The following is a 57,671-nucleotide window of genomic DNA, read 5'->3' as shown; positions in this document are numbered from 1 at the left end:
CCATTTCTGCATCGCCCTGTGCTACCTCACTTAGAACGACTTGTGAGATGTAGAGGGTAAATGCACTTCGACGCAACTCCCACCAATCTTTTGTAACCTCAATATTTCCGGCAATAATCAAATTTTTGGTCGATCTAGCTGTGAGATAACCAAGAATGCTGGTTTCGATGTAGACGGTTTCGCTCATGTTGGGCAGGCTGTGGATTTTCCTATTTTAAGCAGGGAATCGCCTGTCCATCTGGCTCAGGGGCTTATGTTAGCCCATCCACGATGCACAATCACACTTAAGCTATGGATCTGGTTTAACCCACTGAGACTGAAGATAGGTTCTACAATTAGCCCTAAAGTTAGGGGTTGGCGATCGTGTAACCAATGTAAAGCTGCAACAGCAGCAGCACAGGCAAAGACGGGAAGTGTGTATCTAGAACGGGACATTTTATAAATTCAAAAGACTGAAAGTGAAATAATCGGTTCCAAATCAAAAATCTCAAAGTCAGCCTTGCCGTAAAATTACGAATTACGAATTACGAATTAGTTAGACTCCCACTTCTAATAATAGAGCTTCCATAGCTTCCCAAGAAATTCCTTGTTGAATATAACGGGGTACTTCAGGATTGTAAGGACTGGCTACTCGATCAATATTGAGGATGTTTGCCCCATCTGGTAGAACTGGTACATCTGCATCAAATGCCGTTGGGCGCATCAAAGAACTAGAAAAGCCTTTGAAAATAGCAATTGTATCTTCCTCATCAGCAATTTCCACCGTTACAATTAGAACTTCTTGGGGACGTTTAGCAGTGTATTGTTCCAGTCGCTTGCCAATAGAATCCATTTTTTTAAGAGTAGGGGTATGGTAGTGCAACGATGCTTACTGTGGTGTAGCCGAGCGTCCCTGCTTGCCTAACTTAATCAGAACAAAGTAGCTTAAGTAAAGCACATAAATTACTAAACTAGCTATGCCGAGAAAACCTAAAAACTCAGCTTTGCTATTAGCATGGAAATATTCTTTGAATAGCAACGGAGCCTCAAACCAGACGCGACAAAAGGGAGTCTTCAGCGCACTACCAGAAAAAGCACAACCCAAAAAAGGGATAAAGGCTAGTGTACCCAAAATACAATAAACAGTTGTCGCCCAGCGCCAAGAAGTAAAAATCAATTTCAAAGAGCCACTGGTTTGATACTCAATTTCATCGTTGATATCCACCCAGAACCACAGCGAAATCGGGATCAAAATCTGAGCTATCAACCCAGAGATAAAGCTAACTGGATACTGGGCAATCATTAAGTAAATTGTGATTGCTACCAGGCTTGATACTCGCCAGTATATAGCCAATAAGCGTTGTATGGCTTCGGCTTTTTGCACAAATGCCCAAATTAGAAGAATTAGCGGAATAACTACCAGGAATAATACTGCCAGTCGGTAATCCATCCAGACGAAAGGGCGAAACCAAACGTTATAGTCCATAGTTTTTATCAAAGGATAAATAAAACATTTTTAACCAAAAATAAGTATCCATAACTAATAAACCTGTAAGTTAGGGCTATTTAGTTCTAGACATAAACCGCTCAGAACTAAAGTTCTTTGGCTTTTAGCTAAAGTCCGTTAAAAGGGACTATAACCTTTTCTCAGAGGATGTTTGAAAAGTGTCAGTTTGAGCCTTAAATGCAACTCCGAGAAGCGATCGCAATTCCCATAACCCTCATTATCTCGTTCAACTTCTCGATAGCCAGAGTAGTCAAACATACCTTAGATGACTTTTCAAACATCCTCTCAGTCGTCTTTAGACGAGTTTCGCTATTAGACTCAGAATTCATTCTGAGGCGGGCTAGATGAGAATGCAATAGCCCTACCTGTAAGCTATTAGCTAGCTAATAGTCTATCTATATTACATAACAGTTTAATCAAAGCACAAAGTCTAGCCTCAAGACTGCGCTCTAACTTCTTTGTGCAAGCAAGTGGCTACCCAACTTATACCATTTCACAGAATTTATACTATAAACACGTTTGTAGGGGCATACAGATGTACGCCCCTACGGCCAATTCATTTGTTGCAAAGATTTTGGAAAAGGTATTAAATGGTAAATTGTTTAAGTCACTTTCCTCAATCTCTCTATTTGCTAAAAAACAAGCAACTCAAAGCTTCTCATCTCAGATTTTGCACCTATTTCTAAGTAGCGTCAGGAAGAGTTATAAAACCCATCCACCGACTAGATACTCGGCACTCTCGGACAAAACCCTAATTTTTTTGGGTGTAAAAGTTTCCTTTTTAAGATAAAAAAACTCTCAAATTCTAACCCTAATACATCCTTAACACCAAATATTTCAGCAATTATTTACCTGTTGGGGCAAATAATGAAACACGGGGAATAAGATTTTAAGCGGGAGTAAGGTGAGAGTGCAAGATTTGAGTAAGTAAATTTTGGTTGCTTGTTTACCAAACGAATTTGACACTCTCCGACCTAAAGGTACGGAGATTCTTAAGACCTCACGGACTTAATATCCTGTTTACACAGGTTCCCAGGCTCACCACGTTTGCACACAAGGTGCGTAGTGATATCTCCTCAAGGTTTTTCGGGCGTAGACTTTCCCCCAGTCCGAGGGTAGGTTTTTAAATCTTGTACTGATTGAACTATTTTAACATGGCTGAGTCCTAAAGGACTCAACTAGCTTTCATCCCTTGCCTGAAGTACTTTGGACGCAACTGTGTTGCTGTTTCTCAAGGGTTTTCAGCATTTTTCTTATAAAATTCACTTGTCTAAATTTCTAGTCGTCGTAAACCCGGCATTCAATTGCATCTGGGTTGTCATCACAATACTGTTCTAGAGAATTTTTTGGCTTGCTTTGGCGCTTGTGGGAAGCTTCGGCTTGCAATTCTTCTACTGCATCCCAAGCAGCAGCACACTCTGGTGAACCGCTACCGTTGATGTCACAGACAGTACGTGCTTGCTCGACTTCTTCTTGGATTTTCTCTTGAATATCGATCTTTGCTGTTTCTTGGATGTTGGTCATTGCTTTAGTCTCGTTGTGTGTTGTTAATACTGGTATAGAAAAACTTCAGAAATGGCAGATTTTAGCTCGATTACTAACCATTCTAACCATTCATCTCATAACTTAGTACTTTAACCTATTGATTTATAACCAATACACTAAACTGCCGCATCTATAATGCATTCATCTTTATTTTTTAAGATTTTGTGGAATTAGTACCATAGATAAACAATCATACAATATATTTAGATGCATCTATTAGGGAATGACAACCCCAGCTTGTTGGGATGGAGGAGACAAAAGGCTGGCACTAATTTTTGTCGGATGCAATTCTTCCCAAAATCAAAAATCAAAACCTACTAGCCCAAAAGAGAAAGAAGCTCAAAACTCATGGCAGACCAAATGCAGTGGGCAAACGCCCTATCAACCCGTCATTCTTTGGAAGCAGCTGTTACAGATGTGGTGGAACGCGCTGTCTCTTCGTTAACAGCACCTGCGGATCTAGGACTGGTATTCATTTCGTCTGCTTTTGCGAGTGAGTATTCCCGATTGTTACCCTTGTTAGCTGAGAAACTTTCTGTACCTGTGCTAATTGGCTGTAGTGGTGGAGGTGTGATTGGGACGACAGTTAACGGAGAAATCCAAGAATTAGAAGCTGAACCAGCTATTAGCTTGACTTTGGCACACCTTCCAGGGGTGAAGGTTCAAGTTTTTCATGTTGTTGCTGAAGAATTACCTGATTTAGATAGTTCTCCAGATACTTGGGTTGATTTGATTGGTGTGCCAACATCACCGACGCCCCAGTTCATTTTGCTGTCTAGTTCTTTCGCTTCTGGAATCAACGATTTATTACAGGGGTTGGATTTTGCTTATCCAGGATCGGTGATTGTGGGGGGACAGGCTAGCGGTGGGGGTATGGGTGGTCGTGTTGCCCTTTTTTGTAATGATACTGAGGGCGGGGAATGCCAAAGTTTGTATCGTGAGGGTACTATCGGCATAGCTTTGACTGGCAATATTGTTTTGGAAACGATTGTAGCCCAAGGATGCCGACCGATTGGCAAACCATTGCAAGTTACAAAAGCCGATCGCAACATCATCTTAGAGTTAGATGAGCAAGTGCCTTTAGTGGTATTGCGAGATTTGATTGCTAGTCTTAGCGAACACGAACGGATTTTAGCACAGCATTCTCTGTTTGTTGGTGTGGCGATGGATGAATTTAAGCTGGCTTTGCAACAGGGAGACTTTTTAATTCGTGGTATTCTTGGGGTCGATCCAACAGCTGGGGCGATCGCAATTGGCGATCGCGTCCGTCCAGGACAAAGGCTGCAATTCCACCTCCGCGATGCTCAAGCCTCTGCTGAAGACCTAGAATTACTCCTCCAAAGCTATCAAACCCAACGAGACTCTGAACCCTCTGCCGTAGCTGCCTTAATGTTTGCCTGTCTGGGGCGAGGTGAAGGACTCTATGGTAAACCCAATTTCGATTCTGAACTATTTCGGCGCTACGTTAGCGATATTCCTGTAGGCGGCTTTTTCTGTGGAGGTGAAATCGGCCCTGTTGGTGGCAGAACTTTCTTACACGCCTACACTTCCGCATTTGGAATTTGTCGCCAAAATCAGTTATGAGTGATGAATTAAACTTCTGACTCTATCCTATCTAATTTGTGAAAATTCACGGTGTCCAGTTCCCCTACTTCGTAAAAGTTGTCGGGTAACTGGACTTTTCACGAATGATTTAGGATTGCTATAGTAGCTTGTTATTAAACTAGAAAGTAAAAATTCTCTACCCACATTTTTGTCAGAGTGAAACTGTTATACTCACCGACATCCCGCCCAGAAATGAAGTTCAGGGCTGATAGCCCAAGTCCACTAAGCGTGGACTGAATTAATCATTTAGTCCACGCTTAGTGGACTTGAGCTATGAGACTCGGAATTCATTCCGAGGTGGGATAGAAACGCAGTGCGAGATTTATTAATGATATGGCTGCGGCAAGACTTGTGTGTACACCGTAGCCGATGCTTTGGAGAGGGATATTCGTCAGGATTCTTTGAGGTTTTAAAGGACTTTTGGGTAATCGGATAATACCAATTTAATTAATGATTGCAACATATCCTTGGGTAAAGACGCGATGAATCGCGTCTCTACAAATGGTTTATTTGTCGCATTCTTTTTTCAAATTGGTATAACTTGTGTATACACGCTAGCCTATCAAGAGAGAGGCTTTGAATTCTCCCATTCTCTAGTAGGCAAGGGCGCTAGTACCGCAAGGCGAAAGTCACGCATTCACGCATCCAAAATGAATACAGCGTAAGAGTTTTATTGATTTGGAATGAGTGGTTTATTTACGCCGTGCTGTATTAGGGCGTTAGGTTTCGCGTTAACTTTTCTACATGACGTAAAAAATCAGCTAGCTATTCGCCAAAGTGGGATGCTTTTGTTTGGGCGCAAAATAGCTGTTTGTTTAGGATTTAGCTGTCTTTCTATATTTGCAGATATATATCGAGATAAACGCTCGGAAGACTTGTATATATAGACAAATATATTCTTTGTATAGGCTAGTTTAAATATTAGTTTATACCTTTTTTTCTCTAACAAAAAGATCGATAATTAATTGAGAAAACGATAGTTATAGGTTAGCTAATAACCATGTAAAATTAATTCATTAGTTGCTCGGAATCATAATAGCAGAAACATATCTGATATTCATCTAAACTTTATTCATGTCGGAGTTCGATTAATCCAATGTTAGAAGGATGGATTCAAATTGCATTAACGTTACTAATTGTAGTAGCGATCGCTCCTTTTTTTGGGCGCTATATGGCGCATGTATACCTTGAGCAGAGTACTTTTCTCGACCCAGTTTTGAATCCGGTTGAGCGAGTGCTTTATGCCTTGGTTGGTGTTAAAAACAAAGAAAATATGACGGGCTGGCAGTATGGCCGGGCAATTTTATACAGCAACGTAGTAATGGGGTTGCTGATTTTCTTTATCATCATGAATCAGGGATGGTTGCCCCTCAACCCTACGGGGATAAATGCCCCAACTTGGGATACAGCGCTGCACACTACTATTTCTTTTATTACTAATACCAACCAGCAGCACTATTCTGGTGAAACCTACATGAGCTATGGCAGCCAAATGTGGGGGCTTGGTTATCACATGTTCACCTCATCGGCGACTGGTTTGGCGGTAGGAATTGCTTTTATTCGGGGATTGACTGGTAGATCGTTAGGCAATTTTTATGTAGACCTAATTCGCTCGATTACCCGAATTTTGCTACCTATTTGTATTGTGGGCGCGATCGCTCTCATGGCATCTGGTGTTCCAGAAACTCTGGGGGGTGCAGTTGTCTTCCCTACCTTAGAAAATCCGAATATTAGTCAAGCGATCGCTCGTGGCCCTGTTGCCCATTTTGAAATTATCAAGCAATTAGGGGAAAACGGCGGCGGCTTTTTCGCCATCAACTCGGCACACCCCTTTGAAAATCCCAACGGATTTTCTAATTTGATTCAAATTGTGGCGATGATTTCAATCCCCACGTCCCTGATTTACGCCTACGGTTTATTTGCTAATAACACCAAGCAAGCCTGGTTAGTATATGGCATGGTTAGTGTGCTTTTCATCGTATTTGTTGTTATCAATGCCATTGGAGAATACAACGGCAACCCGGCTGTGAATGCACTTTTGGGAAGTTCGCAACCGAACCTGGAGGGTAAAGAAGTGCGGTTTGGTTGGGCACAATCTGCCTTGTTCGCAACAGTTACGACGGGCACGATGACCGGTGCTGTCAACAGTTTACACGACTCCTTCATGCCCAACGGCGGTTTTATTACCCTTTCTAATATGTTCCTGCAAATTATTTGGGGTGGACAGGGTACTGGAACTGCTTATTTATTTGCTTACCTGATTCTAGCTGTGTTCGCTACAGGGCTGATGGTAGGACGCACACCAGAATTTTTGGGACGCAAGATTGAGAAACGTGAAGTCGTGCTTGCTAGTTTCTTGCTTTTGCTGGTTCACCCGATCGCTATTATGATTCCCGCAGGTATCACGCTAGCATTTGCTGATCAACTAGCAGGAATTAGTAATCCGGGGTTTCACGGCTTTGCTCAAGTTATCTACGAATACGCCTCAGCTACTGCTAACAACGGTTCTGGCTTTGAAGGTTTAGGCGATTCACAACCGTCTCCTTTGGCGATCGCTACGGGTGCAAAAACCACTGCAACTGCTTTGTGGTGGAACTTAAGTACCTGCTTCAGTTTAATTGCTGGACGCTATGTTCCAATCATCGGTTTGCTGTTTTTAGCAGATAGTATGTCTCGTAAGCAAGCTGTTCCTTACACGACTGGTACATTGCGAACGGATACCGGACTATTTACAGGCGTTACCGCAGGCGTAATTTTAATCTTGGGCGCACTTACATTCTTCCCAGTACTTGCATTAGGCCCCATCGGTGAAGCCTTTTTTATCGCTAAAGGCATTGGCTAGGGAGTATGGGAGTGGGGGATGAAGGGACAAGGGGATAAGGAGACAAGAAAAATTAGATACTCCGTTCATCCACCTCGGAACACCATTCATCGACTTCGGAACACCATTTATCGACTTCGGAACACCATTCATCGACTTCGGAACACCATTCATCGACTTCGGAACACCATTCATCGACTTCGGAACACCATTTATCGACTTCGGAACACCATTCATCGACTTCGGAACACCATTCATCGACTTCGGAACACCATTCATCGACTTCGGAACACCATTCATCGACTTCGGAACACCATTCATCGACTTCGGAACACCGTTCATCCACCTCGGAACTGGATTCATCTACCTTATCTTCCAATGCCCCATTCCCCAGTTCCCATTCCCCAAATCTAATTTATGCCCACTACTACTGATTCTCCTTCGCATCGTATTGCATCTGGAACTCGTGACTCGCGCAAGCACACCCCTAAAACAAATATGCGGGGGCTTTACCAAAGAGCAATTCGTGAGTCATTTATCAAGCTCGATCCGCGAATTACTGTCAAAAACCCAGTTATGTTTGTTGTTTGGGTGGGGACAATTGTCACCTTTCTTGTTAGCCTTAACCCAAATTTGTTTGGCACAATTCAGGCGGATATCAATCAACAACGTTTGTTAAACGGGTTGATTACCTTTATTCTCTTTTTCACCCTCGTTTTTGCCAACTTTGCCGAAGCTGTAGCTGAAGGACGCGGTAAAGCACAGGCTGATTCACTGCGATCAACGCGATCGGATACGATCGCTAACAAAATCCTCCCTGATGGTTCTATACAACAAGTCAATTCTACGGAACTGCGACGGGGCGATTTGGTAAAAGTCAGTGCAAACAACATGATTCCCGCCGATGGAGATGTAATTAAAGGCATCGGCTCGGTGGATGAGTCTGCAATTACTGGAGAATCTGCCCCTGTACTGAAGCAACCAGGTACAGATATTGCTAGTTCGGTGACAGGCGGTACACGCCTACTCTCTGATGAGTTGACAATTCGCATTAGTGCTGATCCTGGACAAGGCTTTATCGATCGCATGATTTCCTTGGTAGAAGGGGCAGAACGCAGCAAGACTCCTAACGAGATTGCTTTGACGGTATTGTTGGCAGTATTAACCCAAGTATTCTTGATTGTAGTGGCGACAATGCCCCCATTTGTTGCCTACATCGCCAGCTTTATCAGTACGGCCTTTGGGGCTGAGGCGGGAAACAGTTTACGGGCGGGTGCTAGCGTTGCTATCCTCATCTCGCTACTGGTAGCTTTAATTCCGACAACTATCGGTGGTTTACTCAGTGCGATCGGTATTGCTGGGATGGATAGAGTTGCTCAATTTAACGTCATTGCTACTTCTGGTCGAGCCGTAGAAGCTTGCGGCGACATCAACACCTTGGTGCTAGATAAGACAGGCACGATTACCTTGGGTAATCGGATGGCTGATGAGTTTATTCCTCTGGATAATCACTCAATAGAAGATGTGGCGCGAGTCTCCCTAGCTGCTAGCTTGTTTGATGAAACGCCAGAAGGCAAGTCAATTGTGATCTTGGCAGAAAAGTCTCAGGCTGCGGTAGACTTCAATCTCGAAAAAGCCGAGGGTGTAGAATTTTCGGCGAAAACCCGGATGAGTGGCACGAATCTACCCGATGGCAAACAAATTCGGAAAGGGGCGGTGGATGCCATTAAGGGATTTGTCCGTTCTCGTGGTGGCTACGTTCCTGATGATGTAGACGTAGCTTATGAGCGAGTTTCCCGGTTAGGCGGTACACCCTTAGCTGTCTGCCAAGATGACAAGATTTATGGTGTCATCTACCTCAAAGATATTGTGAAACCTGGTCTGCGGGAACGATTTGACCAACTCCGGCGCATGGGTGTTAAGACTATCATGCTTACAGGTGACAATCGGATTACCGCTTCGGTGATTGCCGAGGAAGCTGGGGTGGATGATTTCATTGCCGAAGCAACTCCAGAAGACAAAATTGAGGTGATTCGCTCTGAACAATCTCAGGGTAAACTGGTGGCAATGACTGGGGATGGTACTAATGATGCACCTGCCTTAGCTCAAGCAAACGTGGGTGTGGCAATGAACTCTGGGACGCAAGCTGCCAAAGAAGCTGCTAACATGGTGGACTTAGACTCAGACCCCACGAAGCTAATTGACTTAGTAACCATAGGTAAACAGTTGCTAATTACTCGTGGAGCCTTGACAACATTCTCCATCGCTAACGATATTGCCAAGTATTTTGCCATCATTCCGACTATCTTCGCAGCTGCTGGAATCGGCGCACTTAATATTATGGGATTAAAGAGCGCCCAATCTGCGATCGTCTCGGCGCTGATTTATAATGCCTTGATTATTCCGGCACTAATTCCACTGGCACTTAGAGGGGTAAAGTTTTTACCTTTAACAGCAGATCAACTGCTACGTCGCAACATCTTGATCTTTGGTCTGGGCGGCATCGTTGCTCCCTTTATTGCCATCAAACTGATAGATATTATCTTACCGTTGTCTTAATTTACTATGAAACCTGTTCAGATCCGCCGCACTATTCTTGCATCCCAAGTATTAGAAGAAATAACTGAAATCTGGTGTCAATGGCGTAGACAAAAGCTACCACTGTATTTATTTCTGGCGATGTGTTTCAACCTAGTGGTTGCACCTCTAGTCTATGCCGCTACTGGTGAAGAACTTTCTCGCAGTCAATCTTGGGGATTGGGACTGTTAGGACTGGTGACACTAGGGCTTTCCATCTATTTATTTTTTGTAATGTTTGTACCGGAGAAATTCTAATGAGTTTTGCACGCGAAGCCGGTAGAGCCGTTCGTTCTACCCTGGTACTCTGGGTTATTGCAGCGATTATTTATCCTTTTGCGATGATTGCCATTGGGCAGATTGTGTTTCCGTTTCAAGCAAACGGTAGTCTAATAACTGACAAAAGTACAGGTCAAGTTGTCGGTTCTGCTTTAATTGGTCAACCTTTTAGTAGCGATCGCTATTTTAACAGCCGTCCCAGTACCACCAGTTACAGTACAGCCGATCCCAAAAAGGATGATGGGGGAGTTTTGAAAACTGGGGTTTCTGGTGCTAGTAACTTGGCTCCCAGTAATCCCGCATTGCTGGAACGCATCAAAGGTAAAGATGACCCAAACCCCAGCAAAAAGGTTGAAGGTGACTTCACTCGTCTGAAAACAGCAGGTGTGCAGCCGACTGGCGATTTAGTCTACACCTCTGGTTCCAGCCTTGATCCTCACATTACTCCCGAAGCTGCGATCGGGCAAGTTGCAAGAGTAGCCAAGGCGCGAGGAGTTCAGCCGAACCAGTTGGAAACTTTGATTGCTCAAAATACCGATGGTCGCTTTCTCGGCATCTTTGGTGAACCTGGAGTTAATGTGTTGAAGCTGAATTTAGCTCTGGATCAGATTAAAGAATAAAGGCATAGAAAATAGCCAAAAAGGGATGTTCCTAATTATTGCCACCCCTTTTATTCAGAATCAATTTTTAATGATTACTTAAAATCGAAAGGCTTAGATTCCCGATTTATTAAATAAGTCGGGAATTTTGTTATTTAGAAATGATTAAGTAGGGCTATATAGCAATCCTATCTACAATTCAGATAAGCCCAAAACCCTCATGTAGAGACGCGATTTATCGCGTCTTCAAAGACCAACCGCAGAGGCGCAGAGAACGCAGAGATAATAAAAAGATATTTTCACGAATGATTAAATAGGAATATATCAAATCTATATCTTGAAATATAAGCAAGTAGGCGAGAATAAATCAAAGTACATTAAGTAATATAAAAAATCTTGAAATGAGTTCACTAGAAACCTGGAATTATTCACGCCGCTCTACTTATGCTTGTATAACTAATTAATAAACACAATGATGCGATCGCGCAGTGGTGTATGCAACCTCTGGATCAAGAGCAAAATGGGCTTGGTAAATTTTTGAATGCGTGAATGCATGAATGCGTGACTTCCCCGAACGCGAATTTATGTTGAGCAGAGTCGAAACACAGCGTCTCCCAGAGTTGGGGTTCACTAGATTTCCCCACAGCTTGAAGCTGTGGGATGAGTTAATATTATTTATTTGTAACAATTTTGTCAGGCATATCTTATAAGTTACTGGAATCTGATAAAATTTCCAATAAGTACAATAACTGCTTGTTCTCTTTTTTCTTGAAGCCAGTGATTTTGGGCCTTTTTTGGGAAAGGAAAATAAAAAAATGTCTAATCTATTGTGGAAAACTCTGGTACTAAGCCCAGTAGTTTTGGGAGTGACGGTGTTGGTTTCCGCTAGGGCTATGGCTACTAAAGTACCAGCCTCTTCTGAAGGTATAAATGCAAAAGTTGCTCAGACAGAAGCGCCACTAGCTTCTAGTGCTTCAATATTCATCCAAACAGGGCAACCAAAAAATCAGCAATTGGTTGCCCAGGCAAAGACTGATGATAATAAGGTTTTAGAAGAAGTTAACCGCTACAGCAGTGAAGGCAAGAACCAGAATTCACTGTCTCAAGTCACATCAGTTTCTCAGTTTTCTGATGTACAGCCGACTGACTGGGCATTCCAAGCTTTGCAATCCCTGGTTGAACGCTACGGTTGTATTGCTGGATACCCCAATAGCACTTACCGTGGTAACCGGGCACTAACCCGTTATGAATTTGCCGCAGGTTTGAATGCTTGTTTAGATAGAGTTAATGAACTGATTGCCACAGCAACTGCTGACTTGGTGACAAAACAGGATTTAGCAACCCTCCAACGTTTGCAAGAGGAATTCTCGGCAGAACTAGCAACTCTGCGTGGCCGAGTAGATGCTGTAGAAGCACGGACTGCTGAACTGGAAGCAAATCAGTTTTCTACTACCACAAAATTGGTGGGTGAAGCTATTTTTGTCGCTACTGATGTATTTGGCGGTAATACTGGCGATGCTAATAATACTGTCTTCCAAAATAGGGTACGTTTAGACTTGCAAACCAGCTTCACAGGTAAAGACGTTTTACACACCCGTCTTGCAGCCGGTAATGCACAAGCGTTTTCAATAAGGGATAACGCTAATGGGGTTCTCAATACTTCTGAAGGTACACAAACATTTCAACTCAACGGTGGAAGCACCAATAACAATGTCAATATAGACTGGCTGGCGTATTACGTACCCATCGGCCCAGCCCAAGTTTACTTGGCGGCCACCGGAGGTATTCATAGCGATTATGTTGCCACTAATAACCCTTACTTTGAGGACTATGATGGCGGTAATGGTGCTTTGTCTACCTTTGCTTCTGAAAGTCCCATCTATCGCATTGGTGGTGGTGCTGGTGCAGCACTGACTTTACCCTTTGGTAGCGGTGGCAGTTTTTTCAAACCAAGTTCACTAACAATAGGCTACTTGGCGTCAAATGCTAATAATCCTATAGCAAATCAAGGTTTGCTTGAAGGTAACTATGCAGCTCTTGGACAGTTGAACTTTAGTGTTGGCGATCGCTTGGCGATCGCTGCTACCTACGTTCACGGTTATCATGGTGCTGGAAGTATCGGTTTATTTGATGCAGGTGGTGGTTTGACAACTGGCGCTAGCCGCGTCGTAGGTACTGGTCAAGCTAACACCCTAAGTACCCTAAACGCATCTTCCAGTAATTCATACGGTGTATCGGCAGCCTTCAGACCCAGCGATAAACTGTCAATTAGTGGCTTCGTTTCTTACCACGATGTCACAGGCTTCGGTGCTGGTGATGATTATGAAGCTTGGAGCTACGGAGTTGGGATAGCCTTACCTGACTTCGGTAAACAGGGTAACGTTTTAGGTATTTTTGCTGGCGCAGAACCCTATTCCTTTAATCGGACAGGTTTAGCTGCTAATCTTGCTGGTAATGATATACCCTATCACTTTGAAGGTTTTTACAAGTATCGCGTATCAGATAACATCTCAATCACCCCTGGTGTCATCTGGTTGACCTCGCCTGGTCAAAATAGCGGTAACGACGATGCCATTATCGGTACGCTAAGAACAACTTTCACCTTCTAAACGTAAAAGTTACGTCTTGCTTTGAACTTAAGTTCCAGGCGGGTGAGCAACTCAACAGTTAACAGTTATGACTGTTGAGTGTTCAAAGATTTAAGCTAGAAATAGCTTAAGTTGATATGTATGATAGCTGTACATCTTTAACGTAAGGGACTTCCAAGTAAAAAAATATTCCATTGCTATTGTTCACTGTTAACCGTTGACGGTTCACGAGTTTTCAGTCAACAGTCAACAGTCAACAGTCAACTACTTGAATGTGGAATAGTTTATTTTTTGGAGTTCCCTAATTTAGTTTTCCAAAAGTTTTTGTGTAACTCCTGATCCCCTAATTAAAATTAGGGGGATTTTTTTATTTTTTACTTGTCAATCAGCCTACCTGCCATTTTTTGCAGTTTTCTGCCCACCTCTTCTAAGGCGATCGCTCTCTAGGTGGAAGGCCATTAGAGGGTTGTATCATAGGTATCGGGTTTATTTGATTTGACAAGCGATCGCTATGACAATATTACTGATAGGATATTCAAAATGCGAGAACTTTACCCAGCGATCGAGCCTTACTTAGAAGGTAGTTTACAGGTTTCTGACCTTCATACCATTCATTTTGAAGAGTCAGGAAATCCCCAAGGTCAACCCATCGTTTTGCTGCATGGCGGCCCTGGTGGTGGATGTCCAGCTTTTTATCGGCAATATTTCCACCCAGAAAAATGGCGGTTAGTCATGTTTGACCAGCGCGGTTGTGGTCAAAGTACACCCCATGCAGAATTACAAGAAAACACCACTTGGGATTTAGTCAGTGATATCGAAAAACTGCGCCAAAATTTAGGTATAGAAAAATGGGTGGTGTTCGGTGGTAGTTGGGGTAGCACTTTATCATTAGCCTACAGTCAAACCCATCCCTCTCGCTGCGCGGGATTAATTCTCCGTGGTATCTTCATGCTGAGGCAAAAAGAGTTGCGATGGTTTTACCAAGAGGGTGCTAGTTATATTTTCCCTGATGCTTGGGAAGAATATCTTAAACCAATTCCCATAGATGAACGTGATGATCTAATCGCAGCATATTATAAACGCTTGACCGATCCAGATTTAGAAATTCAATTAACAGCAGCGCGTGCTTGGTCAATTTGGGAAGGTAGTACCAGTAGACTGTTTTTAGATCCAGAACTTATGCAAAAGTTTGGCGAAAGTGAATTTGCTTCAGCTTTCGCTCGAATTGAATGCCATTACTTTATGAATAAGGGATTTTTTGAAACAGAAGATCAATTACTCTTAAATGTAGATCGTATCCGCCATATTCCGGCTGTAATTGTTCAGGGACGCTATGATGTAGTCTGTCCAATGATATCAGCTTGGGAATTACATCGCGCTTGGCCGGAAGCAGAATTTATTGTGGTTCCTGATGCTGGGCATTCGATGAGTGAACCAGGAATTTGCAATGCTTTGATTGAAGCAACAGATAATATTAAATTAGGTTAAATATTTAGATTTATATAGCGTTTCCCAATGATATAAAGTACATGATAGCCCCCTCTCGAAGAGCCTACGGTGTATACACAAATCTTACCGCAGCGATATCTTTATTAATATCTCGCACTGCATTTCTATTCCGCCTCGGAATGAATTCCGAGTCTCAGAGCCACTGTCCACTCAAGTGGACTGAATCGCTCATTTAGTCCAATACGGTTCACTTAAGGCCAAAACTCTTGTTTTACGAACCGCAGAGGCGCAGAGAACACAGAGAGAAGAAAGAGTATAAATGCTTAACTGAACTGTATTGTCATTTAGTCCACTTGAGTGGACTTGGGCTATCAGCCCTGAACTTCAGTTATGGGCGGGATATCGGTAAGTGTGACAGTATTAATAGTGATGCCAGCATACTTAACCCCACTCACACCCAATACTGTTCGGTTAAGAAGATTTGTAGGTTGGGTTGAACTTTAGTGAAACCCAACAAATCCCTGAAAATGTTGGGTTTCGTTCCTCAACCCAACCTACATTGGAGTTATTTTTTAGGCTTAACCGAACAGTATTGCACTCACACCTACACTTGTTACCAAAGAGCCGCAAGCGTTACCAGCAAGCCCTAAGTAGTTAGCCATAAATAAATTCAAGTTTGTAGTAAGGACTTTAGTCCTGAAAAACCTTGCTATGAGCGATGAATCGCTCACTACAAACTAGGATTTTCTTGTATGTTTAATTATGCATATTTAATTAATATATTTTCCTATACTGAATTAGCATCTCGAAATGCACAAAAGTGAGATTTTACCTGGAAAAAACCTTTAAGAATTCGTTTAAGTGAATTAAACTTAACCCACCTGATAGCTGTAGCCGCTTCTACCCATTGCCGTTTTCTTTTACTTGCTTCTGGATAATCTTCACTCAGCATCTCAACTGGTAACAAATACATGCTTACCCGATAAGTTTTGCCTCCTTTGCGGTACTTGTAACTACCGAGTTCATTAGTATCTACCTGCCCAATTACCCCTGCTTCTTCCCACGCCTCTTTGGCTGCTGAATCGGGCGGACTCATGCCATTAGGAATATCTCCTTTCGGAATTACCCAGTGTTGAAAGTTACGGCTTGTGATTAGCAAGATTTCAATTTTGCCATTGTTCACTCTATAAGGAATCACCCCAGACTGTTTAAACACTTTGCTAACTTTTCGACTCATGTAATTTACATCCTTTACAGCCTAGCTTTTTTGTACAATGTTTACTTCAAAAAGTCTAGAGCTGATACTGGATAAATTTTAGTTAACTTCAGGTTATGGAAGGATTAAAAAAGATTTGTAACTATAAAAGTTAATTATTATTGAAGTAGTACCGCACAACCGCAAGGCGGAAGTCAAAAGTCACGCATAATTCTGACTTTTCACGTTATGTGGAAAAGCTAACGATTCACCTAACGCCCTAACCCCCTTCCCGACGCTCTAAGGGGGAAAATTCCAAGCCTCTCTCCTCAAAGGAAGAGAGAAATAGAAGTAAGGTTTTCCAGATACCGATGAATTGTCAGACGCGTAATTGTATTCTAAGCTTTTGCACCTTTTGAAATGGTATGCTTATTTCACCATGCTGTAATAGTTTTGTAACCTTATAAATATAAAATCAACTGCTGTAAAAGGTGTACTCCTGATGACTGATTTACAAATGCAGCACTATTAATAACATTAAATGTTCTGACTACATGCCAGAATACCTGCTATCAATATAACTAACTTGACTTTTAAGGCTATTTCATTCTCATCTAGCCCGCCTCAGAATTTATTCTGAGGCTAATAGCAGAAGTCGTCTAAAGACGACTAATAAAGGCTTTTAGTCCACTAAGTGTGGACTTGGGCTATGAGCTGCGGAACTTTAGTTCTGGGCGGTTTATGTCTAGAACGAAATAGCCCTGCTTGACTTTTTAAGATTTTGATAGATATACAGCGAAGATATTGTATTTAAATCTACTTCTTTAAGCTCATTTTCATGATCATTAGTATTTTGAAACAGTACTGTAAACGCACCAGCACCTAGCCTATCTTGAGGAAACATCCGATAACAAGGCATTTTAGTTAAATGTGACTGATATTTGGCTAAATGACTAATTTCTATCGCCTGAAACTGGGGAAAGCGTTCTAAAAACCATTCACAAACTTGCTCATTTTCTTCGGGTGAATATGTACAAGTCATATAAGCAAGATACCCTTGTGGTGAAACAACTTTAGCAGAGTTAGCTATAATACGCTTTTGTCGATTTGCACTTTTATTAATAGCAGTCGGGTGAAAACATCCGGGAGCTTTTTCACTTTTAGCAAGTAAAGATTGTCCAGTACAAGGAGCATCTACTATTACTAGATTGCTAGAGTAGGGAAACATTTCGGCAAATATACTCGAATCTCTATTAACTACTGCACTAGGGCTAATATCGCAACGCTTCAAATTAGAAATTAGCATTCCCAGACGTTTACCAATTACTTCATTACTGATGAGTAAGTCAGGTTGTAAAGCTTTCCAAGCAAAGATACTTTTACCTCCTGGTGCAGCACACATATCAAAAACTAAACTTACTGGCACAGGAATAGCTAACAAAGTAGTAGCTGCAAACACCGAAGAAAAATCTAAACAATAGAAATATCCTTGTTGATGCAAGGGATGCTGACCGGGTTTTTCTCCCAAAGATAAACGGTCTATAAATTCTGGTTGCCAATAAGTTGGTGTTTCCACTGCCAAAGACGAAATATCTGGCTTTTGTTTACACCAAAGAATACTGGGTGAAAAAGGCTGAGGATTCATCAAAGCCTCAATAAATTTTTCTTGTTCATCTAGATTAGTGAACAAACGCCGCGAGACTTTAAGTAATAAATTAGAAGGTTTTTCCATGTAGATTAGTAATTATGAATTATGAATTATGAATTACGAATTAGCTTTATCCAAATCAAAATAAAACTGTTACACAAGAACAATGTAATTAAGGCTTTTGGCTTCATACTCAAAATATAATGACCGCCATTGGGAACGCAATGGCCAAGCTACCCCACTGCACCGGAGAAGGTCATGTTATTAGATAGTTTTCCGCAAAAATTACGCAAAGAAGCACAATTATGGAGGGATGAAGGATTAATTAGTTCTTCGCTGTATGAGCAGATAGCAGAACGTTATCAATTTAAGAACTTGGAAGCTGCTGCACGCGATCGCAATCAAGCGATCGCTATTGCCATAGGCGGCATACTTTTATGCTTAGGCATAATTACCTTTGTAGCAGGAAACTGGCAGGGAGGATCGCGAGAAGTCAAGTTTATTTTGATGATAAGTTTGTTTTTTGCGATCGCAATCACTGGTTTTTACAATTGGATAACACCTGAAGGAAAGAAGCCACAAAAAAGCAAACGCATACTGGGAGAGGCGTTGCTAATTTTAAGCGCCTTCATTTTCGGTGCAAATTTACTGCTGATGGCCCAGATGTTCAATATTGCCGGTTCAACTTCCCAACTATTTCTCGCCTGGGGGTTCGGTGTTGTAGTGCTGGCCTTCAGTTTGTGCTTAAATTCTTTAGGAATTCTGTCAATTGTCCTCGTGGAAATCGGCTATTGGACAGGATTAGAAGACTTGTGGTACGCTTCAGGTGATCTAACTTGGTCGCGCCTAGTGGTGCAGCACATGCCTTTATTGGCATGGCTAGTGTTTGTACCCTTAGCCTACTTCTGCCGATCGCGTTGGATTTTTGGTCTAGCAGCCTTTGTTTTTGCTAGTTCCTTACAAGCCAACCTGAATCCTCTACCACTGCTGAATTATGCTGATATAGCCCCTTGGGTGGCATCTTTTGCTTTTGCACTCCCACCTGCATTATTCTGGAGTTATGATGACTTGCTGTTTCCAAGCATAAATTACAGGTTGTTTCAATCTCTGGCCCGTAATTTAGCGTTGGTAAGCTTTGGCATGGTCTTTTATATCTTGTCTTTTCGTTGGGTCTGGGAATCTCCAAATTATAGTTATAATCAGCCTACGAATGTGACAAACTTATTCGAGTCTCTGCCGATTATCGATTTGGGGATTCTTAGTGGCTTGGCGGTATTGCAATGGTTGTTTCTACTGCGTCAAAGAAATAACCCACCGCGCCGCGAAGTGATTTTCACTACTGCTGTCATTACTACCTTTCTTGCCTTTATTACCCTAGTACCTTTTTGGCATCAAACTATCAGCCGGATTGATGAACTTGGCATTTTTATTTTCAATGTACTTCTAGCAACATTAGCCTGGGGACTAATTCAAGAAGGATTGAAATTAAACAACAGAAGTTCCTTTTGGGGCGGGATGCTGTTAGTAACACTGCAAATTATCAGTCGCGTGCAAGAGTACGATACCGATTTACTTTTCAAATCCCTAGTCTTTGTTTTGTGCGGTTCTGCTTTAATTAGCGCTGGACTCTGGTTTGAACGCCGCCTACCTGGTGGTAGTGCAAGTAAAAAGTAGTGCAAAGGATGAAAGAATTCAGGAGTCAGAATTCAGGAAAAGTTCACTTAATCTAAAATTGAATGATTCCTAACTCCTAACTCCTAACTCCTAACTTATTCTGAAATCTCTGTGCGTCAAAGTTTTTAAAGTTTCTCTGCGTCAGTCCTAATCTCGTTACTTTTGACCTCCTCAATACCTCTGCTTTTTAGGACTACGCTCATGACTAATACTTCTTCTGAATCTAAAAATAAACCCTTGTCTCCCGAAGCCGAGTTCTCCAATAAGGTGACTTTTCGGGATTACTTGATTGCTAGTGAACAAAAATCGAATAAGTCCTTACCTTTTTGGCGGTTACTAGCTCCCCTGGCGCTGCAAACAGGGCTAATTATGGCAGTACCAGCCCAAGCGCTTTATACAGACGTGACAGGTAAGACGGTGATTTTGCAAACCGTACCTGTAGACCCTAACAATGTGCTAGAAGGTAACACCTTAGACTTAGATTACAACATATCCCGCACTGCAAATTTGAGCAGATTACCTGGTTGGCAAACATTAGTCAGCAAAGGTCGGGGAAGTGGCAGAAGATTGCCTGAAGGAACTAATATTTACGTGACCTTGCAAGAGCAATTATCCTCTGGTCGCGGTGTTCCTAGAGCTTGGAGACCGTTGCGAGTAAGTAGCGATCGCCCCACAACTCTAAGAGCCAATCAGGTAGCCTTAAAAGGTGTTTATCAAGATGGCTCTGTTAACTACGGCTTAGAAACATATTACATCCCAGAAAACCAACGGCAACAAATTAGGAACGATTTGCAAGCCCAACGCGCCCGTAGAGGACAAGTACCGCCCATTGTAGTGAAGGCGAAAGTTGATCCACAGGGTAAAGCAGTGCCACTTAGTATGTGGGTGCGCGATCGCAACTATCGCTTTTAAGCTGTTAAGCTAAACCTCATCTAAGTTGAGAACCGTAGTTTTCGCCCTCACCCTAAATCCCTCTCCCATATCTGGGAGAGGGACTTTGAAATTCTAGCTCCCCTTCTCCCCAAGGGAGAAGGGGTTGGGGGATGATGAGAGATATCAGTGAAAAAGAATTATAGAGCAATACGCTTGGTGTTAGCGCCAAAAACATTGAAATGTGTAGGTTGGGTTGAGGAACGAAACCCAACATTTCGGGACTTTGTTGGGTTGCACTTTGCTTAACCCAACCTACAATTTTCCACAAAGCCAAGCGTATTGAATTATAAAGACGTAGCACTGCTACCTCTCTACAAGGGTTATGGGTAACGCATATTTAATTTCACTCATATCTCTAATAGACATCTCCGAAAATGAACGTAGAGACGTAGCACTGCTACCTCTCTACAAGGGTTCTGGGTAACGCATATTTAATTTCTGGAGATGTCTAATGTTTAGTCTCCTAAATAAATACCCATACCACGAGCGGTTTTAACTAAAGTACCATTGGGATCGACGGCGCTATATTGAGCGATCGCTTCTGTAATTGGTACACTTAATACTTGGCGATTTTGCCAAGTCACCATGCGATCGTATTTATCTTCTGCAATGAGATTAACTGCTGCAACACCAAAAGCAGTTGCAACTAATCTATCTAGTGGTGAAGCAGTTCCACCCCGTTGAATGTGTCCTAAAACTGTGACTCGCGTTTCTACACCAATGTGTTCAATAATTTTATCTGCTAAATACTCGCCAATTCCACCGTATCGAGATTGACCTAAGCGATTTGTAATCGTCACATTTTCCCCATCGTGGGTACGAACCGCTTCAGAAACAATAATCAAACAATAGTTTTTGCCTTTCTCTTGGCGTTCTTTAATTTTGTGGCAAATATGCTCAACTGTGTAAGGAATTTCGGGAATTAAAATTACATTCGCTCCCCCCGCAATTCCCGCAGCGATTGCTATGTGTCCGGCATCACGCCCCATTACTTCCAAAATCATGACTCGGCTATGACTTGCAGCAGTAAAATGTAACCGATCTAATGCTTCTGTGGCAATATTGACTGCTGTATCAAAACCGATGGCATGTTCAGTAACACCAATATCGTTATCAATGGTTTTGGGAATACCAACTAAGTTAATGCCGCCTTGTTGGGCGAGGCGACGCAAAATTGCCAAACTACCATCACCGCCAATCCCAATCAAAGCATCTAAACCTAGCTCATGATAACCTGCAATGATTTCTTCGGAGCGATCGCTTACACTCCCATCCACCATTGGAAAAGCAAAAGGGTCGCCTTTATTGGTTGTCCCCAACATTGTGCCACCCGCAGTTAACAGCGAGTCAACTTGATCGACTTCCAACTTAGTGAATTGTGGGGGACGCGCCATTAATCCTAAAGTCGCTTGACGAATTCCCAAAACCTCCCAGCCGTAAGTATCCACAGCACAATTCACTACAGCCCTAATCACAGCATTTAAGCCAGAACAATCACCTCCACTGGTAAGAATTCCTATGCGTTTGGGTTCTCCCATATTTTTTATTGACATTTTGATCCAAATATATTTAGTAGTCGATGAAACTTAAGACATTAGCAGCAGATTAAACCTAAGCAAATGCGCTCCTTATAAATGCCAAAGTAATTTTATGTTTCTTTTGTATCTAAAACAAAACAAAGTTATCTCAGCTGTAAAATGTTAAGTGTAGAGCCAGTAGTAGATTAAACCTAAGCAAAAGCAATCCCCGAAAATGCTAGGGTGTTTTTATGCTTGTTTTGTGTCTAAGAAAAAACCAAGTTATCCCAGCTGTAAAATATGAGGGTGGAGCCAAAGGTGACTAGTATTGATAATTACAACTTCTCTTTTCCAGGAGAAGTAACAATCCCACAGGCTCCTCCTGAATTTAAATCAGGTTTTATCGGCATTGTTGGTCGTCCAAATGTCGGTAAATCTACGTTGATGAATCAATTGGTAGGACAAAAAATTGCCATTACGTCACCAGTAGCGCAAACAACACGTAACCGTTTGCGCGGCATTTTAACTACACCAGAGGCGCAATTAATTTTTGTAGATACGCCAGGAATTCATAAGCCCCATCATCAATTGGGGGAAGTTTTGGTGCAAAATGCCAAAATTGCCATTGAATCGGTAGATGTAATCCTGTTTGTGGTAGATGGAGCAGTAGCTTGTGGATCAGGCGATCGCTATATTGCCGAATTGCTGTGTCGCAGCAAAACACCAGTGATTTTGGGCGTGAACAAAATCGACCAACAACCGTCCGATTCTCAGTTTCTAGATGATAGTTACGCGCAGATGGCCCAGTCCCATGAATGGGAAATCGTGAAATTTTCTGCCAAGACGAGTGCAGGATTACCGCAACTTCAAGAATTATTAATAGAACATTTAGAAATTGGGCCGTTATACTACCCGCCAGATTTGGTAACTGACCAGCCAGAACGCTTTATTATGGGTGAATTAATCCGAGAACAAATTTTATTATTGACTCGTGAAGAAGTACCCCATTCAGTAGCGATCGCTATTGATCTAGTAGAAGAAACTCCCAGCATTACCCGGATACTTGCTACTATCAACGTCGAGCGCGATTCCCAAAAAGGCATACTCATTGGCAAAGGTGGAGCGATGCTCAAAGCAATTGGTAGCGAAGCCCGCGAACAAATTCAAAAGTTAATCTCTGGTAAAGTTTACCTAGAATTGTTTGTGAAAGTTCAGCCAAAATGGCGACAGTCGCGGATAAGTTTAGCAGAATTAGGCTATCGGGTGGAAGAATAAAATTAAGTTAGGAGTTAGGGGTTAGGGGTTAGGGGTTAGGGGTTAGGAGTTAGGAGTTAGGAGTTAGGAATTAAAGAGTTATGAATAAATAACTCTTGACTTTCTACTTTGTTTATGAGTGGTAGGTTTTTCAGATTAGACCAATTTATTGAGTTTGAGAACCAACATAATTGTCTGAAGCCCTAAAGATTAGTTCAATATTAGTTCAATATTAGTTCAATAATTGAGAAGTTCCTCAATTATTTTTTGGAAACCTAAATACTTAACCTTGAAAGCTATTCTCAACTCTTAACTCCAAACTCCAAACTCCTAACTCCCAACTCCCAACTCCCAACTCCCAACTTCAAACTCCTAACTCCAAACTCCAAACTCCTAACTCCTAACTCCAAACTCCTAACTCCAAACTCCTAACTCCTAATTAATAAAAATGTCTTTAGATACTCGCTATCCTTTAAATTTACCCGCCAATGCTCCGCCGTTGCGCGTGTTAATTGTTGAAGATGATCCGATGATGCAACTCGGATTAGAGCAATCGTTAATGGCTCATCCTCAGTTGGAGATTGTTGGACAAGCTGAAGATGGTTATTTGGGAGTTCAAGCCGCACTGCAACTGAAACCTGATTTGGTGGTTATGGATATTGGGTTGCCGCGATTGGATGGCATTGCAGCGACACAGCAAATTAAGGCGGCACTGCCAGCAACTCATGTGGTGATGCTGACATCTCATCAAACAGAGACAGAAATTATTGCGGCACTCTCTAGCGGTGCAGATGCGTATTGTATCAAAGGTGCAAGTGTGGAAAGATTGTTAAGTGCGATCGCAGCCGCAGTTGATGGTGCAGCCTATCTCGATCCCCAAATTGCGCGGCGAGTAATTGATAATCTCAAACCGCCTTCACCCACCACCAACACCGCCAACTTATCTGGGCGGGAGTTAGAAGTGTTGAAACTTATGGTAGACGGCTTGAGTAACCCAGAAATTGCCGAAAAACTCTATCTCAGTCCCAATACCATTAAAACTCATGTCCGAGGGATTATGAATAAATTAGCAGTAGACGATCGCGTGCAAGCAGCAGTTGTAGCACTACGTTCTGGGTTGGTTTGATGTCAGAAGAAATTCAAACCTTTACGACTGAATATCTTGACAAGTGCGCTCATTTATATGTTGAAGTGTTCAATACTGAACCTTGGAACGAGCAATGGACTTTCGAGACTGCAAGAGCAAAGTTATTTGAAATTCTGAATACACCGGGTTTTGTTGGATTTGTATTCAAACAGGATGAACTATTAGGATTCGTGGCAGGTTATTGTAAGCAAGGGCCAAAAAGTAAAAGCTTTTATCTAGAAGAAATTTGTGTCCAACCTCATAAGCAGCATCAAGGAATTGGGACAAAGCTACTTAACCAATTAATGGACACTCTAACTAAGATGGAAGTTACTGGGGTTTATCTGTTGACTAACAAAGATGGACAAGCAGAGGCTTTTTACACCAAGCATGGCTATCAAAGAAGCCAGCATTTGATTTTTATGGCAAAACGATTTTAGAGGAGATGAAAGTTTTACATCAATTACGTATTGAACATAAAACAAATGCAGCAAAATACAGAGATAAATCTCAGCAAAAGTAAGATTACTGGTGTATCTAAACTTAATAATGAATTTTCCACTTTCTGCCCTCAAAGCCGCGAGGAATGGCGGAAATGGTTAGAAGAAAACCATCGCGCCTCTCTTGGTGTGTGGCTCATCTACTATAAAGTAAAAAGTGGTAAACCAAGTGTTCGATATAGCGAAGCCGTAAAAGAAGCCTTATGCTTTGGTTGGATTGATAGTAAAGTCAAATCCTTAGACGAAGAACGTTATATGCAAATATTTACACCTCGAAAACCGAAAAGCGTGTGGTCAAAATTAAATAAACAATATATTGAAGAACTCATAGAACAAAGTTTGATGACTACAGTTGGTCTGGAAAAAATTGAAGCTGCAAAACAAGATGGCTCATGGAAGACTTTAGATGCGATCGAAGCATTAATTATTCCCTTAGACTTAAAGCAAGCATTAGAAGCAAATACAATTGCTAAAGGCTATTTTGAAGCATTTAGTAATTCATCCAAAAAGAATATTCTTTTTTGGATTGACAATGCAAAACGTCCAGAAACAAGGTTAAAAAGGATTGAACAAACTATAAACTCAGCAGCCGCGAACAAAAACCCATTGGTACGATAAGAAAGCCTATGTGATTTGTTGACAACATATTACTTGAGGCGACGCCGAATAGCCCGCACTTCGGCAAGCTCAGTGACCACCGTAGACATCGCTCTTTGGCGTAAAGATAGCAATCCTAAATTAACCGCAGAGGCGCAGAGAACGCAGAGAGAAGAATCAGAGATTTTTAGACTCATTTAGAATTGCTATATAAATAAGTAAATATTTGAATCCCAAGAAATAAAAGCGTACTTATGTACGCCTTTCTAGTCGATTTATTTTGTCAAGATGTTTTAAAAATAGTCTACATCAATGCATTTTCGTTAAAAGAGTTTGAGAATTGATTAGGGTCTAGATTAGCAGGAAATAATAAAATTTCCTTGCCTTCTAATTTTGCCTTCTGGTGAAGCAAAATAGCCTTTTCCAAAGAACAATATTTAATTGGAACCCATCTGTCACTATAAAAGTAGACAGTTACTCGGCTCATTGCATACTCTTTCAACGGCAGTGGAACGCACCAGGACGAGTCCACAATTTGAACCTTACCTGTCGAGTCCATGCTTTGAACCTCAGCTACTAAGTATATTTACTCTCACTCATCACTCTCACTACTTTCACTCATCCAAATGAGTTTTAGTAAGTATCATAAGAAGTAAGCTGATATAGCTTTAAGTTAGATATTTAGATAAAAGTTCAGGAGTCAACGAGTTTTTAGTTGGGAGTAAGGAATTTTCGGGCAAAGTTTGACAGGTTGTCTTTTGACGCAATTATTCTTTGAAAATTATCGTTCTTAAATATCTGGTGGAAAATAGCATCAAAAATCTTTGAATTTTGCTTTAACGAACTTTGGGGGTTTAAGTCAAGAGCTTCTATTAAGCAGCGCGTTTTGAGTCGGGGTCTAAATCCCCGTCCCAAAACGTAATTGCGAATGGGCGAAAAAGCGAACTTGTACTGAGCGCAGCCGAAGTATTGCGAATTGTTTTAATTGCCTTTCCTCAGTCACCCTGCCCTACTTCGCTTACTCTTATACCAATTTTGTATGAAGATACATAGAATATTAGAGGTTGAATGAACAAGTATTTCGCTGTGACTTTAGGCACTTTAGATCCCCCCTAACCCCCCGATAAATTGGGGGGAACCGGAATCAAAGTCCCCCTTAAAAAGGGGGATTTAGGGGGATCTAAAATTTTTGATACCGACAAGAGGACTTGTTCATTCATCCTCTTAAACGAACCGCCAAGTACGCCAAGAGCGCCAAGAATAGAGAGTTACTCATTTAGTGCAGCTTCACATTAAATTGGTATTAGAAACTCTATGTTCCACCTTAGCCTAGAGAAACATTTGGGATGGCTATTATTAACGGAGTTCAAAGACTCATTAACGGAGTTCAAAGACTCGTTAACGAGTATTAAAGACTCATTCCCATGCCCCTGCCCCATGCTCAATGCCCAATGCCCAATTCCCAATTCCCAATGCCCATAATTTAAAATCCTGCCAAACGATGTAAAGGTTTCAAACTCAGGGATGATGAGGAATTAGCAACTAAATTGACAAAATCACACTATAAAGAGTGATATTAAGCGATAGATAGCGCTTGTAAAGGAATAACGGCCATGATTAAATCTTGGATGGTGATTGGGGGTGTGGCTTTCTTAGTTGCCTTAGCGGCTAACTTGATTACGCCTAGCGATCGCCAATGGTTCAAGCGCTTACAACGGCCGAGATGGCTAACTTTTGAGGGTGCGATTCCCATTATCTGGACTGTAATATTTATTTGCGGTGCTTGGTCAGCTTATATTGTCTGGGAAAAAGACCCCAGAAGCACCTCAACCTGGTTAATCATGGGTTTATACTTGCTTTTAGAAATTGTAACCATTGCTTATACACCTGTAATGTTTAAGCTCCGCAGCCTAAAAGTCGGTACAATTCTTGGTGGCACAGGTTTTATAATTTCTGCTTTATTGATACTTGCAGTCTTAAGTATTTCTGGTTGGGCAGCACTATTACTTGTTCCTTATTTGCTGTGGAGTCCCATTGGTACTTATACCACTTGGCAGATGATCAGTCTCAATCCTCAAGATGCCTAAGATTCGCACCAGGGAATGATTAAACATATAGCCTAAATTGTCAAACTTGCAGTATATGACTTGACAAAATACACAAAACTTGAATGCATTATGATTCCATCTTGGATAATAATTGGGGCTGTAACTTTCTTCGTCGCCCTTGGTAGTTTCTTGATCACACCGCGTGATGTTAAATGGTTTGCAAATTTAAGTCGCCCGCGTTGGCTAGTTTTTGAGCCGTTGATTCCGGTAATCTGGACTGTGATTTTTATTAGCGGTGGGGCTTCAGCTTATGTTGTCTGGGAAAAGAATCCAGGAAGTATAATTACTTGGCTACTAATGGCTTTGTACCTCTTGGTGGAAATTATTACCGTCGCCTACATACCTCTAATGTTGAGGTTCCGTAGTCTCAAAGTTGGTGAAATCCTTGGGCTAATCGGTTTGATTTCAGGCGTTGTCCTGGCAATCTGCGTTTTGCCGATTTCTATAATGGCGGCGCTGTTACTCCTTCCTTATTTGGTTTGGACTCCTATTGGTACTTATACCACTGACGAGTTAAAAGAATTAAATCCTCAAGATGCATAGTAATAACCCCACCCCGCCAAAGCTACGCTTTGTCTCCCCTCCCCTTACCAAGGGCTGAATCGGAAAAACGTCTAGCATTGGCGGCAGATGCAACAACATTGAGCGTAGGCGCAGCCCGCCGCAGGCATCGCTTTCCCGTATTAGCAATTAGTGTTGTCTACCGAGGTGTGAAGTACCCCTTTTTGCTTCGCTGAAAAAGGAGCTTCCAATTTCAGAAAAACAATGACGGTCTTATTCGTCTCTTGGGTTTCCCGTCTCATCCGCCAATGCCTCCACTAGCGATCTAGCTTTTGGTCTTACACAGCGTCCACAGGCAGCCCCGCGTCTACCACAGGGAGTTTGATTTTTTGTTTCGCACAACACCGCTTGGATTTACGACAATAGTCAACTCACATCTTGCACCAAGAAAAATTGATGTAACTTTATTACTCAGTAAAAAAGCAAAAGCATTGATTTAACGACAAAAGCCTATAAAAGTAAGGTATCTTTATTGCACATCTTTTTACTTTACCTGGGGGTGTACGTAGAGGTGCAAGATATGAGTCAACCAGCTAACAGCGTTCCTTCCCTGATTTACCGATTTATCGCACGTCTTGGCTAGTACACCTACTTTGAAGTTAGCCTGTCTGTTCAATACGGTCAGGAGGTCATGGATCATTTATATGTTACCATAGATATGTCTATATTGTGGACATACTTATGAAAACAAAGGAAGTACATATCCGTATATCAGAAAGGCGTTTCAACAAACTAAAAAACCATGCCACATTGAAGGAAAAAACAGTGACTCAAATCATTGAAGATTACATCGACCGATTACCCAACACTCAGATTGATGACTCCTTGAACATCCCTTGCATTGAATAACCTGCGGTTAGGGACTTCCAAGTAAAAAAATATTCCATTGCTATTGTTCACTGTTGACCGTTGACCGTTGACGGTTCACGAGTTTTCAGTCAACAGTCAACAGTCAACGACTTGAATGTGGAATAATTTATTTTTTGGAGTTCCCTTATTACCGTTTAGGGATGTCTTCGTCGCCATCCGCTCACAATCCCCACAGAGATGAGTACATTGAAGGTGGGGACTTCCGCGACAGGTTAAATTTGAAATTATAAAAACTGGTAGCTCAGGGCTGATAACTAATCTATGAGTGAAGCCTTATTCTGTATCGAAAATTTGCGAGTTGCCTATCCTGCACGGAGTGGAGAAGAAGCAACCTGGGCGGTTGATGATGTATCTTTCACCTTGCAACCAGGCGAAAGAATGGGATTGGTGGGAGAGTCGGGTTGTGGTAAGTCAACTATAGGACGGGCAGTAATGCGCTTACTACCAGCCTCTAGTCGGATTGAGGGACGGGTGACATTTCAAGGACAGTCGGTGTTTGACTTGATGCCTAACCAATTGCGGAAATTTCGGGGAGAAACGATCGCCTTAATTTTTCAAGATCCCATGACACGCCTCGATCCGTTGATGACGATTGGTAAGCATTGTATTGAAACCCTTCAGGCGCACTCACCAGAATTATCAACCCGCGAAGCCAAAGAAAAAGCACTTGCTACCTTGGCAAAGGTGAATATTCCAGCTAGTCGTTGGAATCAATATCCCCACGAGTTTAGCGGGGGAATGCGTCAACGGGTAGCGATCGCTTTAGCTTTACTCCTCAACCCCAAGTTAATTGTTGCTGATGAACCCACCACCAGTTTAGATGTTACGGTTTCCGCGCAGATATTGAAAGAATTAACTCGTCTGTGCGGTGAAGAAAACATGGGATTGTTGCTGATTTCTCACGATTTAGCAATGGTGGCTGAGTATTGCGATCGCATTGGCGTGATGTACAACGGCAAAATGGTAGAAATGGGTTCTACAGAAACCGTATTTAGACACCCTCAACATCAATACACGCGATCGCTCTTAAAAGCAGCTTTACATATTCAAGCAGTAGATGAAATAGGGAGTGGGGAATGGGGAGTGGGGAGTGGGGAAAAAAAGCAATTACCGATTATTAATAAACAATCCCCAATTTTGAGTGTCAGTGAACTCAAGCAACACTACACCATAGAACCTAACTTTATCGAACGACTGTTTAAGACACAAACCCAGACAATTAAAGCAGTAGATGGTATCAACTTGGATATTTATCCCGGAGAAATTCTCGGTTTAGTTGGGGAATCAGGTTGTGGTAAAAGTACGCTATCACGGACAATTTTACAATTAATTCGTCCCACTAGTGGCAAAGTTGAGTTTTTAGGACAGGATTTAACGAAACTGTCGCGTCAAGAAATTCGCTCCTCGCGGCGACAAATACAAATGGTTTTTCAAGATCCCCATGCTTGTCTCAATCCAGCGATGACAGTGGGACAAAGTATCGCTGATCCTTTATTTATCCACAATTTAGCCGATCCCGTGAAGGCAAAAGAACAGGTTTTGTGGATGCTAGAGAAAGTTGGGTTAACACCGCCAGAAGTGTATTATGAGCGTTATCCATCAGATTTGTCTGGGGGACAACAGCAAAGAGTAGCGATCGCTCGTGCCTTGATTACTCACCCTAAACTTTTGATCTGCGATGAACCCGTAAGTATGTTAGACGCTAGCGTGCAGTCGCAAGTGCTGGATTTGATGTTGCAATTAAAAGAAGAGTTTGAGTTAACTTATCTGTTCATAACTCACGATCTTTGGTTAGCTCGATTTTTGTGCGATCGTATTGCCGTGATGAATGGCGGTAAAATTGTCGAACTTGGTTTGACAAAAACTATTTTTGCTAATCCTCAGCACCCTTATACCAAAACATTACTAGCTGCTGCCCCCCTACTAGCACGCGCTTAACCAAACAAACTCCTACTCTTTCTTGTACAGACGCGATTCATCGCGTCTCCAATTCCTCACTCTTGTACAGACGCGATTCATCGCGTCTCTAACTCTCTTCCCTCCCCTCAAGTAATTTAATTGGTTCTCCAGTCGAACCATATAGCTCAACATATCTTTTAAACAGCAATGCAGCTTCGTTATTTGAAGTTCTACTTAAATTGAATAAACGCCCTATATTTTTATCAGTTAAAGCTCTTAGATACGGCAAATCTTCAAATAGGGTCAAACAAGAAGCAAAATGCAATATTATTTGTAATAATGGCTTTGGCCACTCTAAATCACTATAAATATCTATAAAAAAGTGATGCTCTAAGTCATTTAACGGAAAAGCATGAAATATAACAATTATCCTTTTGTCATTGTAGACTGGAATACTCAGTTCAACAGTATAGGGAGTATGTAATATTAAATCTACCTCTACAATCGGTTGACGCCAAATTCTCAGAGCATTACCTGGCGAATCCAATATTGTTTGGAATTTGATTATTCCACCCGTATTTGTGGGCTGAAAATGGCTAATTTGAAAAATTTTCAGGTTATTAAGGCTAAAGCTATGAACTGTTTCCAAATGTCTTAAATTCAATAAATGATAAATTTGGCAAATATAAGGAAACGGTAAAATATACTCCTGGCTAATCATGTGGAGCTTTTTTACTTGAAGCTTGTTAGCTTGAGTACGAGCGAGATATTCTTGATATTCGTTGGGGCCTAAATCATTGCTATTAAAGCTTTCATCAGGCTTGAGATATAGCCAACTCAGAAAAAAGAAAGAGGCTGTAAGTAGCTGAAATATTTCTATAGGAGATAAATAACCATCGGCGAATGCAGCTATGCTTCTATCGGTTATGCCAAAAAGCCAAGATGGAATACCAAAGAGCCAAATATTACTTTTGATTTGATCTATAAAAAGTGCTATCTCAACATTTGATATATTCCTATCCTTATTTACACTTAATTTATCATTATTTTTAAAGCAATTAGTAAACATAATATTTTAATTATTACTTAATATTAGCAATTCATAAAAATTTACTATTTATATTAAGTTTAAATACAAAATATAGTAACAACCTCTATCTTTAGCTGTATATACAAGATGCCTTTTTTAATAGCTGTTTAATATCCAGCTTTTGTTAGATGTAATCCCAAATGCTATGTATATCTAGTCAAAATCAAATTATTTGTAAGTCTTGCCAGTAAAGGATTTTATATTGACTTCTCTGATGCATAAATTAAAAATAACAACTTTACTAAAATCTTTCTGCTGGCTGAGTACAAAACTTGAAATTATCTCATTTTTTCAAAATCGGTATATCTAGCTAGATAAAAAAGTTGATTTTTCCTGACAATAAAGGATGCCGTACTCTCGGCGGTAATACAACGCCAGTTAGCTTAAGTAGGGAAACTCGCCCACACAACTGGCTCCCCTACCTGTCTTTTCACGCAATCAAATAGAAACCCTATATAGAACTGATATTTATTTGGGGATTTTTGCGTAAATCCTGATAATTTGCCTTGTTTGATGCCAAGCTATCTGGGGAGAATATGTCAAAACTCCAGTGAGGTATAAGCAATGGTTAATCAAATATACACAGCTGATGTTTTAGTTGTCGGTGGTGGAACCGGAGGCACTGCGGCTGCTATCCAAGCGGCGCGACGGGGAGCCAAAACGATTCTAGTGAGTGAATTTTCTTGGTTGGGGGGAATGCTGACTTCGGCTGGAGTATCCGCACCCGATGGCAACGAATTAGAAGCCTTTCAAACGGGATTATGGGGTGCGTTTTTGCAGGAATTGCGACAACGACAGCCGGGAGGATTAGATAATAGCTGGGTAAGCTTTTTTAGTTACAATCCTCGAATTGGGGCAGAGATTTTTGCAGATTGGGTGCAGGAATTGCCAAATCTGCACTGGATTTCTGGAGAAGTACCAATTGAAGTGTTTCGCCAAGGTGATTGTATTACTGGTGTGCGCTTTGCTGATTTTGCTGTCACAGCCAAAATTATTCTCGACGGCACAGAATTGGGAGATTTATTGGCTTTAGGTGAGATACCTTATCGCTGGGGCTGGGAATTGCAATCTGAGTGGGGAGAACCCAGCGCCCCAGTAGGTTTTAACTCTTTAACTGAAAGATATCCGGTACAAGCGCCCACTTATGTAGTGATTATGCAAGACTTTGGTGAAGCGATGTCTACGACGGGCGTAGCTACAGCACCAGAAATTCCGCCTGCGCCTAACTATAATCCATCCCAATTTACAGGCGCTTGGGATGGCTATGGCGCAGAGACATTTTTGAATTATGGACGTTTGCCTAATGGCCTGTTTATGATGAATTGGCCAATCTGTGGCAATGACTACGGCGAAGGAGTAGAGCGGTTGATAGAGTCAGATGTATCCAGAGGTGAATTTATCCAAGAATCTCGCTCGCACAGCCAAAATTTTGCCCATTTTATCCAAAATCAGCTTGGTCGTCGTTATGGTTTAGCAGAAAAAGTATTTCCTCACACCCCTACAGCTTTTGCACTCCATCCCTATTACCGGGAAAGCCGCCGCTTAGTGGGACTAACTACTGTCCGAGAACAGGATATTTTGCCGATCGCAACAGGTAGAGTTGCATCTATATATGAAGCGATCGCAGTTGGTAACTACGCCAATGACCATCATTATCCTGGTATTGAATTCCCACTGCAACCTAAATCTATCCGTTGGGGGGGACGCTGGACTGGAACGCCCTTTACAATTCCCTACAGTTCCCTGATTCCAGCCACAACAGATGGTTTCTTGGTTTGTGAAAAAAACCTTTCTGTCTCCCACATTGCCAATGGGGCCACTAGATTACAACCTGTGGTTATGGGCATTGGTCAAGCAGCAGGGATGGCAGCAGCGATGTGTGTTGAGTTAAACTGCCAACCGAGGGATTTACCTGTTAGGGCGCTGCAAATGGCTTTATTGGAAGATAATCGCTCAAAAGCAGCAATTATTCCTTTATTTAATCTTCCACCCAATCATTCGGATTGGCTGCACTGGCAACTGTATTACTTAAATAACCCAGAAGCCTATCCAGCTAGTGGCGATTGCCCTTGCCCATCGTCGAGTGAGTACTCTGACTCTACTTTTGGCAAGGGATTAATTCGGGAAAGTAACTGTTTTCAAGGCATTTTTTACCGCTTGGATCAGCAGGAATACAGACTCACTGTCACAGCACCAGCCGCATATCAAGGGCAAAATTGGCAACTTGTGACTTTGCGATCGCATATCGACGAGCAATTACGCGCTTATCCTCACGAACAATTAATTACATTGTGCGGTCATCAAAACCACTTTGCTAATTGGTTATTAGTCGAACATTTAAACGGAGGATAAGAAGAGTTTATTTTCAGTAAAACAGAATACTTTTTGATGAATTGTCCGGATATTAATCAAAAAGCTAAGTATCAGTGAAGTGGAGAGTTCCAAAATAGACATCTGCTATGCGTGCTGCCATTTCTCTTTTAGTCTCAAGTCTGATGTTCGGCCCCTTAGCTTCTAACTGCCAAGCAATGGTCAATCACTTATCCTATGGGCTGCCTTCCACGCCTGCTTCGGAACAGTGGCTCTCGGCGGCATCTGAACAAGCTTCAGATGATGCGCCACGTCATCGCGGTAGTGGGCGTAGAGAAGTGTCACAAAAATCTGGAAATACCTATGTTGTGGTTTAACTACTGTAGGTTAATGCCTTTTTTTTCAAAGGAAACAAAGTACCAGAAAACACAGTGTTGTGCTAACAACGGTTACACAGCTTTTCTGGCAGATATATATACAGTTGACACACGAAAATCTTCAGCGATCGCTTAGTATTTCAACTGCAAGCTTTGTATATATAGTTAGCGTTAATCCTGGCGATCAAAACGCAAATTAAATTAAGTGCCTCGATTAACAGCATCACCAACTTCTCAAAAGTTACACAATTGCTGCTCATATTCGGTGGAAGCTTTGCGTCTCAATCCTCAACTCTTCTTGAAATAGATGTTACTTAGGCTATCAGTTAATCTAAAGCACATCTAATTCAGACATTTTGCTTGTTGAGGAAACAGTCTTAAGGCAACTTCACTTTATTCCCAAATAGGTTTTCTCATACATTTAGTAGCTGGCTATCTACATCAGGAAATAATTTATCTTCGCTCTGGCATTTTTTGGCGTGCTTTGCCAAAGCATAAAATTTCTTGCGCTGCATCTGAGCTTATCTAGAGCATAGATTCGCACAAGTAGTATAGGTTTATTGCACTTGGCAGCGAATCTTACTATTCATGACCTACTCTTACACCCTAGTAGTCTGTCCCATTAGTAATGCCCAGGTTTGTAGTGAGCGATTTATCGCTCAAATCAAGGACTAAAGTCCTTACTACGAACTTTTATAACCCTTCAAAATTTTTGGGACAGACCACTAGTGGTCTGTTTCATAAGTTCTGATTGATTAGTTTGTTACCAAAACCCTGTAGAGACGCGAAATTTCGCGTCTTTACAACTAGTTCATTCTTCTCCCAGATGGCTCCTGACAAAATAAATATTAAGAATGATTTGCTAGATCCTCTGAGTCACTCTTAATTATTCTACATCCAAGGGCAGATGCAAAATTTTGCATTTGCCCTTTTTAGGTAAAGTTTATTTAAAGAAAAGGCAATGAGGAGGTTTTATCTCAAGCTGGTTTATGAGCAATGAAATACTTGCTCATAAAATGGACTTGCGTCTCAATATTCTCAAAGCCTACTCTCTGTAGACGTTCTAGTAAGTTATCAGTGGTGTAATGCCTGTAATAGGGTTCATGGAAAGTTTCAGGGAAAGAATCCATTATATGTTCCAACTCAGGTGAATCACTCAACTGAATTGAGTCACAGATAATAAAGACTCCTCCTGGTTTTGTCACCCGGAAACATTGCTCAATGATACTTTGACGGGCGATCGCTGGTAACTCATGGAAGAGAAAAACAGAAGTCACAGCATGAAAATAGTTATCTAGATAGGGTAACTCTTCGGCATTGGCTTGTAAAAGTTGCGGCAATTCTCCTGGAATTTGGGATAGTAGTTCATTTGCTTTACGCAAATAAGCTGGTGACAAATCCGTACCAAACAGGGATGCTTGCGGCAATGCTGCCCGAATCAACTTCAAAGTCCGCCCAGTTCCACAAGCTACATCCAAAATACGGGTTTGCCGTGGTGCAACTGAATCAATTGCTTTCAGTCCTCGCTTGAGGGGAGCGAGAATCCGCCGCCGCATTGGATCAGCAGCCCCACCAAAAAGAATTTCTACTTGTAAGTCATATAAATTAGCTGACAAGTCACTCAAATAGCCATTGCTTTGGTGATGGAAGTTCTGCACGTAGTAGCTAGGATAACCATCTGTGTCAATTTCGGGCGAAAAATCTTGGTAATTCTGTTGTTGAACCCGCTCCCACACTTGAGGGGAATCTAGCCATAGCAACGGATAGTAGCGAAAAAATTCATCCCAAGGGTTGTCAAACAGTAAACTTTCCGGGTATACACCTTTTTGAGCATCTTGCCAGTCTGTTTCCAGCAACTGATTCAATCTCTGTTGAATTTTGAGTAAAAGCTCATTCGGGATGGGTTTGGTCTTTTGTTCAAGTGTCGGATACACCAGGTTCATCAACCGTGAACTTAATATTTTGTGAGCCAGACCAAAGTAACTTTTGCTCTGCTGAAAGGTTTGATAAGTCAGCTTGGTTAAACTCTCAGACATAAAAATAGCTCAAGTTTTGATACTTCTATGTAAATAATTGTAACGAAAAATTATTGACTGTTGGAAAGGTAAAGGCTCCCAGGTGAGACAAATCTGAAGCCTGATGATTTTAGCCATCAAAGGTAGTGGGTTTGTAGTGAGCTATCGCTCAAATCAAGGACTAAAGTCCTTACTACGAACTTTTATAACCCTTCAAAATTTTCTTGACAGACTACTACTGGTCTGTCCCATTAATTCTGATTGATTAATTTGTTACCAAAACCCTGTAAAGACGCGAAATTTCGCGTCTCTACAACCCCGCAAAATTTTCTTGACAGACTACTACTGGTCTGTCAAGAAATAATTGACGGATAGATTAAGACGGCGATTTATCGCGTCTCCCTAACCGTCAAAATGAATTTGACAGACCAGTAGATTAGGGAAGATTTTTCGAGCTTTGGGGAAAAACACCTGATATTGTCAGCAAAGTCAAATATAAATTTTTGTAAAAAGTAGCTTATGTTACAGAATTTTTGCTATAGTTCTTTATAGAGGAAACAAAAAAATATAACAAAATAGAGAGGACTATGGTTATGTCTATCGCAGATAAATCTCGTGCGTTGATGGTGCGTGAACATCAGCAAGTCAAGAATCGCCAACAATCAATGTTGATGCGGGCTGCACAAGAACTTGGTCTTCCTGAAGAAGCATCTCACTACTGGAACCCGATTCAAGGGAAGGTAGATGCTAATAGTCGGATGATTTATGGGCCAAGTCATGCTTCCATGAGCTAAGTTTCAAGAGTTTTAAGGTTGATTTTTGAGTGAATGTCTCAACTCACAACTCCGAAAAAAAAGCCACCCTATAGTAAAGGGTGGCTAAACTTATATATTTAGTTGGCATCCAATCCTTAATCCCTAATAAGCTAAAAAACATTTAATTTGCATAATCGAATTAAATACAACTCTTGTGGGGTGGGCATCTTGCCCGCCCAGTATATGCAATTTAAATGTGGAACAGCTTACTTCGGCTTACCTCGGCTCCCCTCAGTAGAAGTCCCCAGCCCCAGTCCCTTTTACTTCAAAGTTCACAACTCATAGTGATATGTGTTTAGACGAAATCAAAGCCACTGCTAATATCTGAACTTGAAACTCCTTCAACAACCGCGATTAAGTCGTTGTTAAAAAATATCCCTGTCCCCACAATAGAGATAATACCGGAGCTAAAGGTAGATTCAGGTAGTTCAATAGAGTCCTGGCTGATATTGAAGTCAGTAATCAGGGCGTAGTCACTATTGCTGCCATTATCATAGAAAATTTCATTACCTGCTCCCAAAACAAAGGTATCGCCATTAGCCCCGCCAGTTAAGGTATCAACTTCGTTAACAATCGATCCAAATCCTGGGGCAAAAGGTTCAACGCCGATCAGGCGATCGCTCCCATCACCACCCGATAAAGAGTCGTTTCCAGCTCCACCAATCAATAAGTCTGTGCCAGTTTCACCAGTAAGGGTGTCATTTCCAACTCCAGTCCCACCAAATACGGTGTCGTTCCCAGCCTCACCCTGAACAAGATCATTGCCTGCATCACCATTGAGTTGGTCAAAACTCCCGCCACCTAATACCGTGTCATTCCCAGTACCCGCAAAAACTCGATCATTTCCAGCGTCGCCAGAAATTACATCTGCGCCATCAGAGCCATTGAGGATGTCATTTCCATCATTACCATTAATGGTGTCATTCCCTGCATCACCGAAGATGCGGTCATTGTCATTGTTACCAATGATGCGGTCATTGCCGTCCCCCCCATTGATCACGTCAACCCCATTGTCGCCATCAATGGAGTCGTTCCCAGCATCTCCAAATACTAAATCGTCGCCATTCCCACCATCAATTGTGTCGTTTCCTGCTCCCGCAACGATCAGGTCTTCGTCATCGTTACCAAAGATTACGTCGTCACCGGCTAAGGCTACAATAGTATCGTCATCATCCAAAGCATCAATGCGATCGCTGCCAATAGTGCCAGCAAGAAAATCGTCCTCATTTGTACCAATAATATCCATGTGTTTTTTCCTTTCAACTTTCAGGAATGATCTCAAAAGGCATCAGTATTATTTAGGCAATGGGAACATCTAAGACAAAGTGTCTGAACTGAACACACAAATATCAGATTGTTTAAGTTATTGAGAACAATCTCAACCAAGCCCAGGCGGAAGTTGACTTTACCGAAGCAAATAACTTTGTATGAGCAGCATATTTGCTTTTAGGTAGTTTTAAACTAGCTCTTAAGGTAGATGTTAATACTTAGAAAAAATATTAATTCTTTTATTAAAGAATATTAGATTATTGGAACTGCATGGGCTGTTGCCGGATGCGTGCTGTTTCATACGTTATGTCTATTGCAGATAAATCTCGTGCGTTAATGGTGCGTGAACATCAGCAAGTCAAGAATCGCCAACAATCAATGTTGATGAGGGCTGCACAAGAACTTGGTCTTCCTGAAGAAGCATCTCACTACTGGAACCCAATTCAAGGGAAGGTAGATGCTAATACTCGGATGATTTATGGGCCAAGCCATGCTTCTATGAGCTAAGTTTCAAGAGTTTTAAGGTTGATTTTTTAAGTGAATGTCTCAACTCACAACTCTGGAAAAAAAGCCACCCTCTACTCTAGGGTGGCTAAACTTATATATTAGATAGATAGATACGGTACTTAATTAAGCATCGTAATAGAGGTAAAACTCGTAGGGATGAGGACGCAGCTGCAACTGCTTGACTTCGTTACCTAGCTTGTAGTCAATCCAATTTTCGATAAAGTCTTCCGTGAACACGCCTGATTCTGTCAAGAAGGCGTGATCTTTTTCTAGTGCTTGCAACGCCAGTTCTAAAGAACCTGGAGTTGAAGGAACCTTTGCTAGTTCTTCTGGAGAGAGTTCATAGATATTCTTATCTAAGGGTTCACCAGGATGAATTTTGTTCTTGATGCCATCGATACCAGCACAAAGCATTGCAGCAAATGCCAAGTAGGGGTTAGAAGTAGCATCTGGACAACGGAATTCTAAACGCTTGGCTTTGGGGTTAGTGCCAGATAAAGGAATACGGATAGAAGCAGAACGGTTGCCTTGGGAGTAAGCTAAGTTCACTGGTGCTTCATAACCAGGTACTAAGCGCTTGTATGAGTTTGTGCTGGGGTTGGTAATTGCCAACAGCGCTGGTGCGTGTTTGAGAAGACCACCAATGTAGTACAATGCCATGTCGCTCAAACCAGCATACTTATCACCTGCAAACAGAGGTTGGCCGTCTCTCCAGATGGACTGGTGACAGTGCATTCCCGAACCGTTATCGCCAAAAATCGGTTTTGGCATGAAGGTAACGGTTTTACCGTATTTTTTGGCAACGTTCTTGATGACATATTTGTAAATCATCAACCAGTCAGCCGCTTCGATCAACTTGCCAAACTTGAAACCTAGTTCGCACTGACCACCAGTAGCTACTTCATGGTGATGCTTTTCAATGGGTACACCTAATTCTGCCATTACCAACAGCATCTCTGTACGGATATCTTGAAAAGAATCCGTTGGTGCGACTGGGAAGTAACCTTCTTTGAAGCGTGGTTTGTAACCCAAGTTGGGTTTGTTCTCTGTACCGGCTTTACCGGAATTCCAAGCACCTTCTTCAGAATCTAAGAAGTAGTAGCCTTCGTTGGCGGTTTGGGCAAATCTAGCACTGTCAAAGATAAAGAACTCAGCTTCAGGGCCAAAGAAAGCTGTGTCACCAAGACCAGTAGAAACCAGGTAATCTACTGCTTTTTGGGCAATAACGCGTGGGCAACGATTGTACCATTCACCCGTGCGGGGTTCTTTGATACTACAAATTATACTTAGTGTTGGCACTTCCATGAATGGGTCGATCCAAGCAGTGTTGGGGTCGAGTACCATCGTCATGTCAGATTCATTGATCGCTTTCCAACCCCGGATGCTGGAACCATCAAAAGGTACGCCATCAGTGAACGCAGTCTCATCGATTTGGTTTTGGTACAGTGTGAGGTGCTGCCAAGTCCCTACTGTGTCGATGAATTTGAGATCAATCAGTTGAATTTTTTCATCTTGAATTCTCTTCAAGAGTTCTTGGGGTGTTGTCATTGTTACTCCTTCTCTACCAATTTCCTAAAGTAAACCAGAATCTTACATTGCATCCTAACCCTGCTGATCTCAATCAGGCCGTGACACACCAGAAATATCTTAAATACTAGACATTAGGAGATTTTGTAGCTTGTGCTACAGATATCTGGATTACAGGTTATATTAACCTTTCAGGGATCATCTCTACAAAACTGGAAAGTTCATCACATCAGGGGTCAACTTTGGCATAAAATCCTTAGATAGTGGATAAATTGTTTTTGTGCCAAATCTATATTTAAATAGCACAAAAGTTTACTGGTGGATAAGTGCAGCCAAATAAATATCAAAGCATAAATAGCAAGGATTGGGAGAAAAAAGAATGCGCGATGCGGTAACAAGTTTAATTAAGAATTATGACTTAGCTGGTCGGTATTTTGACCGGAATGCGATCGATAGCCTGAAGTCTTACTTTGACAGTGGTACAGTCCGAGTCCAAGCGGCGGCGGCGATCAACTCTAATGCAGCTGCACTTGTCAAGCAAGCTGGTTTAAAGTTATTTGAAGAACTGCCAGAATTGATTCGCCCCGGTGGAAATGCTTATACAACTCGTCGTTATGCAGCTTGTCTGCGGGATATGGACTACTATTTGCGCTACGCCACCTATGCGCTGGTTGCGGGGAATACGAATGTATTGGATGAGCGTGTGCTACAAGGGCTACGGGAAACTTACAATTCTTTAGGAGTGCCTATTGGGCCTACGGTTCGCGGTATCCAAATTCTCAAGGATCTGATTAAGGAACAAGTAGCAGCAGCAGGTGTAGTTAATACTGCTTTTGTGGATGAACCATTTGATCACATCACACGCGAGTTGAGCGAACAGGATATTTAGTCATTCAAGAACAAGTATAAAATATAGCGATCGCACTTTTGTCTTTGTTGGGAAAGAGCGATCGCTTTTTTATAAGGGCTTTATCCAAGCTTTCGCCACCACATTGCAACATCGCGCCTCGGTAAAATAGTTTTGCTAGATTAAAGCTGTGTTTTTGGAGCTATCTTTCGATTAATGCCAGCCAGAGATATCTATCATGCCGCAGTCATTAAAGCACTTATAGCAGATGGTTGGACAATAACCAACGATCCATTATACCTCGCATACAGAGGTAGAGAACTTTACGTAGATATTGGAGCAGAAAGAGTTACCATTGCTGCTGAGAGAGATAATCAAAAAATAGCTGTTGAAATCAAAAATTTTCTCAGTCCTTCTCCTGTAAGTGATCTCCAGGAAGCTGTAGGAAAGTATGAAGCTTATCGCAGTGTGCTAAAAGAACTACAACCAAAACGCCAACTTTATTTAGCAGTTCCCAAGCGAGTCTATGAAGGTATATTTTCCGAACGCTTTGGTCAGCCTAATTCTTAATAGCATAGGAATAAACCTAATTGTCTTTGAGGAGCAACTAGAAAGGATTATCAGATGGATAAACTAGCTCGGTATCGTGAAATTATTCGTCAGTTGATATTTGATTATGCTAGTCACAAGCCTGCTAACGGTCAAATAGAGACAGAACCAGTTATTGACTCGGAGCGAAACCACTACGAAGTGTTACATATCGGTTGGGATGGAGTGCGCCGCGTACATGGTTCGGTGGTGCATGTAGATATCATTAATGATAAAGTGTGGATTCAATATGATGGTACTTCCCAGCCAGTAGCAGAGGCATTATTAGAAGCGGGTATCTTACGCGAAGATATTGTCTTGGGTTTCCATCCGGCTGAACTACGGCAATAGACGGATTTTGCTGTATCTTAATTATCTTTATGTCGTGCATTCCCAAATAATAAAAGAGGCAAATCGTTTTAACTACTGACGATCTGCACTCTTCTATGCCCAAAAGCTTCGTAATGTTGTTATTTAATGGAAACTGTAAAATCGTATAAATGATTACTCGGCCCAGAACCGCCTACAATATAGTAATCACCTGTGTTAGCAAGACGCAGGCGAAAAGTTTTACCTTCACCGTCAGCACCCGCGAAAACTGGACTCAAAGGTTTACCATTAACACCATAGAGAGTAACACTGGCACGAGCGCCTAAACTATTAACTTTTAAAGTCAATGTTTGTCCAGCTTTAGCTCTTAATATATAGATGTTATTTTCGGCATTTTCAATTGTGGTACTACTTTTTCCTCTAGCAAAAGCTATACGGCTTGTACTCAGAGAATTCAAATGCTGTTTGACATTTGCAAACTGTGCCATTGAGGGAGCTGGTAAAACATAAGCTCCGGCGGTAAAAAGTAGGGTTGAGAAACTAGCGATTAAGAGATGTTTCATAATAAAGTTGAAGTTTTTAGTATCTGTAATAACTACTCGTATCAGAGGTTTGTTTACGGAAAAGTTGAGTTATTTTCCCTGACTCGTGAGTGTCTATGCAATTTTGTAGATCGAAACTTCAAACTATTCAACTGTAATTATGCCTAAACGTCCAAAATGAAAATATCGGCTTATTAAGAGAAGGCAGCTCTTGTTGACGACGTTTTGAGGTTGCGGCAGTCTCTTGTCTTCTGTGGCTACGCAAAATACTTTGTCAGTAGCGGTAATTCATTGAATTACCGCTAGGAATTACTAGAGTGAACTATAACCACTATAAGCCACAATAGAAGTTGCCGAGCTTTGAGGCGCTGATTATGGAAGAATTATTAACTCTGAAAGACTTACTTGTTAAAGGCGATGTTCAAGGAGCATTGATTATAGTTGAAGAATTAACAGAAATGAGCCGAAATGACATAATTAAGACAATTCGTAGCTATGCAGTGATTTTGCTGTTGCATCTGATTAAGCAACAAGCTGAAAATCGCACGACTTGCTCTTGGGAAGTATCAATTCGGAATTCGGTTCGGGAAATTCAACGAGAAAATAAGCAGCGCAAAGATGGAGGTTATTATCTCACGGCAGAAGAATTGTTAGAAATCTTAGCAGAAGCCTATTTAAATGCCATTGATGAAGCTTCCTTAGAAGTAGAAGAAGGTCGTTATGAAGTCCAAGAATTAGAAAAGCTGGTTAACCGCCAAGAAATTATCAATCGTGCTTTGGCTTTAATCTTACCAGGAGAATCTAATTAATTGGCTAAACAGCGACTCGATACACTATTAGTAGAGCTAAATTTATGTTCTTCTCGCGCCTTAGCACAACGGCTAATTCAGGCGGGGGAAGTTACTGTTAATCAGCAGTTAATTGATAAACCTGGTACTGAAGTTGATATTACTGCTCAAATAAATATTAAAGAGCGATCGCCTTTTGTTTCTAGAGGCGGTGAAAAACTCTCCAAAGCTTTGTCAGTATTTGCCATTCCCGTAGCAGAGCGCATTTGTTTAGATGGTGGGATTTCTACTGGTGGTTTTACTGATTGTCTCTTACAAGCTGGAGCAAAAAAAGTTTACGGTATTGATGTCGGTTACGGACAAGTTGACTGGCGCTTGCGAAATGATTCGCGGGTGATTTTACGGGAACGCACCAATTTACGGCAACTACGACCAGATGAGTTATATGGCGAAAATGACCAAATTCCTGATTTGGCGGTGGTCGATGTATCGTTTATTTCTTTAACGAAGATTCTGCCTGCTTTGTGGCAACTAACTCAAGCTAACCGTGAAGCTGTGTTGTTAGTCAAGCCACAGTTTGAAGTCGGTAGATCCCGTGTGGGTAAAAAAGGTGTTGTGCGCGATCCAAACGACCAAGCTGATGCCATTTTCCAGGTGTTGCAAACAGCCCACGAATTAGGATGGAAATACAAAGGCTTAACTTGGTCGCCGATCACTGGCCCTGCTGGGAATATTGAATATCTTTTGTGGTTGGGAATGGTAAGTGAAACGCCACCACCTGATTTAGAAGGAATTAAGCAAATAACGCAATCAGCAACAACTGATTTACGGAAGAGTTAAACGTCGTAGATTAGACATTCTACGGATTCAGGATGGCGATCGCAGTAATTTTCCAAAGAGGTTTTCTTTGATTTTGCTTGCTGTTGATCGGATTTTTCAGCTTGTAATTCTTCTACAATGTCCCAGGCTACGGCACAACCAGCAGAATCACTACCATCTAGCTCACAAGTTTTACGGGCTTCAGTAATGGCTTCAATAATGGCTTCTTCAAGATTTGTTGCCCCAGCATCAAATGAGTTTAGGGTAGTTGTCATGATACTTTTACCTTTAATTTACAAAGCTAAGGGAATTGCACTAGGTGGAGTCACTGCTAGTGATGGTCATGTTCTCAGTCTTGCATCCCAAATTCGGAATGTCAGTCAATTGTCAGAAGAGTTTGATAGAAGTTGATAAACACTTATAATCGGTAACAAATGCTTAACAATTTTTATTTATTCTCAATATTTTATGCCTAACTCTTGTCGCAAGCGATACAGAATTGTATTTTGGTCAACTTGAGAGAGAATTTCTTGAATGACGCTGCTAGCGCCCAACTGTCCCCAAGTGCAGCCTTTTTCGAGATAGACTTGGGCGGCTTTGCCGACGGAGTATGCGCCATAACCGGCGATACCACCTTGAGCGATCGCACTGCTAGCAAAGGCAGTAATATTGCTGGGATTGTCACCACTGGTTATTGCTGCCGTACTTTTACCCAAACCCAAAAGCAAACTGCTACCTAATTCTCCCAGTAGCAAGCCACCAGAACTAAATAAAATCGTTTTTAAAATTTTCCCGGCTTCGTAGCTAGTCATCGGCAAACCATACAATCTAGCTAGGGCGCGTATTAAAGCCAAATCAGCAACAGTTCCGCCAAGGATATCTAAAAAAGCAATGGGATTGAGCATTACTGCCAAAGCTTTGTATTTGGTAAATTGCCAAATGATATTTTCAGCTTCTTGTTCGCGTAATTCGATGGTTTTTTGAGCGATCGCGGCTTCTGCATCTCGTGCTTGGATGAGTGCATTTAAAGCCAAAAGCGATCGCCCTTCCCGATTGAGAATATTCAGAATTGTTTCTTTGAGTTCGTCTACTTGCGGTGGTGGTGTCTCCCATTCGTAACTGACACGCCCATCAGGCCACTCAACCCGCACTTCCATTGCTGCTGGTTCCGCCGCCACCATGACAATTTCATCTGGTAGTAAAGGTTTCGCTTGAGGATGCCCGGCACCGAGTTGTTGCAAATTTTGGTAAATCGCTCCCTGGTCTGTATCTGGGTAAAGGTCTATTTTGTTAAATACTAAAATCAGGGGTTTTTGCGATCGCCGCAATTCTAGCAGTGCTTGATACTCAGTGCGTGTGATATCACCAGACACAACAAACAAAATCAAATCAGCCTGATGTACTACTCCTCGCGCCATGTCTGCCCGTAACTCACCCTCAATTTCATCTAATCCGGGAGTATCAATTAACTCTACTAGTACCTTACCACCGGGCTGCCAACGAACGGAACGGGGCCATTGAGTGACACCGTTCAGGGGCCCAGTTTGCAAAATCTTCTCTCCTAGTAAGGCATTCAAAACTGCTGACTTACCACGACTCACCAAACCAAAGGCAGCAATTCTAATGACGTTAGAATCCAGTTTGTTGAGTGTGGAGTTCAAAGCTTCCAATTCTGGTTTCAACAAACCTGCCAATTCTGGGTTGGATGAAAGCTGTCCTGACTTACGAAGATATCCATACCAAGACAGCGCTTGTCTGAGACTGGCGCGGGCACGATTTAAATGAGTTTCTTGCAGATTTCGCACGAAGTTAGGTTGATTCAAGGTTGGACAAACAACAGGCTACATATCCATTTTGATCTAATTCCAAGGCTGTTAACCTGTTTTGTCTTTCTTAAGCAATTATTTTGATGATTTGCATACCTTTTAATGCAATGTCCATTCAGAAGGTGGGATCGTGTTGATTATCCCAACACTTGCGATCGCGCCAGTTTCTGCCAGTATGTTCACATTCAGATGCATCATCTATCCAAGGAATCGATGTAGAGTGGTGCGACGTTCCAATGGAAGCGGATAAGCTAGCAGTGAATAAAGGCAATAAGAAGGATAAAATTATCAATGTACAAATAGGTAGAACGATTAAATGTCCACTGAGCAGCACAATTTTAGTAGGTGTCCAAAAAGTTCTGCTTATTTTCTTATTTCTTTTGGGATTTTTTAAACTGGTTTTGGAATTCGAGAAAAGCATAATGCAACCCTATTAATGTCAGATTATATAGCAATTCCATTTGATTTTTAACAGCAAAGCTGACTGAGAGCTAGCCGGATTGGGTTTTGCTCTCAGTAATTTTGGCAAAAATCAAATAAAAATTCTATATCACGATCAATTTTTTTATGTAATAACATTATTGAAGGTATATTCTCTGATGTCAAAGGTGTAAATGACTACTTGTTACAAATTTTAATCTTTGAGCGCTAAAAAATATTTATAATGAAAATACTTTGAAGTTTTAGTAATCGTCCCTGCGTAAATACCGGCAGATTTAACTCATAGCCTTCCACCGCCGATGCTGCATTGTTGTATTGCGATCGCCTTTTGGGTAAACAGGAAATTTTATTCGCTGTCGCAGCCTTTGGGCCCCGAAAGCATGATTTTGGATTCACTGCTGAGTGTATACCTAATTTGGTTAGCAAAATTTTGCGTGATGCTGGCAGTATAGAAGTAGCGTTAATTTATTTATGCCTACACAGAAGATTTTTTAAATTACGTATAGACTAGCTTGATCAAAGAAAACAGATACGGGGACGCAAAGAACAACTCTCCCTATCTCTGTGTCCCCGTGTCTCTTTAGTGAAGGGCTACCACCAAATTCGATTTCCATTTTCGTCAACTCGTGCTTCCCGAATCATGTCAGAAATCTCTTCGGCATCTTTAACGTGGTGGAGTGCTTTCTTTGTGCCATCGGGTTCATCTACAACGAAGTAAGTCGGGACTGTGATTTTGTCACCTGTAATATCTGGTACATCATCTACAGCTACCTGTTTAGCCTTTTCTTCAACAGATTGAGACTCATCAGCAATTCTATCTCCTGGATTTGCTGTTAAGTTTCTTTCATTGACGTTGGGTTCTTGGCGCAAATGTGTATCCTCACTTACTGGTTGATTAATTTGATTTTCTTGATTTTGATTAGTCATGGCTTTTTCAGGTATTGAAAATACTAGTTTTAGTAGTAACATTCTAAAAAATCGAGGATACGAAGAGTTCTTTCTCTGGAGAGACTTTGAGAAGAACACGTCTTAGGTTAGATATTTACTCTGATGAATTTACTTCTTTAGTTGAAATGGGGTATATTTACCCCCCAATGCTTCTACAATTGTGCGGGTATTCACCTCCATCATTTTGATGTAAGAATCTCCTGGACTTCCCTTAGCGCCAATTGAATCAGAATAGAGTTGATTTGGTGCTAATTTCACCCCTGCTTCTTGGGCAACAGTTTTAATTAAAGCCGGGTTAATTGTAGTCTCAGCAAAAATTGCAGAAATGCCGATTTTTTTAATCGACTCTACCAATCGCTGAACTGTTTGAGCGCTTGGTTGTTCTTCGGTACTAATGCCAATTAAAGTACCTGCGATCGCAATCCCATAAGCATGTCCATAATATTGGAATGCATCATGGGTTGTTACCAGTTTGCGCTTATCTATAGGGATAGTTTGAATCTGTTGATTAATCCAACTATGCAACTGTTTTAATTCATTAGTAAGTTGCAATGCCTTTTGAGTAAATTTTTCTCTATCTTCAGGTGATTGCTTAATCAAAGCATCCCGTATTGCATTCGTCATTGCGATCGCATTTTCTGCACTACCCCAAACGTGCGGATCTGGTACAACTTCTCCTTTGCCTTTATCAAGCTGCAAAGAGTTGACAACTTCCCCTACAGCTAACTTTTGTGCCTTACTACCAGAAGCATTCATCAATTTAATCAGCCCCGGTTCCAGGTTGTAGCCGTTATACAAAATTAAGTCGGCTTCTTCCAAAACCCTGCTGTCTGCTGGTACTGGTTCGTAAACATGGGGATCAGTACCCGGTTTCAAGATTCCACTTAGTTGAATTTTCTCTCCTGCAACCTCTTGTGCTAAATCAGCAATGATGGTACTAGTTGCAACCACTCGCGGCTTATCTCCCTTGGCAGTGTTGGAGTTAGAGTCTTTCTGCGTACAACTGAGTAAAGCTAAAGACACAAGCATTCCCAAACAAAGCCGGAAAAGCATTTTTCCCTTCATCCTGCTGATTATTCCCTCGCCGTAAGGATTACTGCCGTCTATCTTTAGTATTAGTTTCATTTATCTTGTTTATTACATCTAATTATAGATTTTTTCATATTTCTCTCATTTTTATAGTAAGCTCAAGAAATAAATATTTAAACCTGATTATGAAAAATATCTCTTTTCCTGCAAAATTGAGCCTATCCCAGACAAAAATAGAGGAAATGCCTGCAAAAACTATCAAATTTGACACGAGTTCTAAAGCAGCAATTAACATTGCCCATTTAGGGGTATACTACCGAACACAAGAAGCCTTAAGGGACGTTAACTGTGTTGTCAAACCGGGAAAACTGACTGGTATTTTTGGCCCCAACGGTGCTGGCAAAAGTACGCTAATGAAAGCAATGTTAGGCTTGGTTCCTGTTAGTAGTGGTACTGTGCTATGCCAAGGCAAACCCTTGATGCAACAATTAGATAAAGTTGCCTATGTACCACAACGTAGCCAAATTGACTGGACTTACCCCGCTACAGTCTGGGATGTAGTCATGATGGGACGGGTAAAGAAAACAGGTTGGTTGCGTAGCTTCTCGACAGTTAGCCGCCAAGTAGCAAAAAATGCCATAGAAAGAGTTGGGATGAGCGAATATTGCGATCGCCCCATAGGACAATTATCAGGAGGACAACAACAACGAGTATTTTTAGCCCGTGCTTTAACACAGCAAGCAGAAATCTTTTGCTTTGATGAACCTCTAGTAGGCATTGATCAAAAAACCCAGGCAGTGATTTTTGAAGTGTTCCATGAACTCGCCGCCGATAACAAAATTGTGCTAGTAGTCAACCACGACTTAGGGGAATCAATCACCCACTTTGATGATTTAATATTACTAAATCGTGAATTAATCGCCACAGGTTCACGCCAACAAGTACTTACACAAGAGAATTTAAATCTCGCTTATGGTGGTAAAGTAATGTACTTTTCAGACGCTGCATAAAATGTCATTGGTAGCGAATGACAAATGACAAATGACAAATGACAAATGACAAAATATGTTACAAGCATTAATTGAGCCGTTGCAATACGGCTTTATGCAGCGATCGCTAGTGATTGCGATTTTAGTTGGGATGTTGTGTGCAGTTGTAGGCAGCTACTTAATGGTGCAGCGACTAGCTTTGCTGGGTGATGCCATCAGTCACTCAGTTTTACCAGGACTAGCGATCGCTTTTATGGTAGGAGCAAATATATATATTGGGGCATTTATTGCCGGAGTTTTGAGTACAATGGCGATCGCCTGGATTAGAGTGCGATCGCCAATCAAAGAAGATGCGGCAATGGGCATAGTTTTTTCAGCATTCTTTGCCCTTGGTATCACCCTAATTACTGTTATTCAAAAAGATAACAAAATCGACCTGAACCACTTCCTTTTCGGTAACATTCTCGGTGTTACTATTGATGAAGTGCGGGATACTGCTATTATTGCCACTATTGTTTTAATAGTTGTTATTTTATTATACAAAGAGCTTTTATTTTACACATTTGATCCTTTAGGCGCTCAAGCCGCAGGTTTACCCGTGAATCGGCTAAACTTTGGACTGATGGTGCTAATAGCTTTAACAATAGTCGCCAGCATGAAAGCTGTCGGTGTAATTTTAGTATTATCACTTTTAATTACACCAGGAGCTACCGCCTATTTATTAGTTAAACGCCTCAACCAAGTAATGATTTTGGGTGCGGTAATTGGCGTAATTTCTAGTATTAGCGGTATGTATCTTAGCTACTTTTATAACTTGCCCTCTGGGCCTGCGATCGTATTAGTAGTATCTGGATTATTTTTGCTAGCATTACTATTTGGTCCTAAATACGGTATTTTTACTAATAGACAACTTAAAACCAAAGAATAATTGTAATGCGATCGCACCGTAGTATATTGGTAGACCTTTCTTGGTAAATCGGGTCATGAAAGAAAATTTTTCTACTAATGGCAAAATTCCAGCTAGGATAAAAACGCGCCGGGATTTTTTAACTTACACACTAGCTAGTAAGCTGTTGGACAAATAACCTTGCATATTATCTGGAAGTAAAACTATTGTGGGGTGGGCATCTTGCCCGCCCTGGTTATGCAAATTAAAAGTACATTAGCTTACAATCGCATCAGTAGCGATCGCATATCTATTTCCCAAAGTGAAATAAGTCTAGAAACCCTTTGCTCCCTGTATCCAAAGAATTCGGGCTGTCAAAATTATATTCCAGGATCTGTGGCACTGGACAAAGAGGGTAAACAAATTGACACTAATGCACTGTTGACAATCGCAAAACCAGGAATTCCGATTTTTGTAAAAGGCTTGCCAGACAATAGCGTTGATTATCTCATCATTCAAGACGGGCCAAAGATTGCTGAGTACGCTATCAATCCAATTTGTACCCATTTAGGATGTACAGTTGAGTGGGATCTTGAGAAAAATCACTTTATTTGTCCTTGTCATGGATCTCAATACGATTCTCAGGGTCGAGCCGCTCATGGCCCAGCAAAGCGTTCCTTACCACTAATCACTATAGCAGGGCTATTTCATTATCATCTAGCCCGCCTTAGAATAAATTCTGAGGCTAATAGCATTCATTCGTCTAAAGACGACTAAGAAAGGCTTTTAGTCCACTTTAGTGGACTTGGGCTAAAAGCCTGTGAACTTTAGTTCTGGGCGGTTATGTCTAGAACGAAATAGCCCTGAGCACTATAGTGGTTAAGCAAAACCAAGTTCGTTTATTTGATCACAAACCTGCTGTTGATCCTCGTTAACCCACCAGTATCAGATTAGATAAGACAATGCCACCATACTTTTTGAGCAAGTTATAAAATAACAAAAATTACTGCATGATTTAAATTTGTCGGGTAAGCTGACAAGAGCAGTTTTAATCCTCAAAACAATGACCGCAAGTAGTCCCACGATTTTAGCCCTGGACTTTGATGGAGTGATTTGCGACGGACTAATTGAATATTTTGAGGTAGCATGGCGTACCTACTGTGAAATTTGGTCTTTTGCTAACGACACACCACCAGATGATTTAGCTTTAAGATTCTATCGTCTACGACCTGTAATTGAAACAGGTTGGGAAATGCCCGTTTTAATCAAAGCTTTGGTAGATGGAATTCTTGATGATAAAATTCTTCATGAATGGACAAGTATCGCTCCAAAACTCTTGTTAGATGACAAGCTGCAAGGAAGAGAAATTGGCGCGAAACTAGATAAACAACGAGATGAATGGATTACCACAGATTTAGATGGTTGGCTAAGTCTGCATAGATTTTATCCAGGTGTAATAGAAAAAATCAAATTAACTCTTGACAGTGGAGTTAAGCTATACATTGTGACAACTAAAGAAGGGCGTTTTGTCCAGCAATTGTTGCAACAAGAAGGAGTGAATTTACCAGCAGAATCAATTATTGGCAAAGAAGTCAAACGTCCTAAATATGAAATTCTGCGAGAATTAAAGCAGGAAGCAGAAAACAAGCCAGTTAGTCTCTGGTTTGTAGAAGATAGACTCAAGACATTGCACTTAGTCCAACAGCAAGCAGACCTTGAAAAAGTGAAACTCTTCCTCGCAGACTGGGGCTATAATACCCAAGCAGAAAGGGAATCCGCCCAAAATGATCCGCGAATTCATCTGTTATCACTGTCTCACTTTGCCAAAGATTTCTCTGCTTGGCTTTAAATAGATGAAATACCTTGCAATCATCTCTTGATGCCTTTATCCTAAAACGGCTTATCATTGTCCAGATTTCTGTAACAGTCAAATTGTTGCGTTTACCGATATCCCGCCAGGAATTTAAGTTCCTGGCTTATAACCAAAGTCCACTCAAGTGGACTGAAATCATTTATTTAGTCGTCTGAAGAGAACTTTAGTTATTAGCTTTGGAATTTATTCCAACGCCAAATTGTAACAAAGGTGGATATATAGCAAAGATTATAAACCAGAAGCTTACGTTTTTCTATTTAGGTAAAATAATAACTCATAACTATTCACTCCTCATTTAGCACTTACTTTTATGCTTGATCTCACAAAACTGGCGCGACAAATGCAGGGTTTAAGTCAGCATCTTACTTTAGAAGCTGTTGCGAGTCGTCAGCGTTTAGAATTGGCGCAACAACATCTCAAAAATGCTTACGAGTCTCAACAAGATTTAATCGATCGCCAGGAAAAATGGCGCGATCGCATTCTCTTTGCTAATGCTACCCCAATAGAGCCGTTAGAAACCTGCATTGATATCCCAGTTCCCCCCAAAATTCATACTGTCATCGCTACCGATGGTTCCCAAATTGCCCCCAACCATCACGAAATTGCTTACTGTTATCTCCTAAATATCGGCAGAGTAGTTTTACACTACGGACAAAATCGCCATCCGATACTCGATAGTTTGCCAGAAGTATTTTACCGCCCAGAAGATTTATATATGTCTCGGCAGTGGGGAATTAGAACCGAGGAATGGATGAGTTTTCGCCGCACTGCTTCAGAAGCAACGGTGTTAGCAGAACTTGCATGTGCAGCCAAAGGGGAAGCACCAGCATTAGCGATGGTAGATGGTTCCTTAATTTACTGGTTTCTAGAACAATTACCGATGGATGCCCGCGATCGCATTTTACCCCCCATATTAGAAGCTTGGCAGCAAATGCGTGATGCTCAAATTCCCTTAATGGGCTATCTTAGTGCCTCTCGCAGCATCGAAACAATGAACTTTTTACGCTTATTAGCTTGTCCTCATCCAGCACCTGACTGTAAAACTTATTGCCCAAATCAGTTAGAAAAAGTAGCTTGTAAAATTTTTGAACAGTTGCGAGATACTTCTGTTTGGGCAACCCGACTCAAACCAGGACAACGTAGTACCCTGTGGCGCAGTAATTCCCCCATCCTCGAACTCTACGGAGATCAAACCATTTACTTTTGCTATGTCCACGTTGGCACCGAAATCGCCCGGATTGAAGTTCCAGCATGGGTAGCAGAGAGTGTAACCATACTAGATCAAGCATTGGGGCTAATGCTAGCACAAGTCCAAAAAGGATATGGCTACCCAGTTGCGATCGCAGAAGCCCATAACCAAGCAGTAGTAAAAGGTGGCGATAGAACGCGTTTCTTTGCCCTCCTCGAACAACAAATGATTAAAGCCGGTCTAAAAAATGTGGGAACTTCCTATAAAGAAGCCAGAAAGCGCGGCAGTATTGCTTAAATCAGGGAATAAATGCTTACATAAACAGAACTCATAAAATAACATTGTCTGATAATTGAAGTCCACTCAAGTGGACTAAATGATCAATTCAGTCCACTTGAGTGGACTTCAGCTATTAGCCCTGAACTTCAGTTCTGGGCGGGATGTCGGTGAGTGTGACAGTTTCACTGTGACAAAAATCTGGCTAGAGGGTTTTCAACTTGTGTGTACACCGTAGGATCTTCGGGAGTGGAGACAAAGCGTAGCTTTGGTGGGGGTGGGTTTCTTCGGGTTTAATAAGCAATCAAGCGGACAGATATTACCTAAAATTAGTTGTTATTTTAGATGGCTTTTGGGTAACTATATAAATAATAGTAGAGATGAAAAAAATGCAAAAAAACCAGAAAAAGGAGAACTGATAATTTTAAGACAATATGGTGTAATAACACACATTGTTCGGGTACTCGACGACAAAATCAACACCGAATCAACGGATAAAAATGAATTTAATATTTATCGTTCAGTATTTACGAGCGATTTTTTGTAACTCCCTTTATTCAGGGACTCGTTCAGCAAAACCAACTTCTGTTGTTAGTCTACGATATTGATGGGGAGGTAATTCAACAATGGCTACCGTCAACGAATACCGACAACACATCCAAAACCTGCTAACAGAACGCGCCAAACTCGTGTGGGACGATCGCATCCAAGCCCAAACTATTTTCGATACCGAACGCGACCACTACCAACTAGTCTACGTTGGTTGGCGCGGCTCAAAGCGACTGTATGGCACTGTCCTTCACCTCGACATCATCGATCGCAAAATTTGGATTCAACAAGATGGTACCGAAGTTGGGATTGCAAACCAGTTAGTTGAACTCGGTGTCCCCAAAGAAGACATTGTTTTAGGCTTTGATCCTCCAAAAATGCGACATTACACCGACTTTGCAGTAGGATAATTCACCTCATGATATTTAAAGTACAATCCTCATACTCAAATCCAACCACTTCGACTGAGTAATCGGCGCACTGCTAGAAATATAGTCAACACCGGTTTCCGCCACACCGCGAATCGTTTCCAAAGTTACATTCCCCGAAGCTTCAATTTTCACCCGACTATCCTGCTGGCGAATCAATTGCACCGCCTGAGGCATCATATCCAAAGGCATATTATCCAACATAATAATGTCAGCGTTGTACTGCAAAGCTTCTTTCACCTGCTCTAAACTTTCCGTCTCAACCTCTATAGTCAAGGGATAAGGTATCTGAGAACGAATACGGGTAACAGCTTCTCCAATTCCCCCAGCCGCCGCAATATGATTATCCTTAATCATCACTGCATCATCCAACCCCATGCGGTGATTAATCGCCCCACCCAAAGCAGTCGCATACTTTTCCAACAGTCTCAGTCCTGGTGTCGTTTTACGCGTATCCACCAACTGAGCAGGTAAATCAGCAATTTTCTCTACATATATATTAGTCAGCGTAGCAATCCCACTCAACCGCATAGCCAAATTGAGCGCAACTCGTTCCCCCATGAGCAGCGTATCCAGCGAACCATGAATTTCAGCTACTACCTGTCCCGGTTCACACCATGTACCTTCAGCCGCAACCGCCACAAAGCTGGCTTTTTCATTCAAAATCTGAAACACCCTAGCAGCAAGTGGTAAGCCAGCAATTATTCCTGAAGCTTTAGCTATCCATTTAGCCGAGCCTAGCGTCACATCTTCTACTAGTAGCGTATTTGTTGTGCGATCGCCCCTGCCAATATCCTCCATCAACCAGCCACGCAACAGTGGATCTAAAACCAACCAGGGTGGCAAAACACCAGAATTCCTCACAACTTTATTGCTTCCTTAGTGACTTCCAGCAATACTATAGCCTATAACCCTTGCTCTCTAAGGCTTTCATAGTGACTGTGAAACAGTCCCAAAATAATTTGGAAAAATGGTTGACACAATGAAGTAGGTTCGCTATATTGAATAAGTGCCTGAAGCGGAGCGAGAAAAGCGACGCCAAAAGGTGAACCGAACCTTGAAAATATTATAGTTTGAAAGCGATTATACAGCAAGTAGTTTGGGTCTAAGAAAATAAAGATAACTAAGCTGAAGTTAAAAAAGAGCAGCTAATTGAGCTTACAAACGCTTCAAAACGGAGAGTTTGATCCTGGCTCAGGATGAACGCTGGCGGTATGCTTAACACATGCAAGTCGAACGAAATCTTTCGGGATTTAGTGGCGGACGGGTGAGTAACGCGTGAGAATCTGGCTCTAGGTCTGGGACAACCACTGGAAACGGTGGCTAATACTGGATGTGCCGAAAGGTGAAAGGTTAACTGCCTGGAGATGAGCTCGCGTCTGATTAGCTAGTAGGTGTGGTAAGAGCGCACCTAGGCGACGATCAGTAGCTGGTCTGAGAGGACGATCAGCCACACTGGGACTGAGACACGGCCCAGACTCCTACGGGAGGCAGCAGTGGGGAATTTTCCGCAATGGGCGAAAGCCTGACGGAGCAATACCGCGTGAGGGAGGAAGGCTCTTGGGTCGTAAACCTCTTTTCTCAGGGAAGAAGACAATGACGGTACCTGAGGAATAAGCATCGGCTAACTCCGTGCCAGCAGCCGCGGTAATACGGAGGATGCAAGCGTTATCCGGAATGATTGGGCGTAAAGCGTCCGCAGGTGGCGATGTAAGTCTGCTGTTAAAGAGTCTAGCTCAACTAGATAAGAGCAGTGGAAACTACATAGCTAGAGTACGTTCGGGGCAGAGGGAATTCCTGGTGTAGCGGTGAAATGCGTAGAGATCAGGAAGAACACCAGTGGCGAAGGCGCTCTGCTAGGCCGTAACTGACACTGAGGGACGAAAGCTAGGGGAGCGAATGGGATTAGATACCCCAGTAGTCCTAGCCGTAAACGATGGATACTAGGCGTGGCTTGTATCGACCCGAGCCGTGCCGTAGCTAACGCGTTAAGTATCCCGCCTGGGGAGTACGCCGGCAACGGTGAAACTCAAAGGAATTGACGGGGGCCCGCACAAGCGGTGGAGTATGTGGTTTAATTCGATGCAACGCGAAGAACCTTACCAAGGCTTGACATGTCGCGAATTGGAGTGAAAGCTTCAAGTGCCTTCGGGAGCGCGAACACAGGTGGTGCATGGCTGTCGTCAGCTCGTGTCGTGAGATGTTGGGTTAAGTCCCGCAACGAGCGCAACCCTCGTTTTTAGTTGCCAGCATTAAGTTGGGCACTCTAGAGAGACTGCCGGTGACAAACCGGAGGAAGGTGGGGATGACGTCAAGTCAGCATGCCCCTTACGCCTTGGGCTACACACGTACTACAATGCTCCGGACAGAGGGCAGCAAGATAGCGATGTCAAGCAAATCCCACAAACCGGAGCTCAGTTCAGATCGCAGGCTGCAACTCGCCTGCGTGAAGGAGGAATCGCTAGTAATTGCAGGTCAGCATACTGCAGTGAATTCGTTCCCGGGCCTTGTACACACCGCCCGTCACACCATGGAAGCTGGTAGTGCCCGAAGTCATTACTCCAACCATTCGTGGAGGAGGA

The 57,671-nt window shown here is 41.9% G+C and carries 59 protein-coding genes and 1 rRNA gene (2 of these 60 cut by a window edge); 37 read left to right on the top strand and 23 right to left on the bottom strand.

Annotation, left to right across the window (positions count from 1 at the left end; genetic code table 11):
- The 6 genes from D1367_RS00595 to D1367_RS00575 form a co-directional block, all read right to left on the bottom strand.
- Positions 1-187, bottom strand: partial view of a type II toxin-antitoxin system VapC family toxin gene (locus D1367_RS00595; protein WP_118161735.1) — the start only. It extends 287 nt beyond the left edge of the window; only the first 187 of its 474 coding nucleotides appear in the window; its start codon is at positions 185-187; its stop codon lies beyond the left edge, outside the window.
- Between the two features lie 56 nt (positions 188-243).
- Positions 244-435 carry a hypothetical protein gene (locus D1367_RS33160; RefSeq protein ID WP_410477601.1) on the bottom strand — a complete coding sequence of 64 codons (192 nt, stop codon included), beginning with the start codon at positions 433-435 and terminating at the stop codon, positions 244-246.
- Positions 436-535: 100 nt separating this feature from the next.
- Positions 536-832, bottom strand: a complete 297-nt coding sequence (locus D1367_RS00585; RefSeq protein ID WP_118161733.1) for a DUF7734 family protein — start codon at positions 830-832, stop codon at positions 536-538.
- A 36-nt stretch (positions 833-868) separates the two neighbouring features.
- A complete protein-coding gene (locus tag D1367_RS00580) occupies positions 869-1,465 on the bottom strand; it encodes a DUF3177 family protein (protein WP_118161731.1) in 597 nt (198 codons plus the stop codon).
- Between the two features lie 138 nt (positions 1,466-1,603).
- Entirely contained in the window at positions 1,604-1,744 is a 141-nt protein-coding gene (locus D1367_RS30295; protein WP_181985019.1) for a hypothetical protein, read from the bottom strand.
- Between the two features lie 1,020 nt (positions 1,745-2,764).
- Complete coding sequence (locus D1367_RS00575; protein ID WP_118161727.1) at positions 2,765-3,010, bottom strand: Calvin cycle protein CP12; 246 nt, start codon at positions 3,008-3,010, stop codon at positions 2,765-2,767.
- Between the two features lie 369 nt (positions 3,011-3,379).
- Here D1367_RS00575 and D1367_RS00570 point away from each other — a divergent pair, with 369 nt between their 5' ends.
- Both D1367_RS00570 and kdpA read left to right on the top strand, forming a co-directional pair.
- Positions 3,380-4,615 (top strand): FIST signal transduction protein, encoded by a 1,236-nt coding sequence (locus D1367_RS00570; protein WP_118161724.1) that lies wholly within the window; start codon positions 3,380-3,382, stop codon positions 4,613-4,615.
- A gap of 1,117 nt (positions 4,616-5,732) precedes the next feature.
- A complete protein-coding gene (gene kdpA, locus D1367_RS00565; protein WP_118161721.1) occupies positions 5,733-7,478 on the top strand; it encodes a potassium-transporting ATPase subunit KdpA in 1,746 nt (581 codons plus the stop codon).
- 52 nt (positions 7,479-7,530) lie between these two features.
- Here the strand turns inward: kdpA and D1367_RS00560 are convergent, their stop codons facing one another.
- Positions 7,531-7,803: a hypothetical protein gene (locus D1367_RS00560; RefSeq protein WP_181985018.1), complete on the bottom strand. Its 273-nt coding sequence runs from the start codon at positions 7,801-7,803 to the stop codon at positions 7,531-7,533.
- Between the two features lie 71 nt (positions 7,804-7,874).
- Here D1367_RS00560 and kdpB point away from each other — a divergent pair, with 71 nt between their 5' ends.
- The 5 genes from kdpB to pip all read left to right on the top strand — a co-directional run bounded on the left by kdpB (position 7,875) and on the right by pip (position 14,988).
- Entirely contained in the window at positions 7,875-10,016 is a 2,142-nt protein-coding gene (kdpB, locus tag D1367_RS00555) for a potassium-transporting ATPase subunit KdpB (protein WP_118161717.1), read from the top strand.
- Between the two features lie 6 nt (positions 10,017-10,022).
- Positions 10,023-10,292, top strand: coding sequence for a potassium-transporting ATPase subunit F (locus D1367_RS00550; RefSeq protein ID WP_118161715.1), 270 nt, complete (start codon positions 10,023-10,025; stop codon positions 10,290-10,292).
- Positions 10,292-10,933 carry a K(+)-transporting ATPase subunit C gene (gene kdpC / locus D1367_RS00545; RefSeq protein WP_118161713.1) on the top strand — a complete coding sequence of 214 codons (642 nt, stop codon included), beginning with the start codon at positions 10,292-10,294 and terminating at the stop codon, positions 10,931-10,933. Before D1367_RS00550 ends, kdpC begins: the two co-directional genes overlap by 1 nt.
- A gap of 794 nt (positions 10,934-11,727) precedes the next feature.
- Positions 11,728-13,521 (top strand): iron uptake porin, encoded by a 1,794-nt coding sequence (locus D1367_RS00540; protein ID WP_118161711.1) that lies wholly within the window; start codon positions 11,728-11,730, stop codon positions 13,519-13,521.
- A 519-nt stretch (positions 13,522-14,040) separates the two neighbouring features.
- A complete protein-coding gene (gene pip, locus D1367_RS00535; protein WP_118161708.1) occupies positions 14,041-14,988 on the top strand; it encodes a prolyl aminopeptidase in 948 nt (315 codons plus the stop codon).
- Between the two features lie 748 nt (positions 14,989-15,736).
- Here pip and D1367_RS00530 read toward each other — a convergent pair.
- Both D1367_RS00530 and D1367_RS00525 read right to left on the bottom strand, forming a co-directional pair.
- Entirely contained in the window at positions 15,737-16,186 is a 450-nt protein-coding gene (locus D1367_RS00530; RefSeq protein WP_118161706.1) for an NUDIX hydrolase, read from the bottom strand.
- A gap of 703 nt (positions 16,187-16,889) precedes the next feature.
- Positions 16,890-17,876: an RsmB/NOP family class I SAM-dependent RNA methyltransferase gene (locus tag D1367_RS00525; RefSeq protein ID WP_118161703.1), complete on the bottom strand. Its 987-nt coding sequence runs from the start codon at positions 17,874-17,876 to the stop codon at positions 16,890-16,892.
- A gap of 174 nt (positions 17,877-18,050) precedes the next feature.
- Here D1367_RS00525 and D1367_RS00520 point away from each other — a divergent pair, with 174 nt between their 5' ends.
- Positions 18,051-19,466: a DUF2157 domain-containing protein gene (locus D1367_RS00520; RefSeq protein ID WP_118161701.1), complete on the top strand. Its 1,416-nt coding sequence runs from the start codon at positions 18,051-18,053 to the stop codon at positions 19,464-19,466.
- A 201-nt stretch (positions 19,467-19,667) separates the two neighbouring features.
- Positions 19,668-20,378: a GDYXXLXY domain-containing protein gene (locus D1367_RS00515; RefSeq protein ID WP_118161699.1), complete on the top strand. Its 711-nt coding sequence runs from the start codon at positions 19,668-19,670 to the stop codon at positions 20,376-20,378.
- 476 nt (positions 20,379-20,854) lie between these two features.
- On the opposite strand, the gene D1367_RS00505 is transcribed toward D1367_RS00515, so the two are convergent.
- The gene (locus D1367_RS00505; RefSeq protein ID WP_118161694.1) at positions 20,855-21,937 is read right to left on the bottom strand and encodes an ATP-dependent 6-phosphofructokinase; all 1,083 of its coding nucleotides are present in this window, start codon (positions 21,935-21,937) and stop codon (positions 20,855-20,857) included.
- 279 nt (positions 21,938-22,216) lie between these two features.
- Between D1367_RS00505 and era the strand changes: the two genes are divergently transcribed.
- From era to D1367_RS00485, 4 genes are all read left to right on the top strand, one after another.
- Positions 22,217-23,191 carry a GTPase Era gene (era, locus tag D1367_RS00500; RefSeq protein WP_118161692.1) on the top strand — a complete coding sequence of 325 codons (975 nt, stop codon included), beginning with the start codon at positions 22,217-22,219 and terminating at the stop codon, positions 23,189-23,191.
- A gap of 427 nt (positions 23,192-23,618) precedes the next feature.
- A complete protein-coding gene (locus D1367_RS00495; RefSeq protein WP_109008954.1) occupies positions 23,619-24,296 on the top strand; it encodes a response regulator in 678 nt (225 codons plus the stop codon).
- A complete protein-coding gene (locus D1367_RS00490) occupies positions 24,296-24,736 on the top strand; it encodes a GNAT family N-acetyltransferase (RefSeq protein WP_118161690.1) in 441 nt (146 codons plus the stop codon). The genes D1367_RS00495 and D1367_RS00490 overlap by 1 nt, the downstream gene beginning before the upstream one ends.
- Positions 24,737-24,781: 45 nt before the next feature.
- Positions 24,782-25,414: a YdeI/OmpD-associated family protein gene (locus D1367_RS00485; RefSeq protein ID WP_118161688.1), complete on the top strand. Its 633-nt coding sequence runs from the start codon at positions 24,782-24,784 to the stop codon at positions 25,412-25,414.
- A 29-nt stretch (positions 25,415-25,443) separates the two neighbouring features.
- On the opposite strand, the gene D1367_RS30290 is transcribed toward D1367_RS00485, so the two are convergent.
- Positions 25,444-25,590 carry a hypothetical protein gene (locus tag D1367_RS30290; RefSeq protein WP_181985017.1) on the bottom strand — a complete coding sequence of 49 codons (147 nt, stop codon included), beginning with the start codon at positions 25,588-25,590 and terminating at the stop codon, positions 25,444-25,446.
- Positions 25,591-27,006: 1,416 nt separating this feature from the next.
- Here D1367_RS30290 and D1367_RS00475 point away from each other — a divergent pair.
- The 5 genes from D1367_RS00475 to D1367_RS00465 all read left to right on the top strand — a co-directional run bounded on the left by D1367_RS00475 (position 27,007) and on the right by D1367_RS00465 (position 30,870).
- Positions 27,007-27,480, top strand: a complete 474-nt coding sequence (locus tag D1367_RS00475; protein ID WP_118161687.1) for a TspO/MBR family protein — start codon at positions 27,007-27,009, stop codon at positions 27,478-27,480.
- A 90-nt stretch (positions 27,481-27,570) separates the two neighbouring features.
- Positions 27,571-28,044, top strand: coding sequence for a TspO/MBR family protein (locus tag D1367_RS00470; RefSeq protein WP_118161686.1), 474 nt, complete (start codon positions 27,571-27,573; stop codon positions 28,042-28,044).
- A 29-nt stretch (positions 28,045-28,073) separates the two neighbouring features.
- Positions 28,074-28,238, top strand: coding sequence for a hypothetical protein (locus D1367_RS30285; protein WP_181985016.1), 165 nt, complete (start codon positions 28,074-28,076; stop codon positions 28,236-28,238).
- 505 nt (positions 28,239-28,743) lie between these two features.
- Positions 28,744-28,911: a hypothetical protein gene (locus D1367_RS30280; protein ID WP_181985015.1), complete on the top strand. Its 168-nt coding sequence runs from the start codon at positions 28,744-28,746 to the stop codon at positions 28,909-28,911.
- Between the two features lie 282 nt (positions 28,912-29,193).
- Positions 29,194-30,870 (top strand): dipeptide ABC transporter ATP-binding protein, encoded by a 1,677-nt coding sequence (locus D1367_RS00465; RefSeq protein ID WP_118161685.1) that lies wholly within the window; start codon positions 29,194-29,196, stop codon positions 30,868-30,870.
- 88 nt (positions 30,871-30,958) lie between these two features.
- Here the strand turns inward: D1367_RS00465 and D1367_RS00460 are convergent, their stop codons facing one another.
- Positions 30,959-31,900 carry a hypothetical protein gene (locus D1367_RS00460; protein ID WP_118161684.1) on the bottom strand — a complete coding sequence of 314 codons (942 nt, stop codon included), beginning with the start codon at positions 31,898-31,900 and terminating at the stop codon, positions 30,959-30,961.
- A 585-nt stretch (positions 31,901-32,485) separates the two neighbouring features.
- Between D1367_RS00460 and D1367_RS00455 the strand changes: the two genes are divergently transcribed.
- The 3 genes from D1367_RS00455 (at position 32,486) to D1367_RS32575 (ending at position 34,744) form a co-directional block, all read left to right on the top strand.
- On the top strand, positions 32,486-34,273 hold the full coding sequence (locus tag D1367_RS00455) for an FAD-dependent oxidoreductase (protein ID WP_118161683.1): 1,788 nt from the start codon (positions 32,486-32,488) through the stop codon (positions 34,271-34,273).
- Positions 34,274-34,380: 107 nt separating this feature from the next.
- Complete coding sequence (gene patX / locus D1367_RS00450) at positions 34,381-34,608, top strand: heterocyst-inhibiting protein PatX (protein WP_118161682.1); 228 nt, start codon at positions 34,381-34,383, stop codon at positions 34,606-34,608.
- A 13-nt stretch (positions 34,609-34,621) separates the two neighbouring features.
- A complete protein-coding gene (locus D1367_RS32575; RefSeq protein ID WP_267255587.1) occupies positions 34,622-34,744 on the top strand; it encodes a hypothetical protein in 123 nt (40 codons plus the stop codon).
- 841 nt (positions 34,745-35,585) lie between these two features.
- Here D1367_RS32575 and D1367_RS00445 read toward each other — a convergent pair.
- Positions 35,586-36,644, bottom strand: a complete 1,059-nt coding sequence (locus tag D1367_RS00445; RefSeq protein ID WP_118161681.1) for a class I SAM-dependent methyltransferase — start codon at positions 36,642-36,644, stop codon at positions 35,586-35,588.
- 572 nt (positions 36,645-37,216) lie between these two features.
- On the opposite strand from D1367_RS00445, the gene gifA (D1367_RS00440) reads away from it, so the two are divergent.
- On the top strand, positions 37,217-37,417 hold the full coding sequence (gene gifA / locus D1367_RS00440; protein WP_109008028.1) for a glutamine synthetase inactivation factor IF7A: 201 nt from the start codon (positions 37,217-37,219) through the stop codon (positions 37,415-37,417).
- A gap of 316 nt (positions 37,418-37,733) precedes the next feature.
- Here the strand turns inward: gifA (D1367_RS00440) and D1367_RS00435 are convergent, their stop codons facing one another.
- A complete protein-coding gene (locus tag D1367_RS00435; RefSeq protein WP_118161680.1) occupies positions 37,734-38,684 on the bottom strand; it encodes a calcium-binding protein in 951 nt (316 codons plus the stop codon).
- A gap of 329 nt (positions 38,685-39,013) precedes the next feature.
- On the opposite strand from D1367_RS00435, the gene gifA (D1367_RS00430) reads away from it, so the two are divergent.
- Entirely contained in the window at positions 39,014-39,214 is a 201-nt protein-coding gene (gifA, locus tag D1367_RS00430) for a glutamine synthetase inactivation factor IF7A (RefSeq protein WP_100899525.1), read from the top strand.
- A 123-nt stretch (positions 39,215-39,337) separates the two neighbouring features.
- On the opposite strand, the gene glnA is transcribed toward gifA (D1367_RS00430), so the two are convergent.
- Positions 39,338-40,762 (bottom strand): type I glutamate--ammonia ligase, encoded by a 1,425-nt coding sequence (glnA, locus tag D1367_RS00425; RefSeq protein WP_118161679.1) that lies wholly within the window; start codon positions 40,760-40,762, stop codon positions 39,338-39,340.
- A gap of 358 nt (positions 40,763-41,120) precedes the next feature.
- Between glnA and apcB the strand changes: the two genes are divergently transcribed.
- From apcB to D1367_RS00410, 3 genes are all read left to right on the top strand, one after another.
- A complete protein-coding gene (gene apcB / locus D1367_RS00420) occupies positions 41,121-41,630 on the top strand; it encodes an allophycocyanin subunit beta (RefSeq protein ID WP_118161678.1) in 510 nt (169 codons plus the stop codon).
- 174 nt (positions 41,631-41,804) lie between these two features.
- Positions 41,805-42,158: an element excision factor XisH family protein gene (locus D1367_RS00415; RefSeq protein ID WP_118161677.1), complete on the top strand. Its 354-nt coding sequence runs from the start codon at positions 41,805-41,807 to the stop codon at positions 42,156-42,158.
- A 54-nt stretch (positions 42,159-42,212) separates the two neighbouring features.
- Complete coding sequence (locus tag D1367_RS00410) at positions 42,213-42,527, top strand: XisI protein (RefSeq protein WP_118161676.1); 315 nt, start codon at positions 42,213-42,215, stop codon at positions 42,525-42,527.
- Positions 42,528-42,646: 119 nt separating this feature from the next.
- Here D1367_RS00410 and D1367_RS00405 read toward each other — a convergent pair whose 3' ends face one another.
- Positions 42,647-43,069 carry a hypothetical protein gene (locus tag D1367_RS00405; protein WP_118161675.1) on the bottom strand — a complete coding sequence of 141 codons (423 nt, stop codon included), beginning with the start codon at positions 43,067-43,069 and terminating at the stop codon, positions 42,647-42,649.
- A 353-nt stretch (positions 43,070-43,422) separates the two neighbouring features.
- Here D1367_RS00405 and D1367_RS00400 point away from each other — a divergent pair, with 353 nt between their 5' ends.
- Together D1367_RS00400 and D1367_RS00395 are read left to right on the top strand one after the other, a co-directional pair.
- Entirely contained in the window at positions 43,423-43,857 is a 435-nt protein-coding gene (locus tag D1367_RS00400; protein WP_118161674.1) for a DUF29 family protein, read from the top strand.
- Positions 43,858-44,676, top strand: coding sequence for a TlyA family RNA methyltransferase (locus D1367_RS00395; protein ID WP_118161673.1), 819 nt, complete (start codon positions 43,858-43,860; stop codon positions 44,674-44,676).
- On the opposite strand, the gene D1367_RS00390 is transcribed toward D1367_RS00395, so the two are convergent.
- Positions 44,673-44,930, bottom strand: coding sequence for a Calvin cycle protein CP12 (locus D1367_RS00390; RefSeq protein ID WP_118161672.1), 258 nt, complete (start codon positions 44,928-44,930; stop codon positions 44,673-44,675). The genes D1367_RS00395 and D1367_RS00390 overlap by 4 nt on opposite strands.
- Between D1367_RS00390 and D1367_RS30275 the strand changes: the two genes are divergently transcribed.
- Entirely contained in the window at positions 44,929-45,066 is a 138-nt protein-coding gene (locus D1367_RS30275) for a hypothetical protein (protein ID WP_181985014.1), read from the top strand. The two genes, D1367_RS00390 and D1367_RS30275, sit on opposite strands and share 2 nt — an antisense overlap.
- Before the next feature lie 47 nt (positions 45,067-45,113).
- Here the strand turns inward: D1367_RS30275 and D1367_RS00385 are convergent, their stop codons facing one another.
- The 5 genes from D1367_RS00385 to D1367_RS00370 form a co-directional block, all read right to left on the bottom strand.
- Positions 45,114-46,460 (bottom strand): GTP-binding protein, encoded by a 1,347-nt coding sequence (locus D1367_RS00385; protein WP_118161671.1) that lies wholly within the window; start codon positions 46,458-46,460, stop codon positions 45,114-45,116.
- 136 nt (positions 46,461-46,596) lie between these two features.
- Complete coding sequence (locus D1367_RS29995) at positions 46,597-46,902, bottom strand: hypothetical protein (RefSeq protein ID WP_147337316.1); 306 nt, start codon at positions 46,900-46,902, stop codon at positions 46,597-46,599.
- A gap of 227 nt (positions 46,903-47,129) precedes the next feature.
- Positions 47,130-47,318 carry a hypothetical protein gene (locus D1367_RS30270; protein ID WP_181985012.1) on the bottom strand — a complete coding sequence of 63 codons (189 nt, stop codon included), beginning with the start codon at positions 47,316-47,318 and terminating at the stop codon, positions 47,130-47,132.
- 195 nt (positions 47,319-47,513) lie between these two features.
- On the bottom strand, positions 47,514-47,849 hold the full coding sequence (locus D1367_RS00375) for a hypothetical protein (protein WP_118170974.1): 336 nt from the start codon (positions 47,847-47,849) through the stop codon (positions 47,514-47,516).
- Positions 47,850-47,978: 129 nt separating this feature from the next.
- A complete protein-coding gene (locus D1367_RS00370) occupies positions 47,979-48,995 on the bottom strand; it encodes a metal ABC transporter substrate-binding protein (protein ID WP_118161669.1) in 1,017 nt (338 codons plus the stop codon).
- A gap of 146 nt (positions 48,996-49,141) precedes the next feature.
- Here D1367_RS00370 and D1367_RS00365 point away from each other — a divergent pair, with 146 nt between their 5' ends.
- From D1367_RS00365 to D1367_RS00330, 7 genes are all read left to right on the top strand, one after another.
- Positions 49,142-49,909, top strand: coding sequence for a metal ABC transporter ATP-binding protein (locus D1367_RS00365; RefSeq protein ID WP_118170971.1), 768 nt, complete (start codon positions 49,142-49,144; stop codon positions 49,907-49,909).
- 55 nt (positions 49,910-49,964) lie between these two features.
- Positions 49,965-50,816 carry a metal ABC transporter permease gene (locus tag D1367_RS00360; RefSeq protein ID WP_118161668.1) on the top strand — a complete coding sequence of 284 codons (852 nt, stop codon included), beginning with the start codon at positions 49,965-49,967 and terminating at the stop codon, positions 50,814-50,816.
- Between the two features lie 201 nt (positions 50,817-51,017).
- A complete protein-coding gene (locus tag D1367_RS32570) occupies positions 51,018-51,551 on the top strand; it encodes a Rieske 2Fe-2S domain-containing protein (protein ID WP_276469595.1) in 534 nt (177 codons plus the stop codon).
- A 286-nt stretch (positions 51,552-51,837) separates the two neighbouring features.
- Positions 51,838-52,623 (top strand): HAD family hydrolase, encoded by a 786-nt coding sequence (locus tag D1367_RS00345; protein WP_118161666.1) that lies wholly within the window; start codon positions 51,838-51,840, stop codon positions 52,621-52,623.
- A gap of 334 nt (positions 52,624-52,957) precedes the next feature.
- Positions 52,958-54,133, top strand: a complete 1,176-nt coding sequence (locus tag D1367_RS00340; RefSeq protein ID WP_118161665.1) for a DNA double-strand break repair nuclease NurA — start codon at positions 52,958-52,960, stop codon at positions 54,131-54,133.
- Positions 54,134-54,212: 79 nt separating this feature from the next.
- Positions 54,213-54,350, top strand: a complete 138-nt coding sequence (locus tag D1367_RS30265) for a hypothetical protein (RefSeq protein ID WP_181985010.1) — start codon at positions 54,213-54,215, stop codon at positions 54,348-54,350.
- Between the two features lie 388 nt (positions 54,351-54,738).
- Positions 54,739-55,071, top strand: a complete 333-nt coding sequence (locus D1367_RS00330) for a XisI protein (protein WP_118161663.1) — start codon at positions 54,739-54,741, stop codon at positions 55,069-55,071.
- A gap of 15 nt (positions 55,072-55,086) precedes the next feature.
- Here D1367_RS00330 and nadC read toward each other — a convergent pair whose 3' ends face one another.
- Positions 55,087-55,953, bottom strand: coding sequence for a carboxylating nicotinate-nucleotide diphosphorylase (gene nadC, locus D1367_RS00325; protein ID WP_118161662.1), 867 nt, complete (start codon positions 55,951-55,953; stop codon positions 55,087-55,089).
- 307 nt (positions 55,954-56,260) lie between these two features.
- Between nadC and D1367_RS00320 the strand changes: the two genes are divergently transcribed.
- Positions 56,261-57,671 (top strand): 16S ribosomal RNA (locus D1367_RS00320) (it continues 80 nt past the right edge of the window).

Origin of the sequence: Nostoc sphaeroides (assembly GCF_003443655.1) — a bacterium.
GTDB lineage: Bacteria > Cyanobacteriota > Cyanobacteriia > Cyanobacteriales > Nostocaceae > Nostoc > Nostoc sphaeroides.
This window is presented reverse-complemented; position numbering and strand designations above follow the sequence as displayed.

Excerpts from the sequence above, each read along its gene's own strand:
- D1367_RS00460 (WP_118161684.1), bottom strand. The coding sequence starts at position 31,900 with ATGTTTACTAATTGCTTTAAAAATAATGATAAATTAAGTGTAAATAAG.
- gifA (WP_100899525.1), top strand. The coding sequence starts at position 39,014 with ATGTCTATTGCAGATAAATCTCGTGCGTTAATGGTGCGTGAACATCAG.
- D1367_RS00400 (WP_118161674.1), top strand. The coding sequence starts at position 43,423 with ATGGAAGAATTATTAACTCTGAAAGACTTACTTGTTAAAGGCGATGTT.
- D1367_RS00410 (WP_118161676.1), top strand. The coding sequence starts at position 42,213 with ATGGATAAACTAGCTCGGTATCGTGAAATTATTCGTCAGTTGATATTT.
- D1367_RS00525 (WP_118161703.1), bottom strand. The coding sequence starts at position 17,876 with ATGGAAAAACCTTCTAATTTATTACTTAAAGTCTCGCGGCGTTTGTTC.
- D1367_RS00340 (WP_118161665.1), top strand. The coding sequence starts at position 52,958 with ATGCTTGATCTCACAAAACTGGCGCGACAAATGCAGGGTTTAAGTCAG.
- D1367_RS00585 (WP_118161733.1), bottom strand. The coding sequence starts at position 832 with ATGGATTCTATTGGCAAGCGACTGGAACAATACACTGCTAAACGTCCC.
- D1367_RS00515 (WP_118161699.1), top strand. The coding sequence starts at position 19,668 with ATGACTAATACTTCTTCTGAATCTAAAAATAAACCCTTGTCTCCCGAA.
- D1367_RS00435 (WP_118161680.1), bottom strand. The coding sequence starts at position 38,684 with ATGGATATTATTGGTACAAATGAGGACGATTTTCTTGCTGGCACTATT.
- D1367_RS00370 (WP_118161669.1), bottom strand. The coding sequence starts at position 48,995 with ATGAAACTAATACTAAAGATAGACGGCAGTAATCCTTACGGCGAGGGA.
- patX (WP_118161682.1), top strand. The coding sequence starts at position 34,381 with ATGCGTGCTGCCATTTCTCTTTTAGTCTCAAGTCTGATGTTCGGCCCC.
- D1367_RS00580 (WP_118161731.1), bottom strand. The coding sequence starts at position 1,465 with ATGGACTATAACGTTTGGTTTCGCCCTTTCGTCTGGATGGATTACCGA.
- D1367_RS00445 (WP_118161681.1), bottom strand. The coding sequence starts at position 36,644 with ATGTCTGAGAGTTTAACCAAGCTGACTTATCAAACCTTTCAGCAGAGC.
- D1367_RS00505 (WP_118161694.1), bottom strand. The coding sequence starts at position 21,937 with ATGGGAGAACCCAAACGCATAGGAATTCTTACCAGTGGAGGTGATTGT.
- D1367_RS32575 (WP_267255587.1), top strand. The coding sequence starts at position 34,622 with ATGCCTTTTTTTTCAAAGGAAACAAAGTACCAGAAAACACAGTGTTGT.
- D1367_RS33160 (WP_410477601.1), bottom strand. The coding sequence starts at position 435 with ATGTCCCGTTCTAGATACACACTTCCCGTCTTTGCCTGTGCTGCTGCT.
- D1367_RS00415 (WP_118161677.1), top strand. The coding sequence starts at position 41,805 with ATGCCAGCCAGAGATATCTATCATGCCGCAGTCATTAAAGCACTTATA.
- D1367_RS00375 (WP_118170974.1), bottom strand. The coding sequence starts at position 47,849 with ATGACTAATCAAAATCAAGAAAATCAAATTAATCAACCAGTAAGTGAG.
- D1367_RS00520 (WP_118161701.1), top strand. The coding sequence starts at position 18,051 with ATGTTATTAGATAGTTTTCCGCAAAAATTACGCAAAGAAGCACAATTA.
- D1367_RS30295 (WP_181985019.1), bottom strand. The coding sequence starts at position 1,744 with ATGTTTGACTACTCTGGCTATCGAGAAGTTGAACGAGATAATGAGGGT.
- apcB (WP_118161678.1), top strand. The coding sequence starts at position 41,121 with ATGCGCGATGCGGTAACAAGTTTAATTAAGAATTATGACTTAGCTGGT.
- D1367_RS00470 (WP_118161686.1), top strand. The coding sequence starts at position 27,571 with ATGATTCCATCTTGGATAATAATTGGGGCTGTAACTTTCTTCGTCGCC.
- D1367_RS30290 (WP_181985017.1), bottom strand. The coding sequence starts at position 25,590 with ATGAGTCTAAAAATCTCTGATTCTTCTCTCTGCGTTCTCTGCGCCTCT.
- D1367_RS00455 (WP_118161683.1), top strand. The coding sequence starts at position 32,486 with ATGGTTAATCAAATATACACAGCTGATGTTTTAGTTGTCGGTGGTGGA.
- D1367_RS00550 (WP_118161715.1), top strand. The coding sequence starts at position 10,023 with ATGAAACCTGTTCAGATCCGCCGCACTATTCTTGCATCCCAAGTATTA.
- D1367_RS30265 (WP_181985010.1), top strand. The coding sequence starts at position 54,213 with ATGATCAATTCAGTCCACTTGAGTGGACTTCAGCTATTAGCCCTGAAC.
- D1367_RS00530 (WP_118161706.1), bottom strand. The coding sequence starts at position 16,186 with ATGAGTCGAAAAGTTAGCAAAGTGTTTAAACAGTCTGGGGTGATTCCT.
- gifA (WP_109008028.1), top strand. The coding sequence starts at position 37,217 with ATGTCTATCGCAGATAAATCTCGTGCGTTGATGGTGCGTGAACATCAG.
- era (WP_118161692.1), top strand. The coding sequence starts at position 22,217 with ATGAGGGTGGAGCCAAAGGTGACTAGTATTGATAATTACAACTTCTCT.
- D1367_RS30275 (WP_181985014.1), top strand. The coding sequence starts at position 44,929 with ATGATACTTTTACCTTTAATTTACAAAGCTAAGGGAATTGCACTAGGT.
- D1367_RS00570 (WP_118161724.1), top strand. The coding sequence starts at position 3,380 with ATGGCAGACCAAATGCAGTGGGCAAACGCCCTATCAACCCGTCATTCT.
- kdpC (WP_118161713.1), top strand. The coding sequence starts at position 10,292 with ATGAGTTTTGCACGCGAAGCCGGTAGAGCCGTTCGTTCTACCCTGGTA.
- D1367_RS00575 (WP_118161727.1), bottom strand. The coding sequence starts at position 3,010 with ATGACCAACATCCAAGAAACAGCAAAGATCGATATTCAAGAGAAAATC.
- D1367_RS00465 (WP_118161685.1), top strand. The coding sequence starts at position 29,194 with ATGAGTGAAGCCTTATTCTGTATCGAAAATTTGCGAGTTGCCTATCCT.
- kdpB (WP_118161717.1), top strand. The coding sequence starts at position 7,875 with ATGCCCACTACTACTGATTCTCCTTCGCATCGTATTGCATCTGGAACT.
- D1367_RS00330 (WP_118161663.1), top strand. The coding sequence starts at position 54,739 with ATGGCTACCGTCAACGAATACCGACAACACATCCAAAACCTGCTAACA.
- D1367_RS30280 (WP_181985015.1), top strand. The coding sequence starts at position 28,744 with ATGAAAACAAAGGAAGTACATATCCGTATATCAGAAAGGCGTTTCAAC.
- D1367_RS00345 (WP_118161666.1), top strand. The coding sequence starts at position 51,838 with ATGACCGCAAGTAGTCCCACGATTTTAGCCCTGGACTTTGATGGAGTG.
- kdpA (WP_118161721.1), top strand. The coding sequence starts at position 5,733 with ATGTTAGAAGGATGGATTCAAATTGCATTAACGTTACTAATTGTAGTA.
- D1367_RS00390 (WP_118161672.1), bottom strand. The coding sequence starts at position 44,930 with ATGACAACTACCCTAAACTCATTTGATGCTGGGGCAACAAATCTTGAA.
- D1367_RS00485 (WP_118161688.1), top strand. The coding sequence starts at position 24,782 with ATGCAGCAAAATACAGAGATAAATCTCAGCAAAAGTAAGATTACTGGT.
- pip (WP_118161708.1), top strand. The coding sequence starts at position 14,041 with ATGCGAGAACTTTACCCAGCGATCGAGCCTTACTTAGAAGGTAGTTTA.
- D1367_RS00405 (WP_118161675.1), bottom strand. The coding sequence starts at position 43,069 with ATGAAACATCTCTTAATCGCTAGTTTCTCAACCCTACTTTTTACCGCC.
- D1367_RS00490 (WP_118161690.1), top strand. The coding sequence starts at position 24,296 with ATGTCAGAAGAAATTCAAACCTTTACGACTGAATATCTTGACAAGTGC.
- D1367_RS00365 (WP_118170971.1), top strand. The coding sequence starts at position 49,142 with ATGCCTGCAAAAACTATCAAATTTGACACGAGTTCTAAAGCAGCAATT.
- D1367_RS00475 (WP_118161687.1), top strand. The coding sequence starts at position 27,007 with ATGATTAAATCTTGGATGGTGATTGGGGGTGTGGCTTTCTTAGTTGCC.
- D1367_RS00360 (WP_118161668.1), top strand. The coding sequence starts at position 49,965 with ATGTTACAAGCATTAATTGAGCCGTTGCAATACGGCTTTATGCAGCGA.
- D1367_RS00540 (WP_118161711.1), top strand. The coding sequence starts at position 11,728 with ATGTCTAATCTATTGTGGAAAACTCTGGTACTAAGCCCAGTAGTTTTG.
- D1367_RS29995 (WP_147337316.1), bottom strand. The coding sequence starts at position 46,902 with ATGCTTTTCTCGAATTCCAAAACCAGTTTAAAAAATCCCAAAAGAAAT.
- D1367_RS00495 (WP_109008954.1), top strand. The coding sequence starts at position 23,619 with ATGTCTTTAGATACTCGCTATCCTTTAAATTTACCCGCCAATGCTCCG.
- glnA (WP_118161679.1), bottom strand. The coding sequence starts at position 40,762 with ATGACAACACCCCAAGAACTCTTGAAGAGAATTCAAGATGAAAAAATT.